This is a genomic window from Pseudomonas furukawaii, from assembly GCF_002355475.1.
GTDB classification, from domain to species: Bacteria; Pseudomonadota; Gammaproteobacteria; order Pseudomonadales; family Pseudomonadaceae; genus Metapseudomonas; species Metapseudomonas furukawaii.
In genome coordinates this window covers 5,593,421-5,651,091 of the sequence record NZ_AP014862.1, presented here as the reverse complement: position 1 = coordinate 5,651,091, position 57,671 = coordinate 5,593,421, and the positions used below count along the sequence as shown (strand labels likewise).

At 66.5% G+C, this 57,671-nt stretch carries 48 protein-coding genes and 2 tRNA genes (2 of these 50 running past the window's edge); 38 read left to right on the top strand and 12 right to left on the bottom strand.

Annotated features, from left to right (window positions below; genetic code table 11):
* Window positions 1-221: the start of a DUF3298 and DUF4163 domain-containing protein gene (locus tag KF707C_RS26250; RefSeq protein ID WP_003453069.1), read on the bottom strand. It extends 520 nt beyond the left edge of the window; the window shows 221 of its 741 coding nt (coding positions 1-221); it begins with the start codon at window positions 219-221; its stop codon lies beyond the left edge, outside the window.
* Window positions 222-413: 192 nt separating this feature from the next.
* Between KF707C_RS26250 and KF707C_RS26245 the strand changes: the two genes are divergently transcribed.
* From KF707C_RS26245 to KF707C_RS26205, 9 genes are all read left to right on the top strand, one after another.
* Entirely contained in the window at window positions 414-1,031 is a 618-nt protein-coding gene (locus KF707C_RS26245) for an NUDIX domain-containing protein (protein ID WP_003453067.1), read from the top strand.
* On the top strand, window positions 1,022-1,477 hold the full coding sequence (locus KF707C_RS26240) for a DUF1249 domain-containing protein (protein WP_036993198.1): 456 nt from the start codon (window positions 1,022-1,024) through the stop codon (window positions 1,475-1,477). The genes KF707C_RS26245 and KF707C_RS26240 overlap by 10 nt, the downstream gene beginning before the upstream one ends.
* Before the next feature lie 131 nt (window positions 1,478-1,608).
* Window positions 1,609-2,421: a 3',5'-cyclic-AMP phosphodiesterase gene (gene cpdA, locus KF707C_RS26235; RefSeq protein WP_036993195.1), complete on the top strand. Its 813-nt coding sequence runs from the start codon at window positions 1,609-1,611 to the stop codon at window positions 2,419-2,421.
* A 58-nt stretch (window positions 2,422-2,479) separates the two neighbouring features.
* Complete coding sequence (locus KF707C_RS26230; protein WP_003453062.1) at window positions 2,480-3,097, top strand: YqiA/YcfP family alpha/beta fold hydrolase; 618 nt, start codon at window positions 2,480-2,482, stop codon at window positions 3,095-3,097.
* Between the two features lie 14 nt (window positions 3,098-3,111).
* Window positions 3,112-5,001, top strand: coding sequence for a DNA topoisomerase IV subunit B (parE, locus tag KF707C_RS26225; protein ID WP_003453060.1), 1,890 nt, complete (start codon window positions 3,112-3,114; stop codon window positions 4,999-5,001).
* Window positions 4,998-5,981, top strand: a complete 984-nt coding sequence (locus tag KF707C_RS26220; protein WP_003453058.1) for an esterase-like activity of phytase family protein — start codon at window positions 4,998-5,000, stop codon at window positions 5,979-5,981. Before parE ends, KF707C_RS26220 begins: the two co-directional genes overlap by 4 nt.
* Window positions 5,978-6,502 (top strand): retropepsin-like aspartic protease family protein, encoded by a 525-nt coding sequence (locus tag KF707C_RS26215; RefSeq protein ID WP_003453057.1) that lies wholly within the window; start codon window positions 5,978-5,980, stop codon window positions 6,500-6,502. The genes KF707C_RS26220 and KF707C_RS26215 overlap by 4 nt, the downstream gene beginning before the upstream one ends.
* Before the next feature lie 7 nt (window positions 6,503-6,509).
* Complete coding sequence (parC, locus tag KF707C_RS26210; RefSeq protein WP_003453055.1) at window positions 6,510-8,777, top strand: DNA topoisomerase IV subunit A; 2,268 nt, start codon at window positions 6,510-6,512, stop codon at window positions 8,775-8,777.
* A gap of 118 nt (window positions 8,778-8,895) precedes the next feature.
* Window positions 8,896-9,609 (top strand): PqiC family protein, encoded by a 714-nt coding sequence (locus KF707C_RS26205; protein ID WP_172424734.1) that lies wholly within the window; start codon window positions 8,896-8,898, stop codon window positions 9,607-9,609.
* A gap of 143 nt (window positions 9,610-9,752) precedes the next feature.
* Here KF707C_RS26205 and KF707C_RS26200 read toward each other — a convergent pair whose 3' ends face one another.
* Complete coding sequence (locus KF707C_RS26200; RefSeq protein ID WP_003453051.1) at window positions 9,753-11,282, bottom strand: AhpA/YtjB family protein; 1,530 nt, start codon at window positions 11,280-11,282, stop codon at window positions 9,753-9,755.
* 136 nt (window positions 11,283-11,418) lie between these two features.
* Here KF707C_RS26200 and serB point away from each other — a divergent pair, with 136 nt between their 5' ends.
* On the top strand, window positions 11,419-12,633 hold the full coding sequence (serB, locus tag KF707C_RS26195) for a phosphoserine phosphatase SerB (protein ID WP_003453049.1): 1,215 nt from the start codon (window positions 11,419-11,421) through the stop codon (window positions 12,631-12,633).
* Between the two features lie 65 nt (window positions 12,634-12,698).
* Here the strand turns inward: serB and KF707C_RS26190 are convergent, their stop codons facing one another.
* The 5 genes from KF707C_RS26190 to KF707C_RS26170 all read right to left on the bottom strand — a co-directional run bounded on the left by KF707C_RS26190 (window position 12,699) and on the right by KF707C_RS26170 (window position 20,063).
* Window positions 12,699-14,768 (bottom strand): EAL domain-containing response regulator, encoded by a 2,070-nt coding sequence (locus KF707C_RS26190; protein WP_003453047.1) that lies wholly within the window; start codon window positions 14,766-14,768, stop codon window positions 12,699-12,701.
* 59 nt (window positions 14,769-14,827) lie between these two features.
* On the bottom strand, window positions 14,828-16,654 hold the full coding sequence (locus tag KF707C_RS26185; RefSeq protein ID WP_003453045.1) for a hypothetical protein: 1,827 nt from the start codon (window positions 16,652-16,654) through the stop codon (window positions 14,828-14,830).
* 142 nt (window positions 16,655-16,796) lie between these two features.
* A complete protein-coding gene (gene asd / locus KF707C_RS26180; protein WP_003453043.1) occupies window positions 16,797-17,660 on the bottom strand; it encodes an archaetidylserine decarboxylase in 864 nt (287 codons plus the stop codon).
* A 24-nt stretch (window positions 17,661-17,684) separates the two neighbouring features.
* A complete protein-coding gene (rhdA, locus tag KF707C_RS26175) occupies window positions 17,685-18,500 on the bottom strand; it encodes a thiosulfate sulfurtransferase (RefSeq protein ID WP_003453041.1) in 816 nt (271 codons plus the stop codon).
* Window positions 18,501-18,539: 39 nt separating this feature from the next.
* Entirely contained in the window at window positions 18,540-20,063 is a 1,524-nt protein-coding gene (locus KF707C_RS26170) for an HDOD domain-containing protein (RefSeq protein ID WP_003453039.1), read from the bottom strand.
* 121 nt (window positions 20,064-20,184) lie between these two features.
* Between KF707C_RS26170 and motA the strand changes: the two genes are divergently transcribed.
* Both motA and motB read left to right on the top strand, forming a co-directional pair.
* Window positions 20,185-21,036 (top strand): flagellar motor stator protein MotA, encoded by an 852-nt coding sequence (motA, locus tag KF707C_RS26165; RefSeq protein WP_003453037.1) that lies wholly within the window; start codon window positions 20,185-20,187, stop codon window positions 21,034-21,036.
* 10 nt (window positions 21,037-21,046) lie between these two features.
* Window positions 21,047-22,075 carry a flagellar motor protein MotB gene (motB, locus tag KF707C_RS26160; protein WP_003453035.1) on the top strand — a complete coding sequence of 343 codons (1,029 nt, stop codon included), beginning with the start codon at window positions 21,047-21,049 and terminating at the stop codon, window positions 22,073-22,075.
* Between the two features lie 54 nt (window positions 22,076-22,129).
* Here motB and rsgA read toward each other — a convergent pair whose 3' ends face one another.
* On the bottom strand, window positions 22,130-23,161 hold the full coding sequence (gene rsgA / locus KF707C_RS26155; RefSeq protein ID WP_003453033.1) for a small ribosomal subunit biogenesis GTPase RsgA: 1,032 nt from the start codon (window positions 23,159-23,161) through the stop codon (window positions 22,130-22,132).
* Between the two features lie 95 nt (window positions 23,162-23,256).
* Here rsgA and orn point away from each other — a divergent pair, with 95 nt between their 5' ends.
* Complete coding sequence (gene orn / locus KF707C_RS26150) at window positions 23,257-23,799, top strand: oligoribonuclease (protein WP_003453031.1); 543 nt, start codon at window positions 23,257-23,259, stop codon at window positions 23,797-23,799.
* Here the strand turns inward: orn and queG are convergent.
* Window positions 23,789-24,874: a tRNA epoxyqueuosine(34) reductase QueG gene (gene queG / locus KF707C_RS26145; RefSeq protein WP_003453029.1), complete on the bottom strand. Its 1,086-nt coding sequence runs from the start codon at window positions 24,872-24,874 to the stop codon at window positions 23,789-23,791. The two genes, orn and queG, sit on opposite strands and share 11 nt — an antisense overlap.
* A gap of 68 nt (window positions 24,875-24,942) precedes the next feature.
* Between queG and KF707C_RS26140 the strand changes: the two genes are divergently transcribed.
* The 13 genes from KF707C_RS26140 to KF707C_RS26080 all read left to right on the top strand — a co-directional run bounded on the left by KF707C_RS26140 (window position 24,943) and on the right by KF707C_RS26080 (window position 40,080).
* A complete protein-coding gene (locus KF707C_RS26140; protein ID WP_003453026.1) occupies window positions 24,943-26,442 on the top strand; it encodes a bifunctional ADP-dependent NAD(P)H-hydrate dehydratase/NAD(P)H-hydrate epimerase in 1,500 nt (499 codons plus the stop codon).
* Window positions 26,430-26,897 (top strand): tRNA (adenosine(37)-N6)-threonylcarbamoyltransferase complex ATPase subunit type 1 TsaE, encoded by a 468-nt coding sequence (tsaE, locus tag KF707C_RS26135; protein ID WP_003453024.1) that lies wholly within the window; start codon window positions 26,430-26,432, stop codon window positions 26,895-26,897. Before KF707C_RS26140 ends, tsaE begins: the two co-directional genes overlap by 13 nt.
* Window positions 26,898-26,905: 8 nt before the next feature.
* On the top strand, window positions 26,906-28,342 hold the full coding sequence (locus tag KF707C_RS26130; RefSeq protein WP_085986666.1) for an N-acetylmuramoyl-L-alanine amidase: 1,437 nt from the start codon (window positions 26,906-26,908) through the stop codon (window positions 28,340-28,342).
* Window positions 28,339-30,216, top strand: coding sequence for a DNA mismatch repair endonuclease MutL (mutL, locus tag KF707C_RS26125; RefSeq protein ID WP_003453019.1), 1,878 nt, complete (start codon window positions 28,339-28,341; stop codon window positions 30,214-30,216). Before KF707C_RS26130 ends, mutL begins: the two co-directional genes overlap by 4 nt.
* 81 nt (window positions 30,217-30,297) lie before the next feature.
* Window positions 30,298-31,269 carry a tRNA (adenosine(37)-N6)-dimethylallyltransferase MiaA gene (miaA, locus tag KF707C_RS26120; RefSeq protein ID WP_003453017.1) on the top strand — a complete coding sequence of 324 codons (972 nt, stop codon included), beginning with the start codon at window positions 30,298-30,300 and terminating at the stop codon, window positions 31,267-31,269.
* 104 nt (window positions 31,270-31,373) lie between these two features.
* Complete coding sequence (gene hfq / locus KF707C_RS26115) at window positions 31,374-31,628, top strand: RNA chaperone Hfq (RefSeq protein WP_003453015.1); 255 nt, start codon at window positions 31,374-31,376, stop codon at window positions 31,626-31,628.
* 12 nt (window positions 31,629-31,640) lie between these two features.
* Complete coding sequence (gene hflX / locus KF707C_RS26110) at window positions 31,641-32,942, top strand: ribosome rescue GTPase HflX (RefSeq protein WP_003453013.1); 1,302 nt, start codon at window positions 31,641-31,643, stop codon at window positions 32,940-32,942.
* A 96-nt stretch (window positions 32,943-33,038) separates the two neighbouring features.
* Window positions 33,039-34,208, top strand: coding sequence for an FtsH protease activity modulator HflK (gene hflK / locus KF707C_RS26105; RefSeq protein WP_003453011.1), 1,170 nt, complete (start codon window positions 33,039-33,041; stop codon window positions 34,206-34,208).
* Window positions 34,208-35,077, top strand: coding sequence for a protease modulator HflC (gene hflC, locus KF707C_RS26100; protein WP_003453009.1), 870 nt, complete (start codon window positions 34,208-34,210; stop codon window positions 35,075-35,077). The genes hflK and hflC overlap by 1 nt, the downstream gene beginning before the upstream one ends.
* A gap of 108 nt (window positions 35,078-35,185) precedes the next feature.
* Window positions 35,186-35,371, top strand: coding sequence for a DUF2065 domain-containing protein (locus tag KF707C_RS26095; protein WP_003453007.1), 186 nt, complete (start codon window positions 35,186-35,188; stop codon window positions 35,369-35,371).
* A 34-nt stretch (window positions 35,372-35,405) separates the two neighbouring features.
* Window positions 35,406-36,590 (top strand): ATP phosphoribosyltransferase regulatory subunit, encoded by a 1,185-nt coding sequence (locus tag KF707C_RS26090; protein WP_003453005.1) that lies wholly within the window; start codon window positions 35,406-35,408, stop codon window positions 36,588-36,590.
* A 101-nt stretch (window positions 36,591-36,691) separates the two neighbouring features.
* Window positions 36,692-37,987 (top strand): adenylosuccinate synthase, encoded by a 1,296-nt coding sequence (locus tag KF707C_RS26085; RefSeq protein WP_003453003.1) that lies wholly within the window; start codon window positions 36,692-36,694, stop codon window positions 37,985-37,987.
* Window positions 37,988-38,145: 158 nt separating this feature from the next.
* On the top strand, window positions 38,146-40,080 hold the full coding sequence (locus KF707C_RS26080) for a methyl-accepting chemotaxis protein (protein ID WP_003453001.1): 1,935 nt from the start codon (window positions 38,146-38,148) through the stop codon (window positions 40,078-40,080).
* Window positions 40,081-40,183: 103 nt separating this feature from the next.
* On the opposite strand, the gene KF707C_RS26075 is transcribed toward KF707C_RS26080, so the two are convergent.
* A tRNA-Leu gene (locus KF707C_RS26075) sits at window positions 40,184-40,270 on the bottom strand.
* Window positions 40,271-40,345: 75 nt separating this feature from the next.
* Window positions 40,346-40,432, bottom strand: a tRNA-Leu gene (locus KF707C_RS26070).
* A 206-nt stretch (window positions 40,433-40,638) separates the two neighbouring features.
* On the opposite strand from KF707C_RS26070, the gene rnr reads away from it, so the two are divergent.
* The 8 genes from rnr (at window position 40,639) to alr (ending at window position 49,106) form a co-directional block, all read left to right on the top strand.
* A complete protein-coding gene (gene rnr, locus KF707C_RS26065) occupies window positions 40,639-43,368 on the top strand; it encodes a ribonuclease R (RefSeq protein ID WP_003452997.1) in 2,730 nt (909 codons plus the stop codon).
* On the top strand, window positions 43,365-44,111 hold the full coding sequence (gene rlmB, locus KF707C_RS26060; RefSeq protein ID WP_036993189.1) for a 23S rRNA (guanosine(2251)-2'-O)-methyltransferase RlmB: 747 nt from the start codon (window positions 43,365-43,367) through the stop codon (window positions 44,109-44,111). Before rnr ends, rlmB begins: the two co-directional genes overlap by 4 nt.
* Window positions 44,112-44,345: 234 nt before the next feature.
* The gene (gene rpsF, locus KF707C_RS26055; RefSeq protein ID WP_003452994.1) at window positions 44,346-44,753 is read left to right on the top strand and encodes a 30S ribosomal protein S6; all 408 of its coding nucleotides are present in this window, start codon (window positions 44,346-44,348) and stop codon (window positions 44,751-44,753) included.
* Between the two features lie 28 nt (window positions 44,754-44,781).
* Window positions 44,782-45,012, top strand: a complete 231-nt coding sequence (gene rpsR, locus KF707C_RS26050) for a 30S ribosomal protein S18 (RefSeq protein WP_003452992.1) — start codon at window positions 44,782-44,784, stop codon at window positions 45,010-45,012.
* 38 nt (window positions 45,013-45,050) lie between these two features.
* Complete coding sequence (locus tag KF707C_RS26045; RefSeq protein ID WP_003452990.1) at window positions 45,051-45,944, top strand: YybS family protein; 894 nt, start codon at window positions 45,051-45,053, stop codon at window positions 45,942-45,944.
* 21 nt (window positions 45,945-45,965) lie between these two features.
* On the top strand, window positions 45,966-46,412 hold the full coding sequence (gene rplI / locus KF707C_RS26040) for a 50S ribosomal protein L9 (protein ID WP_003452987.1): 447 nt from the start codon (window positions 45,966-45,968) through the stop codon (window positions 46,410-46,412).
* A gap of 112 nt (window positions 46,413-46,524) precedes the next feature.
* Entirely contained in the window at window positions 46,525-47,919 is a 1,395-nt protein-coding gene (gene dnaB / locus KF707C_RS26035; RefSeq protein ID WP_003452985.1) for a replicative DNA helicase, read from the top strand.
* Between the two features lie 110 nt (window positions 47,920-48,029).
* On the top strand, window positions 48,030-49,106 hold the full coding sequence (gene alr / locus KF707C_RS26030) for an alanine racemase (RefSeq protein ID WP_003452983.1): 1,077 nt from the start codon (window positions 48,030-48,032) through the stop codon (window positions 49,104-49,106).
* Between the two features lies 1 nt (window position 49,107).
* On the opposite strand, the gene KF707C_RS26025 is transcribed toward alr, so the two are convergent.
* On the bottom strand, window positions 49,108-51,024 hold the full coding sequence (locus KF707C_RS26025; RefSeq protein WP_003452981.1) for a diguanylate cyclase: 1,917 nt from the start codon (window positions 51,022-51,024) through the stop codon (window positions 49,108-49,110).
* A 189-nt stretch (window positions 51,025-51,213) separates the two neighbouring features.
* On the opposite strand from KF707C_RS26025, the gene KF707C_RS26020 reads away from it, so the two are divergent.
* The 4 genes from KF707C_RS26020 to KF707C_RS26005 form a co-directional block, all read left to right on the top strand.
* Window positions 51,214-53,508, top strand: coding sequence for a YgiQ family radical SAM protein (locus KF707C_RS26020; RefSeq protein ID WP_003452979.1), 2,295 nt, complete (start codon window positions 51,214-51,216; stop codon window positions 53,506-53,508).
* 136 nt (window positions 53,509-53,644) lie between these two features.
* Window positions 53,645-54,874, top strand: coding sequence for a parallel beta-helix domain-containing protein (locus tag KF707C_RS26015; protein WP_003452977.1), 1,230 nt, complete (start codon window positions 53,645-53,647; stop codon window positions 54,872-54,874).
* On the top strand, window positions 54,871-55,980 hold the full coding sequence (locus KF707C_RS26010) for an SO2930 family diheme c-type cytochrome (protein WP_003452975.1): 1,110 nt from the start codon (window positions 54,871-54,873) through the stop codon (window positions 55,978-55,980). Before KF707C_RS26015 ends, KF707C_RS26010 begins: the two co-directional genes overlap by 4 nt.
* A 279-nt stretch (window positions 55,981-56,259) precedes the next feature.
* Window positions 56,260-57,671: the beginning of a transglutaminase family protein gene (locus KF707C_RS26005; RefSeq protein ID WP_003452970.1), read on the top strand. The gene runs 1,876 nt beyond the window's last position; only the first 1,412 of its 3,288 coding nucleotides appear in the window; it begins with the start codon at window positions 56,260-56,262; its stop codon lies beyond the right edge, outside the window.

Genomic DNA, 57,671 nt, shown 5'->3' with positions numbered 1-57,671 from the left:
CGCAGCAGGCGCTGGTTGATCAGGTCGTTGAGCTGCGGCTCGCCCTGGAAACTGATGGTGTCGATGTTCACCAGCGGGCAGCCATCGCCCTGGCAGCCGGGTTTCAGGTGTTCCCAGGCGTGGCGCTGGGGCTCCAGCTTGTCGGCGGCGCCGGGGAGCATCTGGCAGGCGCTGAGCAGAGCGCCGAGGCTGGCGGCGGCGAGGAGTCGGGCAAGGGGCATCGGCTTCATCGTCAGGGCGGGTTCCGGAAAAAGTGCTGGGTTGGACTGTCGCGGGCGTGCCGAGTTCGGTCGCCGCGCGTCGTCAGCCGGGCATCTTCCCAGCCTGCGAGTCATCTGCAAAGAGGCTGCGCAGCGGGCGGCCAAGGGGTAGGATGCGGCAGATCCAGCCTTTACCCGCAAGCGAGAATTCCCATGACCGAACCTTTCAAGCCGGGTCCCGAGGCCGTCGACCTGATGGCGCGCGAAACCTGTTTCCAGGGCTTCTATCGCCTGGACCGTCTGACCCTGCGCCATCGCCTGTTCGAGGGCGGCATGGGGCCGGTCATCAATCGGGAACTGTTCGTCCGCCATGATGCGGTGTGCGTGCTGCCCTACGACCCGCAGCAGGACCGGGTGGTGCTGATCGAGCAGTTCCGCGTCGGCGCCATGGGCAAGAGCGAGACGCCCTGGCTGCTGGAACTGGTGGCGGGGCTGATCGACAAGGACGAGGAACCGGAGGAGGTCGCCCGTCGGGAAGCGCTGGAAGAAGCCGATCTGCAGTTGACTTCGCTCTGGCCGATCACCACCTACTATCCTTCACCAGGGGGTTCCAACGAGCGTGTTCACCTGTTCCTGGGGCGCTGTGACAGCAGCGGCGCGGGCGGTGTCCACGGGCTGGCGGAGGAGGGCGAGGACATCCGCGTGCATGTGGTGCCTTTCGAGGATGCCCTGGCGCTGATGCGCGATGGACGCCTGGACAATGCCGCTAGCATGCTGGCCCTGCAGTGGCTGGCGCTGAACCGTACCGAAGTCAGGGGGTTGTGGACGTGAATCTGTTGCGCGATCGCTATCGGGTCGATCTCGTCGGGCTGCAGGCAGCCTGCGAGGCGAACTATGCGCACCTGATGCGTCTGCTGCCGCAGATGCGCGAGGCGCGTGGTTCCCGGCGCGTCGCCCTGAGCCAGGGGGAGCACCTGCTGGGTGTGCTGGCCCTGGACGTGATCGAGGCCTGTCCCTACACCACCACGCTCCAGGTGCGTCAGGAGCACAGCCTGCCCTGGTTGCCGACGCCGCGCCTGGAAGTGCGGGTCTACCATGACGCGCGCATGGCGGAAGTGGTCGGTGCCGAGCATGCGCGGCGTTTCCGCAGCGTGTATCCCTATCCCAATGTCGACATGCACCAGCCCGATGAGAAAAGCCAGTTGAACCTCTTTCTCGGCGAGTGGTTGAGTCATTGCCTGGCCTGTGGCCACGAGCTGGAGCCCGTGGTCATCTGAGCCGCTGTTCGGACCGGCTCGTCGGGCCGCGCCCATTCACTGTTTTCAACTGTGAACCATTCCCGCTTCGCGGGTTTACCCGCTGCTCGGGCAGCCACCATAATCTGTGCACCTTGCCCAAGGAGACGGCCTTGCCCAGTCCAGTCCCTCCCGCCGACGAATCGGTGCTGCTGGTGCAGCTATCCGACAGCCACCTGTTCGCTGAAGCGGACGGCCGGTTGCTGGGCATGGCGACCCGCGACAGCCTTCGCCGGGTGGTCGACCAGGTGCTGGAGGAGCAATCCTGCATCGACCTGGTCCTGGCCACGGGCGACCTGTCCCAGGACGGCAGCGCGGCATCCTACCGGGGCTTCGCCGAGGAGGCGTCACGCATCCCAGCCCCGTCTCGCTGGTTCCCCGGCAACCATGACGACGTCCCGGCGATGCGCGAAGTCTGTGCCGGCACCTCCATGCTGGAGCCCATAGTCGATTTTCCCCACTGGCGACTGGTGCTGCTGGACTCGACCATCGAGGGCGCGGTACCCGGTTTCTTCCCCAGCGAGCAGTTGGCGCTGCTGGAGGAGGCCATCGAGGGCGCCGGCGAGCGTCATGTGCTGGTCAGCTTCCACCATCATCCGGTGTCCATCGGTTGCGCCTGGATGGAGCCCATCGGCGTGCGCAACGCCGAAGCGCTGTTCGCGGTGCTGGATCGCTATCCACAGGTGCGCGCGCTGCTCTGGGGGCACGTCCATCAGGAGTTCGACCAGTCGCGCAATGGCGTACGCCTGCTGGCCTCGCCGTCCACCTGTGTGCAGTTCGCGCCGGGTAGCGAGGACTTCAGCGTCGGCAGCGAGGCGCCGGGCTATCGCTGGCTGCGGCTGACCCGCGATGGCCGTGTGGAGACCGGGGTTTCCCGGGTCATCGGGATCGCCTTCGAGGTGGACTACAGCGTCAAGGGTTATTGACCTTCGCGCCGCGGCACGGCAAGAAGTACAGCTTTCCCTCGATCCGCCAGGAAACCGCGTGTCCAGCCAGCAGCCCAGCCTTCTCTATATCCACGGATTCAACAGCTCACCCGCGTCGCACAAGGCGCGCCAGCTCAGCGCCCTCATGGCCCGCCTGGGGCTTGCCGGGCGCCTGCGGGTGCCGGCGCTGCACCACCATCCGCGCCAGGCCATTGCCCAGCTTGAAGCGGCCATCGCCGAGCTGGGGCGGCCGACGCTGGTCGGCAGCTCCCTGGGCGGCTACTATGCGACCCACTTGGCCGAGCGCCACGGCCTTGGGGCCGTGCTGATCAACCCTGCGGTCGCCCCGCACCGGCTGTTCGAAGGCCACCTCGGCCCCCAGAAGAACTACTACAGCGAAGAAACCTGGGAGCTGACCTTGGAGCACGTAGCGGCCCTGGCCGAACTGGAAGTGCCGGCCCCCACGGACCCGGCGCGCTACCAGGTCTGGCTGCAGACGGCCGACGAAACCCTCGATTACCGCCAGGCGGAGCGCTATTACCGCGCTTGCGCCCTGCGCATCGAGGCCGGCGGCGACCACGGTTTCCAGAATTTCTCCGCCCACCTGCCCGCGCTGCTGGCCTTCGCCGGCTTTCCGGCGACGCTGTGGCGTGACATCGACTTTTCCGACCTCTGACTGAAAGGGAATCCATGGCTACTTACAACGCGGATGCCATCGAAGTCCTCTCCGGCCTCGACCCGGTGCGCAAGCGCCCGGGCATGTATACCGATACCACTCGCCCCAACCACCTGGCCCAGGAAGTCATCGACAACAGCGTCGACGAGGCCCTGGCCGGCCACGCCCGGAGCGTGCAGGTGATCCTCCATGAGGACAACTCCCTGCAGGTGATCGACGACGGCCGCGGCATGCCCGTGGACATCCACCCCGAAGAAGGGGTGCCCGGCGTCGAGCTGATCCTCACCAAGCTCCATGCCGGCGGCAAGTTCAGCAACAAGAACTACCAGTTCTCCGGCGGCCTGCATGGCGTGGGGATCTCGGTGGTGAACGCCCTGTCCACCCGTGTCGAAGTCCGGGTCAAGCGCGAGGGCAACGAATACCGCATGACCTTCGCCGACGGTTTCAAGGCCACGGATCTCGAGATCATCGGCAGCGTCGGCAAGCGCAACACCGGCACCAGCGTGCACTTCTGGCCGGACGCCAAGTACTTCGACTCCCACAAGTTCTCCGTCAGCCGCCTGAAGCACGTGCTCAAGGCCAAGGCGGTGCTCTGCCCCGGCCTGTTGGTGACCTTCGAGGACAAGGCCAGCGGCGAGCGGGTCGAATGGCATTACGAGGACGGCCTGCGCTCCTACCTGGTGGACGCCGTCTCCGAGTTCCAGCGCCTGCCCGATGAGCCGTTCGTCGGTGCCATGGCCGGCAACAAGGAGGCGGTGGACTGGGCGCTGCTATGGCTGCCCGAGGGGGGCGAATCCCTCCAGGAGAGCTACGTCAACCTGATCCCCACCGCCCAGGGCGGCACCCATGTGAACGGCCTGCGCCAGGGGCTGCTGGATGCCATGCGCGAGTTCTGCGAGTTCCGCAACCTGCTGCCGCGCGGGGTCAAGCTGGCGCCGGAAGACGTTTGGGAACGCATCGCCTTCGTCCTCTCGATGAAGCTGCAGGAGCCCCAGTTCTCGGGGCAGACCAAGGAACGCCTGTCCTCCCGCGAGGCCGCCGCCTTCGTCTCCGGCGTGGTCAAGGACGCCTTCAGCCTCTGGCTCAACGCCCATCCGGACCTGGGCATGCAACTGGCCGAACTGGCCATCAGCAACGCCGGCCGCCGACTCAAGGCGGGCAAGAAGGTGGAGCGCAAGAAGATCACCCAGGGCCCGGCGCTGCCTGGCAAGCTGGCGGACTGCGCGGGCCAGGACCCCATGCGGGCCGAGCTGTTCCTGGTGGAGGGCGACTCCGCCGGTGGCTCCGCCAAGCAGGCGCGGGACAAGGAATTCCAGGCCATCATGCCGCTGCGGGGGAAGATCCTGAACACCTGGGAAGTGGATGGCGGCGAAGTGCTGGCCTCCCAGGAGGTGCACGATATCGCCGTGGCCATCGGCGTCGATCCCGGTGCCTCGGACCTCTCCCAGCTGCGCTACGGCAAGATCTGCATCCTCGCCGACGCCGACTCCGACGGCCTGCACATCGCCACCCTGCTGTGTGCGCTGTTCGTTCGCCACTTCCGCCCGCTGGTGGAGGCCGGGCACGTCTACGTGGCGATGCCGCCGCTGTACCGCATCGACCTGGGCAAGGAGATCTACTACGCCCTGGACGACGCAGAGCGTGACGGCGTCCTCGATCGCCTGGCCGCCGAGAAGAAGCGTGGCAAGCCCCAGGTCACCCGCTTCAAGGGCCTGGGTGAAATGAACCCGCTGCAGCTGCGCGAGACCACCATGGACCCGAATACCCGGCGTCTCGTCCAACTGACCCTGGAGCAGGACGACGGCACCGTGGAAGTCATGGACATGCTGCTGGCCAAGAAGCGCGCCGGTGACCGCAAGTCCTGGCTGGAGTCCAAGGGCAACCTGGCCGAGGTCATGGTGTGAGGGGAGTCCTGTTCCTCGTCGGCCTGCTGATCTCCGCCCCACTCTGGGCCGCCGAGGCGCCGGAACAGCTGCGCCTGGCCGCCGAGTATCCGGTGGAGGGCTTGCCCCAGGGCAACCTGTCCGGACTGACCCGGTGCGGCGACGAGTTGCTGGCGGTGTCCGACCGCGTCGACAACCAGCTTTACCGGCTCAAGCCCATTGGTGGCCTGCTCCAGGCGGAGGCGGAGACCTTCCTGGCACCCCCGCCCCCGCCGAGCAACCTGCCCTGGGGCGTGCGAGCGCGCTCCTGGGCGGTGAGCATGTTGCGTGGCAACGAGCTGGACTTCGAAGGCATCACCTGCGATCAGGCGGGCAACCGCTACCTCGTGAGCGAGGCCCTGGCGGCGGTGCTGCAGATCCCGGTCAGTGGCGAACCCACCTGGCTGATGCTGCCGGACAACCTGGTGCGCCAGGCCCGCGCCAGCGGCATGCTGCTGCACTTCAATGCCCTGCTGGAGGGCATCGCCGTCGATCCCAAGGGCGAACGCCTCTGGCTCGCCGCCGAGCGTGAGCGTCGCGGCCTGATGGTGGTGCACAGGCAACAGGCCACCTGGCGGTGCACTGGCGGCTGCGTGATCTTCAGCGAGGCGGGTACCGAGGCGCCGCCCGCCCCCACGGGCAGCGGGCAGCGGATGCCCCGTGACTTTTCCGATGTCGCCTTCTTCGAGGAAAAACTCTTCACCCTGGAACGCCTTGCGCACCAGATCTGCCGGCGCAAGCCGAGCAATGGCGAAGTGGAGCGCTGCTGGTCCTTCGTCGAAGAGGGCCTGGCCGACACCCGTCGCTATGGCGTGCCCTTCGGCGTAGCCGAAGGCCTGTGGATCGACGCCGATGGCGCCTGGGTGGGCCTGGACAATGGTGGCAAGGCCCGGGGCGATGGCGAGCGCCGGCCCATCGTCTGGCGCTTCTCCGCACCCAAGGGCGGCTGGAGCGGCAAATGACCATGCAGACGCCGGGGCGGCGCTTGGGGAGGGTGATGCTGGTGCTCGCCTGGGGCATCGGCCTGCTCCTGGCCACGCATTTCTTCGGCCTCTGGGAAGATCGCCAGCACAACCCCAATCGCACGCCGGAGTCGGTCCAGGGCGATGGCTACGTGGAAGTCCGCCTGGCCAGCAGCCGCCAGGGGCACTACCTGCTGGACGGCCTGATCGACGGCCACAAGGTCACCTTCCTGCTGGACACCGGCGCCACCCAGGTGGCGGTGCCGGTTCGGCTGGCCGAGCGCATCGGCCTGGCGCCCGGCGCGCCGGTCACCCTGAGTACCGCCAATGGCCGCGTCACGGGCCAGCGCACCCAGTTGCAGGACCTGCGGCTGGGGGACATCCGCCTGATCCAGGTGCCGGCGATCATCGTCCCGGGCATGGATGGCAACGAGGTGCTGCTCGGCATGAGCGCCCTGAAACAACTCGAATTCACCCAGCGCGACGGCACCCTGGTGCTGCGCCAAGTCACTTCTCCGTGAGGCACGCATGAGCGAATCCCTCGATCTCTCCCTGGAAGGCGTGGAGCGTCGCTCCCTGGCCGACTTCACCGAACAGGCCTACCTGAACTACTCCATGTACGTGATCATGGACCGCGCCCTGCCCCATATCGGCGACGGCCTGAAGCCCGTGCAGCGGCGCATCATCTACGCCATGAGCGAACTGGGCCTGGACGCCGACGCCAAGCACAAGAAGTCCGCCCGCACCGTCGGCGACGTGCTCGGCAAGTTCCACCCCCACGGCGATTCCGCCTGCTACGAGGCCATGGTGCTGATGGCGCAGCCCTTCAGCTACCGCTACACGCTGGTGGATGGCCAGGGCAACTGGGGTGCGCCGGACGACCCCAAATCCTTTGCCGCCATGCGTTACACCGAGGCGCGGCTGTCGCGCTATTCCGAAGTGCTGCTGACCGAGCTGGGACAGGGCACCGTCGACTGGGTGCCCAACTTCGACGGCACCCTGAACGAGCCCGCGACCCTGCCGGCCCGGCTGCCCAACCTGCTGCTGAACGGCACCACGGGCATCGCCGTGGGCATGGCCACCGACGTGCCGCCCCACAACCTCAGGGAAGTGGCCAGCGCCTGCGTGCGCCTGCTGGACGAGCCCTCGGCCACGGTCGAGCAGCTCTGCGAGCATGTGCTGGGCCCGGACTTCCCCACCGAGGCCGAGGTCATCACGCCCCGCGCCGACCTGCTGAAGATCTACGAAACCGGCCGTGGCTCGGTGCGAATGCGCGCCGTGTACCGGGTCGAGGACGGCGACATCGTCGTCACCGCGTTGCCCCACCAGGTCTCCGGGGCCAAGGTGCTGGAGCAGATCGCCGCCCAGATGCAGGCCAAGAAACTGCCCATGGTGGCGGACCTGCGGGACGAGTCGGACCACGAGAACCCGACCCGCATCGTCATCATCCCGCGCTCCAACCGGGTGGACGCCGACGAGCTGATGCAGCACCTGTTCGCCACCACCGACCTGGAGTCCAGCTACCGGGTCAACATGAATGTCATCGGCCTCGATGGGCGGCCCCAGGTCAAGGACCTGCGAACCCTGCTCAGCGAGTGGCTGACCTACCGCATCGGCACCGTTCGTCGCCGCCTGCAGTTCCGCCTCGACAAGGTGGAAAGGCGTCTGCATCTGTTGGATGGCCTGCTGATCGCCTTCCTCAACCTGGACGAGGTGATCCACATCATCCGCACCGAGGACCAGCCCAAGCCGGTGCTCATGGAGCGTTTCCAGCTTTCCGAGGTCCAGGCCGACTACATCCTCGATACCCGCCTGCGCCAATTGGCCCGCCTGGAAGAAATGAAGATCCGTGGCGAGCAGGAGGAGCTGCTCAAGGAGCAGAAGAAACTCCAGGCCCTGCTGGGCAGCGACGCAAAGTTGAAGAAACTGGTGCGCGAGGAACTGCTCAAGGACGCCGAGACCTACGGCGACGACCGCCGCTCCCCCATCGTCGCCCGTGCCGAGGCTCGCGCCCTGTCGGAAACCGAGCTGATGCCCACCGAGCCGGTCACCGTGGTGCTCTCCGAGAAGGGCTGGGTGCGTTGCGCCAAGGGGCACGACATCGATGCCAGTGGCCTCTCCTACAAGGCTGGCGACGGCTTCAAGGCCGCCTCCCCCGGCCGCTCCAACCAGTACGCGGTGTTCATCGACTCCACCGGGCGCAGCTACTCCCTGGCGGCGCACTCCCTGCCATCGGCCCGTGGCCAGGGCGAGCCCCTCACGGGTCGCCTGACCCCGCCGCCGGGCGCCAACTTCGAGTGCGTGCTGCTGCCGGACGACGAGGCCCTGTACGTCATCGCCTCGGACGCGGGTTACGGCTTCGTGGTCAAGGGGGCCGACCTGCAGGCCAAGAACAAGGCCGGCAAGGCCTTGCTCAGCCTGCCCAGCGGCTCGCGCGTGCTGGCGCCCCGGCCCTTGCAGGACCTGGAGAACGACTGCCTGGCTGCGGTGACCACCGAGGGCCGCCTGCTGGTGTTCAAGGTGGCCGACCTGCCGCAACTGGCCAAGGGCAAGGGCAACAAGATCATCGGCGTTCCGGGGGATCGCGTCGCCAGCCGCGAGGAGTACGTCACCGACCTGGCCGTGCTGCCCGCCGGCGCCACCCTGGTACTCCAGGCCGGCAAGCGCACCCTGTCGCTCAGGGCCGACGATCTGGAGCACTACAAGGGCGAGCGGGGTCGCCGCGGCAACAAGCTGCCGCGCGGCTTCCAGCGTGTGGATGCCCTGCAGGTCGAGCCCTTGGCGACTGCCAATTGACGTGGGGCTCTGGAGTCCGGAGCCACATTGACGGATGATATGAACCCTCGCCGCCCCTCTGGTGGCGAGGTTGAATGAATTCGACTGCAGGCTGCCCACAAGGCGGCCGTGGGTGAGATTGATGACCGTGCGTTTTCCCCTGGCTCTGATGCTGGTGAGCCTGCTTGGCCTTACCGGCTGCATGCATAGCCCCCCCGTTCCCATGTTCCAGCTGGACCCCGGTACTCCGGAAGTACCGTCGGAGAAGGCTGGCATGCAAGTGCTGCTCGGTCCGGTGACCGTGGCTGACTACCTTCAGCGTGAAACCCTCCTGCAACGGCAGCCCGACGGCAGCCTCACCGCCGCGAGCGATGGCCGCTGGGCGGGCAGCCTGGCGGCGGATATCGACCAGTTGCTGCTGCGCCAGCTGTCCTGGCGCCTGGACAGCCAGCGCCTGGTCCTGGCCCCGGGCAATCCCGGCTTTACCCCCGAAGTGCAGGTGCTGGTGACCATCAGTCGCCTGGATTCCGGCCCTCAGCGGCCCGCGGTGCTGGAAGCGCAGTGGCGCTTGCTGGATCGTGCCGGCAAGTTGCGCGACAGCCGCCTGGTGCGACTGGAGGAGCCCCACGCGGGGACGGCTGCCGACCAGGTACGGGCCCAGAGTGCGTTGTTGCAGCAATTGGCCGGACAACTGGCCGATGCGGTGAAACCCCTGGAAGGCCAGCAGCCGGTTGCGGAGACCCCGCGCAAGCCGGCCCAGCCCGCAGCTGCCGCCAAGCCCAAGGCGCCGCCGCAACCGAAGATTCCCATGGCGGCGCCTGTGCGCACCGATGTAGAGGTGTTCCGGTTCTAGCCGAAAGCCATGAAGAAGCCCGCTGAAGGCGGGCTTTTTCATGGCCGCGGATTTGTCGTCGTCGCTGCGGCTGTCGAGTCGCGCTGTTTTTCACGGGCATGAAAAAGCCCGCTGGTAGTGGCGGGCTTTGTCGTTTGCGGTGCTCAGTGCGCGCGGGCTTCGTGCATGCGCGCCAGTTGGCGCTCCAGCAGGGACGGATAAGGCTCCAGCAGGCGTTCGACGCAGCAGGCGCCTTCCGGACTGGTGATGGCGCGGATACGGGCGCGCTGGCGTACCAGGTCGTCTTCGGCGACGGCGCGCTCCACCAGCAGGAGGTTGCGGCTGTGCTGGCTGAGGGCCAGGGCGCTCTGGGTGGTCTCGTCCAGCAGCAGGTCGCCCTGGCCCAGTCCGGACAGGTCGTCGCCCAGGGTCAGGCCCAGTTGCAGCTGCAGGGTGATGCCGCTGTCGGCCACTTCGATCTGCAGGGCATGGCCCAGGGCGCGCATCAGTTCGCCGCAGCAGAGCGCATGGGTCAGGTAGTCCTCGTCGGCGTCCTCGCTGTGGAAAAGCATCAGGCTGCTGCCGTCGTTGAGGGTCAGCAGTTGCCCCTGGTAGAGGCGGGCGGCCTGATCCAGGCAGTCGCGGTAGCGTTGCAGCAGGTCCATCAGGCGGCTGCGCGGCAGGCGGCGGAGCTGGTCCTGGGCCCCCAGCTGGATGGCCAGCACCGCACTGCGGCGGGGCGCTTCGGCCGCCACGGGCGTCGGCTTCGCCTCGGGCTCGGGCTCCTCGAGCTCCTCCCGCAGGTCGGCGAAGGGGTCTTCTTCGTCCGGCGTGAAGAGTTTGCTCGGGGTTTCCTCGTCGTCGTCGTAGCGCTCGTCCCGCAGGTCGCGGACCTCGAAGTCGTCTTCGTCGTCGTCCGGCTCATGCCTCGGCTCGGGTTCCCGGAAATCGTCTTCGATATCGGCGAAGTCCTCTTCGTCGATGGGCTCGGGCTCCGGCTTCTCGGGCACCAGTCGGGCCTGCAGCTGACGCGCCAGGTCGCCGATCTCGTCCTGCCGGCCGGCACCGGGAGCGGGGTCGTCGGGGTCTCGCAACCAGACGCGCAACTGCAGCAGCGGCGTGGAGATGTGACGCCCGAGGCGCAGGCTCAGGGACAGGGTCAGGGCCAGCAGGATCAGGCTGAGCAGCCCCATGCTCTGCAGGCTGATGGTCATGGGCTGCTGGAACTGCTCCATGTCGAGGCTGAGGCGCAGGTGCCCGGCGATCACTTCCTGGAAGGTGATCGGCGTCGAGTAGAGGCCTTCGGTCTCGCCCAGCAAGCCCTGCTTGGGCCTTGAGCCGGCCTCGGCGAGGATGCGGTTGTCCACGCTGTAGATGGCCGCATGGGCCACCAGCGGGTTCTTCACCAGGTTGTTGAGCAGGACGTTGAGGCTGAGGATGTCGTTGGACACCAGCAGCTCCGTGGCGGAGGCCGCGGTCTGGGCGGTCAGGCTCTGGCCCAGGGCATCGGCCTGCTGTTGCATGGCCTGCTTGAACTGCATGCCCATCACCCAGGCGTAGATAACCAGCGCCAGGGCCACGAGCAGCAGGCTGTGGCTGGCGATGCGCAGGGCGATCGGCACACGCCGCTGGCGCAGGGCGTGGAAGATCAGCAGGAAGAAATTGTCGGGCTTGACGGATGTGGGCCGGGTCACAGAGCGCGGCTCTTCTCGGACGAAATTGTGGCGCAGTATAGCGAGCGCCCCTTGCAGGGCAAAGCGCCGCCCATGCCGCGGGTGCTGTGAAAGTGGGTAGAATGTGTGCCTTTTCATGGGCTGAGGGAGGTGCGCCTTGCGCGAGATTGTCCTGATCAACATCACGGGCGAAGACCGTCCCGGTCTGACGGCCGCCATCACGGGCGTGCTGGCCCAGGGCGGCGTGAACATCCTGGACATCGGCCAGGCGGTGATCCACGACACCCTGTCCTTCGGCATCCTGGTGGAAATCCCGGATAACGCCGAGGCTTCGTCCGTGCTCAAGGACGTGCTGTTCACCGCTTACAAGCTGGATCAGCAGGTGCGTTTCACGCCGGTTTCCGAATCCGACTACCAGCAATGGGTCGCCGGGCAGGGCAAGAGCCGCTACATCGTCACGCTGCTGACCCGCAAGGTGAGCGCCGAGCAGTTGCAGCGAGTCAGCGCCATCACCGCCAAGTACGGCCTGAACATCGATCACATCGACCGCCTGTCGGGGCGCATGTCCCTGGACATGCCCGCCGACCAGGGCAAGGGCTGCATCGAGTTCTCCGTGCGCGGCGAGCCTGCCGACCCCACCGCCCTGCGGGCCGAGTTCCTCAGCGTGGCCCAGGAGCTCAACGTGGACATCGCCTTCCAGCGTGATTCGGTGTTCCGTCGCAACCGCCGGTTGGCGGTGTTCGACATGGATTCCACCCTGATCGAGGCGGAGGTGATCGACGAACTGGCCAAGGCCGCAGGCGTCGGTGACCAGGTGGCCGAGATCACCGAGCGCGCCATGCGCGGCGAGCTGGATTTCCGCGCCAGCTTCAAGGAACGCCTGGGCCTGCTCAAGGGGCTGTCCGAGGAAGTGCTGGAGGAAATCGGCGCGTCGTTGCGCCTGACCGAGGGCGCGGAAACCCTGTTCGCCGAACTCAAGCGCCTGGGCTACAAGACGGCGATTCTCTCCGGCGGCTTCACCTACTTCGCCAGGCAGCTGCAGGCGAAGCTGGGCATCGACTATGTCTTCGCCAATGAACTGGAGATCGTTGACGGCAAGCTCACCGGCGTGGCCATCGAGCCCATAGTCGACGCCCAGCGCAAGGCCGATCTGCTGGCCGAGCTGGCCCGCAAGGAAGGCCTGCGCCTGGAGCAGACCATCGCGGTGGGAGACGGTGCCAACGACCTGCCGATGCTGGGCCTGGCGGGCCTGGGCGTGGCCTTCCGGGCCAAGCCGCTGGTCAAGCAGTCGGCCAAGCAGGCCATCTCCAACCTGGGGCTGGACTGCATTCTCTACCTGCTCGGCTTCCGTGACCGCGACGGCCAGGAGTAGGCACCGCGCCGGACATGAGAAAGCCGCCCGAGGGCGGCTTTTTCGTGGGTGCCGATTCCGCGCGGCTATTCGTCGTCGGAGGAGAAGTCGTAGTCCATCGCCTGGCTCGGGCCCTGCAGGTAGTAGCCCTGGATGTAGTTGACCCCCGCCTGCCACAGGGTGGCGAGCACGCTGGCGGTCTCGACGAAGGGCACTATGGTCAGCTTGGCCTGGGCGTGGAGGCTGGCCAGCAGGGTCTTGAGCGCTTCCTGGTTCTCCGCGCGGCTGAGATCCTGGGTGAAGGAGCCGTCCACTTTCACGAAGTCGATGGAAAGGTGCTTCAGGGTGTTGAAGGGGTTGAGCGCACAGCCGAACTGGCTGAGGGCTACCTGGCAATGCAGCTCCGCGAGGCCCTGGGTGAGTGCCTTGGCTTGCTTGAGGTGAGCGATGGCTTCCGGCTCGCTGAACTGGAAGACCAGCGCGTCGGACGGCAGGCGCGCCGCCTTGAGCGCCACGCTGAGCCAAGGGAGCAGGGTCTGGTCCTGGAGGCTGGCGCCGGACAGGTGGACGAACAGCCGGGTGTTGTGGCCCTTGGCGCGGTGTTCGGCCAGCAGCTTGATGGAATTGAGGATCACCCAGCGGTCGATCTTCTCGGCCAGGCCGGCCGCCTTGGCGGCGTCCAGGAAATCCGCAGGCGGCACTTCCTCGCCCTGGGGGCTGAGCAGGCGCAACAGCACTTCGTAGTGTTCGAAACTGTCGCCCCGGAGGCTGATGATGGGCTGGAACAGCAGGCGGAAGCTGTTGTTCTCCAGGGCTTGCTGGACCATGGCCACCAGGTTTCCGCGATTGGCGGCGGCCGCCAGTTCCTCGGCGGGGTCGTAGAGGCGCAGGCCATCTTCGTCACCGAGTTCGTCGGCGCAGCGGTGGGCGCGGTCCACCACGTCCTGGGCCCTGGCGGTGGTTTCGCTGAGTCCGGCGACGCCAATGCACAGGCTGACCTGCACGGTGCGGCCGCTGACGTCGAACAGGTGCTGGTCGACCTTTTTCAACAGCCCCTGCAGAAGGTCTCGCGCCTGCTCGGGGGACTGGCCCTGCAGCAGCACGCCGAAGACATCGTCGCCATAGCGGGCCAACTGGGCGTCGCCGACGAAGTGGGCGCGCAGCAGGTTGGCCAGGTCGGTCAACAGCAGGTCGACGCCGGCGATGCCGATCTCCGCCAGCAGGCTGGGGTAGCGGGCGACGCGGATGTAGGCAAGGGTGGCGGACTGTCCGGCCTTGACCGCGCGCTCGGCCGCGGCGTCCAGCATCTCGTTGAAATGGGAGCGGTTGAACAGGCCGGTGACCAGGTCCTGGCTGCTGATCTCCCGCAGTTTCTCTTCCAGTTCGGCGCTGTCGCTCTCGGCGCGGATCACCACCTGGATGCAGGGCTCGCCGTCGTAGCTAGCGGGGGAAAAGCTCATCCGTGCCTGGAAGTGCTGGCCGTCCACCTTGCTGCCGCTGCAGGTCAGTTCGCCGCTTCCTTCGCCCTCGCGGTAATTCTTCAGGAAGTCCTTGAAGCCGGCCTGGTCGGCGCCGGCGATCAGGTCGATCATCGGCATGCCTTCGAGCTCGTCCCCGTCGTCGTACCCGAACAGCTCCACGTAAGCCCGGTTGGCGTAGATATGCATGCCATCGTGGACGTAGGCGATGGCATCCACGGAACTGTCCAGTAGCAGTTGGCAGCGCTTTTCCGCCTCCCGCAGGCTGACTTCGGCGGCGCGTCGGGCGCGGCGTTGCTCCAGGTTGGCCAGTTCGCGGTTGGCCACCAGCACCAGGCGCTCGTCCTCGCCCTGGGGCAGGGCATCCTGGGCGCCCAGGGCCAGGGCCTCGGTGATCAGGTCGGAGTCGTTGCCCTGCACTAGCTGGATGAAGGGGATGTCCTTGGACTGGCGGCGGATGCTGTTGAGGGCTTCGCCCGGCGACAGGAGTTCGCTGTCGGGCGCGGCGATCAGCAGGTCCCAGCTCTGCTGCAGGGCTTCATTGAGGTCGTCGGCGGAGGTGATGCGATGAACCCGGGTGGCGCGACCGGAATTGCGGAAAAGGCTGACCAGTCGCTCGGCTTCGTTCTGCGAGTCTTCCAGGATCAGCAGACGGATCGTTTTCTTTTCGATGGCCATGGCCTTTGCTTAGCGCAGAACGAGCGCGTATAGGCGACGAACGGTGGGTTTTCCGGAATCTACAGTGACTTCCAGAGTGAGTCAAAATCTTCCTCTCCGCCCTGCGGCGTGGTGCCTGTTCCGCCTCCGGGTTTTCCCTGGGGCGGTGTCGGCTGCTCGAAGGTGCGGTATTCGAACTGGCTGAAACTGCCGGTGCTGGTGACGCGCCGGGTGAGGACGGCGCGGTGTTCATCGCCGTGGAGGTTGAGCTGGACCTTGTTGCCTTCCTGGAAGGGCAGGCGCGGGGTGATCAAGGTGGCCGGCCGCGAGATGGCGTTGATCGCCGGCAGCAGCAGGGCCCGCAGGTAGTGGCTGCCCTGTTCGCCCTTGCGGACCAGTTGCACGCCGCAGGACTGGGCCTGGGGGGCCACCAGCTCGATGCCCATCTGGGTGCCGCCACCGCGGACCTGTCGGATCCAGCGCACGATGGCGATGCTCCAGCTTTGCCCCGGCGCGTCCTGGATGCCCAGCAGCTCGCCGGCCTGCAGCTGGCTGGGAACTTCCCTCGGCCAGCTCAGGCAATAGCCTCCGGGGCTGTGGTTGACCACGGCCACGCTGAAGGTGGGGTAGCTTTCCGGACTCACGCTCGCCTGCGTCGGGCGGGTGTTGCTCTCGCCCACCGGGCGGGTGTACTCGATCTCCTCCATCAGGGTCCCGGGCTGCCAGCCCGTAGTGGGCTGGGCGTCGAAGGCGTTGGCCCAGACGTCCTTGTTCACGGGTCTGTTGAGCGGATCGAAGATCGCCTGGCCGATCTCCTGGTGCAGCTTGAGCACCTCGCTGAAGGAGCGGCTGCCTGCCAGGAAGAAGTGCAGGGCGCTCATGCCGATGCACAGTGTGAGCTCGCCCTGGCCCGGATTGCGCTGGAAGGTGCGCTCGGAGATATCGCCCCAGGCCGAACTCAGGTGTTGCAGCAGGTCGAGGCTGAGGCCTTCGGGAACCAGCAGGGGGGAGTGGCCGCGCTGCTCGGGGGGCAGCTCCAGATGGTCCTTGATCGCGCTCACCAGGGGCAGCGGATCCAGGCCCAGCAGGCTGCGGGGTTCCACTTCCAGGAAGAGCGACTTGTAGCGGGGCGGTCCGTCCAGTTGCGGTGCGACGGCGAAGAGGCTGGAGGGCAGTTCGGCGGACTGCAGCCGCGCCCGGCTGCTCCAGGTCTCCAGCACTTCCGCCAGCTTGGCGATGCCGGCCTGGCGCATCTGGTTGCAGCGCGCGCAACCCAGCAGCAGGGCCACCAGGTAGGTCTGTTCGGCGCTCAGGCCGTCGGTGTGGCGGGCCAGTGGATCGCGTACGACGACGCGATGCAACTGGCGTCCGAGGGCCAGTTGGTAGAGCTGGTGCAGTTCGAGCCAGAGCCCTTCCGGGACCGGGCAGTACAACTGGCTGGAGCGGATCAGCGGACCCTTCAGGCTGTGCAGGGCGCGCTGCAGGGCGACGGTGAGGAGCTGCGTGCGGTCCCGGTCGCGGCTGGGACGCGGGGCTTCCTGGACGATGATCAGCTTGTAGCCGATGGCGAGGTGGTTCTGCAGGGCCTGGCACAGGTTGGCGACCTTGCGCGGGCGCTCGTCCAGCACGATGGACTGGCCGAGGAAGTGCCGCTCCAGGTGCTGGCAGACGAAGTGCACCTCGGGGCGTATCAGCTCCAGCAACTGCAGTCGACTTTCGCTCGGAACGACCAGTTGGTTCAGCTCCACCAGCGCCTGATAGAGCTGGCGTGCGGTTTCGCCGAGGTTGGCCTTCGGCAGGTGGGATATCCAGCGTTTCAGCTCACGAGGGGTGGCGTCACAGAAGGACAGGCTCTGTTTGCTCGGCGTGGGTACGCGCAGCAGCAGGTGAGGGCTCTGGTGGTCCATCCGGATCGGACTCTCTGATTGCTCGTGGGGGCGTGGGTGGGATTTCAGCACTCTATCAGCATCCATGCACGCTGACAGCCAATCCCTGGCCTGGCTGTAGGGCGTTGCCGGGCAGCCGGCCGAGGCTGCCCGGCTCCGGGTATCAGGCGTTCTTTGGCAGGGCCAGCAACTGGCCCATGCGCACCGGGCTGCCTGGCCAGGCGCTGTCGGCCCAACGGATCTGGTCGGGCCCGAACAGCACGATGGCGGTGGAGCCCAGCTTGAAGCGTCCCAGTTCCTCGCCTTTCTCCAGCTGGATGGGCGCGCGGGCCGCCTCATCGTAGCCGAAGGTCTTCAGCTCGCGCTTGGGCGGTGTCACCAGCCCGGCCCAGGTGGTTTCGATGGAGGCGACGACCATGGCGCCCACCAGCACCACGGCCATGGGGCCGCGCTCGGTGTCGAAGATGCAGGCCACACGTTCGTTGCGCGCGAAGAGTTCGGGCACGTTCTCGGCGGTGCTCTGGTTCACCGAGAACAGACGACCGGGCACGTAGACCATCTCCCGCAGGGTGCCGCCCAGGGGGGCGTGTACGCGGTGATAGTCCCGGGGCGACAGGTACACGGTGGCGAACTCGCCGCCCATGAAGGGGGCGGCGCGCTCTGCATCGCCACCCAGCAGTTCCAGCACGCTGAAGCTGTGGCCCTTGGCCTGCAGGCAGCGGCCGTGCTCGATGGTGCCGAGCTGGCTGATGGCGCCGTCGGCGGGGCAGAGGATGGCGCCGGGGGTGTCGTCCAGGGGGCGGGCGCCCGGTTTCAGCGCGCGGGTGAAGAAGGCGTTGAAGTGCTCGTAGGCGGTCAGGTCTTCCACCAGGGCTTCACTCATATCGACCCGGTAGCGCTTGGCGAACCAGCCGGTGAAGGCATTCTTGAACCAGCGCACGCGGCATTCGGCGATGCAGCCGGCGAGTCGCGACAGCAGGTGATGCGGCAGCAGGTACTGGCTGAGGATGAAGAGGCGTTCTTTCATGGGTAGTCCTTGTAAGGCGGAGACTCAGGCCTCCACGGGGGTATCCGGGTGATTGCCCCACTCCGACCAGGAGCCGGCGTATCCCTTGACCCTTGGATAGCCGAGGGCCTTGGCCACCAGGTAGGTGAAGCCGGAGCGGTGGTGGGTCTGGCAGTGGGTGATGATTTCCTTGTCCGGGGTGATGCCGAGGGACTGGAGGATATCCGCCATGTCGGTGCGGATGCGCAGGGCGCGGGCCGGGTCCATGGCGGCGGTCCATTCGTAGTTCACCGCGCCGGGGATATGGCCGCCCTTGGCCGCCAGCACCTTGGTGCCGGCGTATTCGCCCGGGCCACGGGCATCCCAGATGGCCAGGTCGGCGGAACCGAGGCGACTCTGGATGTACTCGCGGGTGGCGGTCGGCTCGTCGTGGAGCCTGAGGGGCAGCGGACCGCCGACGGGGGCGGGCACGGCCTCGGAGGTTTCCCGGCCGTCCGCCAGCCAGGCATGCAGGCCGCCGTTCAGGTAGTGGTAGCGGCTGTGGCCGATGACATCAAGCAGCCAGATGAAGCGTCCGGCCCAGCCGCCGCCTTCATCGTCGTAGACCACATAGGTGGCGTCGGCGCGGTGGCCGAGCTCCCCGAACAGCGCTTCCAGGTCGGCCTGGGCGGGCAGCAGGCCCGGTGCCGGGGGCTGGCCCAGCTGGGTGCGCTTGGGGTCGACGAAGCGGGCGCCGGGTAGATGGCCGGCGGCGTAGCGGGCCGCACTGGTGAGGCCCACCAGGATCAGGTCGTCGGCACCCAGCAGGGGCGCCAGGTCGGCCGGCTCGATCACCAGGGGCAGGTTGGAGAACGCGGACATTGAAATCTCCGGCATGGGCAAAGGGGCGGATTGTAGCCGTTAGCGACCCCGCTTGGTGAAGCTGGACAGCGCCCGCTCGATGCACTGGGCGGTCTTGGCGAAGGCGCGCAGGCTGATGTCGGCGAAGGGGGCTCCTCCCTGGTCGGCCACCACCAGCATCGCTACCCGGCCATTGACGGCCAGGGAGCGCAGCAGGAGGTGATCGCCGGCGAACAGGCCCTTCAGCTGGCCGGGTAGCAGGGCGGAGAACTGTGCCGCGTTGTCCGGGCCCAGGCGCAACTGCCCGGCTTGCGACAGCAGGCGCCGCAGCACCTGGCTTTGGGCCGGGTCCAGTTGCAGGCCATTGGCTTCCCTGGGCAGGCCCGCCTGTTGCTGGACCACGAGTCGGCTGTGGGTGCGGTCGGCCAGGAGCACCAGGACCCGGCCCATGCCCCCGCTCTGCAGGGCATCCCGCGCGCAGGCGGAAAGCTGCACCACGTTGGCGAAGGGGCTGGGTTCGCGGATCAGCTCACCGCAGTGGCGGCGCCAGTCTTCCAGGGCGCCGGCCGTAGGCGTGGGGGCGGGGGGCGGCTCCCGGCGGAGGCGGTGCTCGGACCAGGGCCAGAGCAGGGCCTCGGCGGGATGCCAGAGTCCGGGGCGCGCATGTTGGCGAGCGCTCTGCGCGGCCTGTTGGTGGACCAGTTGCTGGACCTCTCCCAGTGGAAGTTTCATGAACAGCCCGGTGAGGCGCTGCCAGCGCAGGCTATGGTCATCGCTCCAGCCGGCATGGGCGGACACCGCCAGGCCGTTGGCCAGCAGCACGCTGTTTCCCGGATGGGTGAGCCAGCGGGACAGGGTCGGGTTGGCGTCCAGTGCCTGCTGCTGGTGCAGCGGGTGTTCATTGTCCCGGGCAATGTGCAGGGCCTGGACCAGCAGTCGGCGGTCGTCGCTCAGTTGGCGGTAGCCCTGGGCGATCCAGTCCGGCAGCTTCCAGTGTTCGGCCAGGCCCTGGCAGAGGCGCAGCAGCGGCACGCCCAGCAGTTCGCGCTCCACCTTGCCGGCCGGCTCGCCCTCCGCCATCACCCTGCGCTCCCAGGTGGCGAAGAGGTCCGGGTGGTTGGCCAGCAGCGGCCACAGGGGCGAGAGGAAGAGCAGGCTGCACCAGTGGATCTCCTGCCACAGCCGTGCCAGGCGTGCGGCGAACAGGCCGTTGGCCTGCTGGGCGGCATGCTGGCCGATCAGGAGCAGCTGGCGCAGGGCCTGGGGAATGTCCTCCTCCGGGACGGCGGGCAGGCGGTTCAGCAGCACTTCCGCGCGTTGCAGGCCCAGGCGGGTCAGGGCGACCTCCAGGCTGTCCGCCGGGCTGCTGAGCAGTCTGCCGGCGGCATTGGCCTCCCGCAGCAGGCTCAGCGCCAGGGCAGGGCTCTCCTGGGTCAGGTCGGCGATGTCGCGCAGCGAGCGACGACTGTCTCCCAGGGCACGGCGCACCCGCTCATGGGCGGGCGCGGGAACGGGCAGGCGTACCCCGTCGAGGTGCTTGATCCAGCCTTCCAGGCTGCGTGGCAAGGGTTTTGCGCTAGACATATGAAGGGGCCGCCATTCTGGCTTTTCGCCTTAACAGGCTATAGTCTGGCGCGAAAATTCCGATAACTGGAAGGGGCTTCCTCATACAACCCTTTCCGTCCACTCTGCAAACTTCCTCCCTATGGCAAAAATCATCGGCATCATCGTCGTCTTCGCCAGCGTGCTTGGTGGATACGTCCTGTCCCACGGCAAGATCGCGGCACTGATCCAGCCCTTCGAAGTGATGATCATCGGTGGCGCCGCGCTCGGGGCATTCCTCCAGGCGAACCCGGGCAGCACGACGATGATCGTGTTCAAGAAGTCGCTGAAGATGTTCGGCACCCGCTTTACCCATGGCTTCTACCTGGAAGTCCTGCGCCTGCTCTACGAGATCCTCAACAAGAGTCGGCGTGAGGGGATGATGGCCATCGAGGCGGACATCGAGGATGCCGCCGCCAGCCCGATCTTCAGCAAGTACCCGGGCATCCTCAAGGACGAGCGCATGACCGCGTACATCTGCGATTACCTGCGGATCATGTCGTCCGGCAACATGGCGCCCCATGAGCTTGAAGGGCTGTTCGACATGGAACTGGCGAGCCTGAAGGAAGAGCTCGAGCACCCCGCCCATGCCGTGAACCGCATCGCCGATGGCCTGCCGGGCTTCGGTATCGTCGCCGCGGTACTGGGCATCGTGGTGACCATGGCCATGCTGGGCGAGGCCGAGCAGGCCGCCCTGGGCCAGCACGTGGGGGCGGCGCTGGTGGGGACCTTCCTCGGTATCCTCGCGGCCTACGGTTTCTTCGGCCCCCTGGCGGTGTCCCTGGAGCACGACGCCAAGGAGGAGCTCAATGTGTTCGAGGCCATCAAGGCCTGCCTGGTCGCGTCCGCCTCCGGCATGCCGCCGTCGCTGGCGGTGGAGTTCGGGCGCAAGACGCTGTTTCCGGCGCACCGCCCGAGCTTCAGCGAGCTGGAGCAGGCCGTTCGCGGCAGCTGAAGGCTGAACCATGGAGAACAACCAGCCGATCATCGTCAAGCGCGTCAAGCGCTACGCCGCTGGCCATCATGGCGGCGCCTGGAAGATCGCCTTTGCCGACTTCGCCACGGCGATGATGGCGTTCTTCCTGGTGCTCTGGCTGATGTCCTCGGCCACGCCGGAACAGAAGAAGGCCATTTCCGGCTACTTCAAGGACCCCATCGGGTTCAGCGAAAGTGCCAGCCCCTACGTCATCGACCTGGGGGGCACGCCCACGCCCGCGCCCGACCGCACGCTCAACCCGGAACTGAAGGACGCCCCGGACGCCCAGGATTCGGCCATCGACAGCGCGCCGCTGGATGCCAGCCAGGTGGAGACCCTCGCCGAGAAGATCGAGAAGGAGCGGCTGGAGTTGTTGCTGCAGGAACTGCAGAACAAGGTCGAGGAGAATCCCGAGCTGCGCAAGTTCAAGGACCAGATCCTCTTCGAGATCACCCAGGACGGCCTGCGCATCCAGATCATGGACGCGGCCAACCGCCCCATGTTCGACCTGGGCAGCGCACGCCTGCAGCCCTACTTCGAGGACATCCTGCTGATCCTCGCCGAAACCATCAGGTCGGTGCCGAACAAGATCAGTATCAGCGGCCACACCGACGCCAAGCCCTTCGCCGGAGATGGCGAGTTCGGCAACTGGGAGCTCTCGGCCAGTCGCGCCAACGCGGCGCGGCGCACCCTGGTGGCTGGCGGCTACCCGGACGAGCAGGTGGCGCGGGTGGTGGGATACGCCTCCTCGGCGCTGTTCGATCGCCAGGATCCCTTCAACCCGGTCAACCGTCGCATCGACATCACGGTCCTGACCAAGAAGGCCCAGCGCGCCATCGAGGGCGAGTCCGAACCGCCTGCGGACTCGCCGCCGGCTCCCGAGACGCCGGCCAGCGAAGGCGCTACCCAGGCGCCCGCGGAGTCGACGGGCGAGCCCCCGCAGCCCGGGGAGTTGCGGGAAAGGCTGAACATCTTCGAGGAAGGCGTCCTGAAGATGGACCAGCCGACGGGGCAGTGATCCCTGAAATGAGAAGGCCACGGATTCCGTGGCCTTTTCATTTCGTTCGGCGGATCAGTACTCGTCCCCGGGCAGGCTGGCGAGGATGTGCCGGTAGCTGGCCATGCGCTGGGGATGCACGCGGCCGTCATCCAGCGCCTTGAGCAGGGCGCAGCCGGGCTCGCGGTCATGCTTGCAATCACGGAAGCGGCAGGTGCCGAGCAGGTCGTGGAACTCGATGAAGCCGGCTTCCACGTCTTCGCGGCTGACATGGCCCAGGCCGAACTCGCGGATGCCGGGGGAGTCGATCAGCTCGCCGCCACCGGGGAAGTGGAACAGGCGCGCGGTAGTGGTGGTGTGCGTACCCTTGCCGGTGAGCTCGGAGAGGGCGCCGACCCGCGTGTCCACGCCCGGCAGGAGGCTGTTCACCAGGGACGACTTGCCTACCCCGGACTGGCCGACGAACACGCTGATATGGCCGTCGAGCCGGGCCTTCAGCTCGTCCATGCCGCCTCCCTGGCGAGCGGACACTTCCAGCAACGGGTAATCCAGCTGGCGGTACATGCCCAGCAGGTCGTCGAGCATGGCGCTGTTCTCGTCGTCCACCAGGTCGGCCTTGTTCAGCAGCAGCAGCGGGCGGATGCCGGCGTGCTCGGCGGCCACCAGGTAGCGGTCGATGAGGTTGGCGTGGGGGTGGGGCAGGGGAGCGAAGACGATGACGATCTGGTCGACGTTGGCCGCCACCGGCTTGAGGATGCCGCGCATGTCCGGCCGGCACAGCTCCGACCGACGCGGCAGCTGGGCCACGATCACGCCCGTGCCCTGGTTGCCGGTGCGCCAGACCACCCGATCGCCGGTGACCAGCGATGGCAGGTTGGCCCGCAGGTGGCAGCGCGTGATCTGGCCGGCCTGATCGCCGTCCAGGGCTTCCACTTCCACCTGCACGCCGAAGTGGGCGATCACCAGGCCCGTCTGCTCGGGGCCGAGGTCGCCGCCTTCCAGCTCCTCGAGGGCGCGGGACTCTCGCTTGGCCGCGCGGGCGGCGCGCTCTTCCTGGATCTTCTCGATGCGCCAGCTCTGCCGGCGGGTCAACTGGCGTTTGGCCATGATGGTTCCGCTTGGAAAAAACGGCGCGAGTTTAGCACGCGGCCCGCAGCGGCAGGCTCTAAGCTAGAATGCGCGCCCCGCCCTGGAGACCGACTATGCAGAATGCACAGAACCTGATCTGGATCGACCTGGAAATGACCGGCCTGGATCCCGACTCGGACGTGATCATCGAAATGGCCACCATCGTCACCGACAGCGACCTCAATGTCCTGGCCGAGGGGCCGGTGATCGCCATCCACCAGAGCGACGAGATCCTCGCCGGCATGGACGAGTGGAACACCCGCCAGCATGGCCAGAGCGGGCTGACCCAGCGGGTGCGCGAGAGTCGTATCGACACCGCCGAGGCCGAGGCGCAGACCCTGGCCTTCCTGGAGCAGTGGGTGCCCAAGGGCAAGTCGCCCATCTGCGGCAACAGCATCTGCCAGGACCGCCGCTTCCTCTACCGCCGGATGCCGAAGCTGGAGGCCTATTTCCACTACCGCAACCTGGATGTCTCCACCGTCAAGGAGTTGGCCGCGCGCTGGGCGCCCACCGTGCGCGATGGGGTCAGGAAGAGCAGCAGCCACCTGGCCATGGATGACATTCGCGACTCCATCGCCGAGCTGAAGCACTACCGCGAGCACTTCTTCAAGCTGTGATGCCGTCTCCCGCCCTGGCCTGATGACGGGCCAGGGCCCAGGCCACGTGCTCGCGCACCAGTGCCGAGGGATGTTCGCGGCGCAGGTGCAGGGCCTCCAGTACAGGAATGCTGCTGGGGGCGTTCCCCAGGCCCACCGCCAGGTTGCGCAGCCAGCGTTCGTAGCCGGCGCGGCGCAGGGGCGAACCTTCGGTGCGGCTGAGAAACTCCTCTTCGCTCCAGCGGAACAGTTCCGCCAGCTCCGCGTTGTCCAGGCCATGGCGCGGCTGGAAGTCGCCTTCTCCCGACGGCCTGGCGAAGCGGTTCCAGGGACAGACCATCTGGCAGTCGTCGCAGCCGAACACCCGGTTGCCGATCTGCGGGCGCAGCGCTTCCGGGATGCTGCCCTTGTATTCGATGGTCAGGTAGGAGATGCAACGCCGTGCGTCCAGCTGGTAAGGGCCGGTGAAGGCCGCGGTGGGGCAGATGTCCAGGCAGGCCGTGCAGCGCCCGCAGTGCTCGCTGCCGTGGGGTTCGTCCACCGGCAGCGGCGCGTCGATGAAGAGTTCGCCGAGGAAAAAGTAGCTGCCTGCCTTGCGGTTGAGCACCAGGGTGTTCTTGCCGATCCAGCCCAGCCCCGCCTGTTCGGCGATGGCCTTCTCCAGCACCGGCGCGCTGTCGACGAAGGCGCGGTAGCTGAAGGGGCCGATGGCCTTCTCGATGCGCTCCGCCAGGTGCTGGAGGCGTTTGCGGATCAGCTTGTGGTAATCCCGACCCAGGGCATAGCGGGACACGTAAGCTTTTTCCGGCTGGGTCAGGACCTGGGCCATGCGGGTGTCGCCAGGCAGGTAGTCCATGCGCAGGGAGATCACCCGCAGCGTGCCGGGCACCAGTTCGTCCGGGTGGGAACGCTTGCTGCCATGGGCCGCCATGTAGTCCATTTCGCCCTGGAAGCCGGCGTCCAGCCAGCGCTGCAGGTGGGCCTCGTGTTCGCCCAGGTCGACGCCGCTGATGCCCACCTGCTGGAAGCCGAGTTCGCGCCCCCATTCCTTGATGGCGCGGGCGAGGTCGGCGAGATCGTGCGTGGAAAGGGTCATGCTGGGGCGGGAAACCGGTGGCGAGGTGGATATAATTCTGCCAGACCTCGCAGCCGTAACCGAATCCGATGCATCTCTCCCGCGACGACCTGCCCCTGTTCCTCCATTCCGCCGCCCAGGTGCGCGACCTCGATGCCCGGCTGATCGCCGCCGGCACGCCGGGGTTCGAGCTGATGCGGCGGGCCGCCCATGCCACCTGGCGCGCCCTGCGGCGACGCTGGCCCGACGTCGGGTGCCTCACGGTGTTGGCCGGGCGTGGCAACAATGCGGGAGATGGCTACCTGGTGGCAGCCCTGGCCCAGCGCGCGGGTTGGCGGGTGAGGGTGCTGGCGCTGAGTGCGCCCGACGCCCTGACGGGCGACGCCGCCCTGGCCCGGGACGAGGCGCTGGCTGCCGGCGTGCGTCCGCAGCCCTGGAGTGAGTGCGCTCCCCTCGAAGGGGTAGTGCTGGACGCGTTGCTGGGCACCGGCCTGGCCGGCGCCGTGCGCGAGCCCTATGCCCAGGCCATCCGCCTGCTCAACGCCAGCCCCCTTCCGGTGCTGGCCGTGGATATTCCCTCGGGCCTCTGCGCCGACACCGGCCGGGTGCTGGGCGTGGCGGTGCGGGCAGACCTGACGGTGACCTTCATCGGCCTCAAGCTGGGCCTGTTCACAGCGGACGCGCCGGACCAGGTGGGCGAGCTGGTGTTCGATGACCTCCAGGCCGATCCCGCACTGGTGGCGGCGACGCCCCGGGTAGCGGATCGCCTGTCCCTCGGCAATCTGCCGCGTCTGGCGCCGCGCCTGCGCACTGCCCACAAAGGCCAGCTCGGCCACCTGCTGGTGGTCGGTGGTGACCTCGGGCTGGGTGGCGCGAGCCTGCTGTCGGCGGAAAGCGCCCTGCGCGCCGGTGCTGGCCTGGTGTCGCTGGCCACCCGCCCCGATCACGTGCCAGCCGCCCTGGCGCGTCGCCCGGAAGTCATGTGCGCGGGGGTGCGCTCGGCCAATCAATTGCTGGCGTTGGCCCGGCAAGCTGACGTGCTGGTGGTGGGGCCCGGGCTGGGGCAGGGCGCCTGGGGGCGCAGCCTGATCAGCGCCGTGTCGGGGCTTTCGGCGCCTCAGGTCTGGGACGCCGACGCTCTGAACCTGCTGGCGGCCGACCAGGCGGAATTGCCTGTCGGCAGCGTGATCACGCCTCATCCTGGCGAGGCGGCGAGGCTGCTGGGCGTGTCCACCGCCGAGGTCCAGGCCGATCGGCCTCGTGCGGCCCGGGAACTGGCTCAACGGTTTCAGGCCGTGGTCCTGCTCAAGGGAGCTGGAAGCCTGGTGGCGGCCCCTGATGGCCGGATGGCGCTCTGCGATCGTGGCCACCCGGTGATGGCCGGGGCCGGGCTGGGGGATGTCCTGGCCGGACTCATCGGCGCCTTGCTGGCGCAGGGGTTGGATCCCTACGGCGCCGCCTGCCTGGCCGTCTGGCTCCATGCTCGCGCCGGGGAAGTGCTGGCTCCCGGTGGGCGGGGGCTGGCGGCCAGTGACCTGTTACCGACCATTCGTCAGTTGCTCGAGGAGATTGCACCGTGCCTGAAGTGATCCTGCATGCCGAGGGTGAGGAGGCCATGCTGGCCCTTGGCGCCCGTCTGGCCGCCTTGACCGGAGGGCGTGGCGTTCTGTACCTCCATGGGGACCTCGGGGCGGGCAAGACCACGCTGTCCCGCGGCATTCTGCGGGGGCTGGGCCATGCGGGTGCGGTGAAAAGTCCCACCTTCACCCTGGTGGAGCCCTATGAAATCGGCGAGCTAAGGGCATTCCATTTCGATCTATACCGGCTCGCCGACCCGGAAGAACTGGAATTCATGGGCATCCGCGACTATTTCGAAGGCGATGCCCTGTGCCTGATCGAGTGGCCCCAGAGAGGCGCCGGCATTTTGCCAAAGGCCGACCTGGACATTAACATTACGCCGCATGCGGGCGGCCGTTCGCTGTGCTTCTCGCCCCACACCGAGCGAGGCGAAGCATGGTGTGCCGCCCTGGCCTTGGGAGCATGAAAACAAAGATGGGGTGGGGTATGCGCTCGCGCGCGCTGTTTGCCGGGATTGGGGTTCTGCTTGCGGCGTTGGCCGCTGATGTCCTGGCTGCCTCGGAGGTTCGCGGAGTGCGGCTCTGGCGCGCGCCGGATAACACGCGCCTGGTCTTCGACCTGTCCGGGCCGGTACAGCATTCCGTATTCACCTTGACGGCGCCCAACCGCATCGTCATCGACATCAATGGCGCCAAGCTGGCGACGAGGCTCGAGCAGCTTTCCACCAGCAATACGCCGATCACTGCGGTTCGCTCCGCCCAGCGCACGCCGAACGACCTGCGGGTGGTGATCGACCTCTCGAGCACTGTCACGCCCAAGAGCTTCTCTCTCGCGCCGAACCAGCAGTACGGCAACCGCCTGGTGGTGGACCTGTTCGACCAGGAGGCCGCCGCCAATGAGGCCAGTGCGCCCCAGGTCGCCACGGCCCCGAGCACGCCACAGGCCCCGGTCACGCCGACCCGGCCGGCTCCCAGCAAGTTGCCCCCGGTGCCGGGAGGCAAGCGCGACATCGTCATCGCCATCGATGCCGGCCACGGTGGTGAGGACCCGGGAGCCCTCGGTCCCAAGGGGCAGCATGAAAAGAGCGTGACCCTGGCCATCGCCAAGGAGCTGCAGCGCCAGATCAACCAGGAAAAAGGCTTCCGCGGGGAACTGGTAAGGACGGGCGACTATTTCATTCCATTGCGCAAGCGCACCGAGATTGCGCGGAAGAAGGGCGCCGACCTGTTCGTTTCCATCCATGCGGATGCCGCGCCCAGCCGCAGCGCGTTCGGGGCCTCGGTGTTCGCCCTGTCGGACCGTGGCGCCACCTCGGAGACCGCCCGCTGGCTGGCGGATAACGAGAACCGCTCCGACCTGATCGGCGGGGTGGGCAGCGTCAGCCTGGACGACAAGGACCGCATGCTGGCGGGCGTCCTGCTCGACCTGTCCATGACCGCGACCCTGTCCTCCAGCCTCAATGTCGGCCAGAAAGTGCTGTCCAACGTCGGCCAGGTGACGTCTCTGCACAAGCGGCGGGTGGAACAGGCTGGTTTCATGGTGCTGAAATCCCCGGATATCCCGTCGATCCTCGTGGAAACAGGCTTCATCTCCAACCACAACGAATCGCAGAAGTTGACCAGCGCCAGCCACCAGCAGGCCCTGGCGCGCTCCATCAAGACCGGTGTGAAGCAGTTCTTCCAGCAGAATCCTCCGCCGGGCACCTACATCGCGATGCTGCGTGACCAGGGCAAGATCGCCATCGGGCCGCGCGAGCATGTAGTCACCTCTGGCGAGAGCCTGGCGCTTATCGCCCAGCGTTACGAGGTCAGCACCGCCTCCTTGCGTTCGGCCAATTCGTTGTCCAGCGACACCATCAAGGTGGGCCAGGTCCTGAAGGTCCCCGCCGCGACCCTGGCAGCGCAGCCATGAGTGACCTGCCCCGCATCCAGCTGCTGAGTCCGCGGCTGGCGAACCAGATTGCCGCCGGCGAGGTGGTGGAGCGCCCGGCTTCGGTCATCAAGGAACTGTTGGAGAACAGCCTGGATGCGGGCGCCAGGCGCATCGACGTCGAGGTGGAGCAAGGGGGGATCAAGCTTCTGCGGGTGCGTGACGACGGTGGCGGGATCCCGGCCGACGACCTGCCCCTGGCGCTGGCCCGGCATGCCACCAGCAAGATTCGCGACCTGGAGGATCTGGAGCGGGTCATGAGCCTGGGCTTTCGCGGCGAGGCGCTGGCTTCCATCAGCTCCGTGGCGCGGCTGACCATGACTTCCCGCACCGCCGACGCCGAGCAAGCCTGGCAGGTGGAGACCGAGGGGCGCGACATGGAGGCACGGGTGCAACCCGCCGCCCATCCCGTGGGCACCTCGGTGGAGGTGCGCGACCTGTTCTTCAATACCCCGGCGCGGCGCAAGTTCCTGCGGGCCGAGAAGACCGAGTTCGACCACTTGCAGGAGGTCATCAAGCGCCTGGCGCTGGCCCGCTTCGATGTGGCCTTCCACTTGCGCCACAATGGCAAGGCCATCCTGGCCCTGCACGAAGCTCGCGATGCCATCTCCCGTGCCCGCCGCGTGGCCAGCGTCTGCGGCCCGGCGTTCCTCGAGCAGGCGCTGCCCATCGAGGTGGAGCGTAGCGGGCTGCACCTGTGGGGCTGGGTCGGACTCCCCACCTTCTCGCGCAGCCAGGCGGACCTGCAGTACTTCTATGTGAACGGTCGAATGGTGCGCGACAAGCTGGTGGCCCACGCGGTACGCCAGGCTTATCGAGATGTGCTGTACAACGGCCGTCATCCGACGTTCGTGCTGTTCTTCGAAGTGGATCCGGCGGTGGTGGATGTCAACGTGCATCCCACCAAGCATGAGGTGCGCTTCCGCGACAGCCGCATGGTCCATGACTTTCTCTACGGCACCCTGCACCGTGCCCTGGGCGAGGTGCGGCCGGAAGACCAGTTGTCGGCACCGGCCGCCACCGACGCCGTGGTGCGTCCCACTGGCCAGGCCGCCGGCGAGTTCGGCCCCCAGGGCGAGATGAGCCTGGCGGCCAATGTTCTGGAACCGCCGGCTGCACCAGCCTGGCGTCCCCCGGTTGGCAGTGGTTACCAGGCTCCACGCCCCCAGCCTGCGGTGCCGCTGGCGGAGGCGCAGGGCGCTTACCGGGAGTTCTTCGCGCCCTTGCCGGCGGCCTCCACCTCCGCCCCGCTGCCCGATAGCCAGGGGGATGTGCCGCCGCTGGGCTACGCCCTCGCTCAGCTCAAGGGTGTCTACATCCTTGCGGAGAACGCCCAGGGCCTGGTCCTGGTGGACATGCATGCCGCCCACGAACGCATCACCTACGAGCGCCTGAAGGTGGCCATGGCCAGCGAGGGGCTGAAAGGTCAGCCTTTACTGGTGCCCGAGTCCATCGCGGTGGCTCAGCGCGAGGCCGACTGTGCCGAGGAGCACGTCGAGTGGTTCCGGCGTCTGGGGTTCGAGCTGCAGCGCCTTGGGCCCGAAACCCTGGCGATTCGCCAGATTCCGGCCCTGTTGAAGCAGGCTGAGGCCGCCCAGTTGGTGCGTGACGTGCTGGCCGATCTCCTCGAGTACGGCACCAGTGACCGTATCCAGGCACACCTGAACGAATTGCTCGGCACCATGGCCTGCCACGGGGCCGTGCGAGCCAATCGGCGCCTGACCCTGCCCGAGATGAATGCCTTGCTGCGGGATATGGAGCAGACCGAGCGCAGCGGTCAATGCAACCACGGTCGTCCCACCTGGACTCAACTGGGCATGGACGATCTGGACAAGTTGTTCCTGCGGGGGCGATAACGGTGCGCGGCGGGGTAGGCGTCCAGCACGCGCTCCCGCTGACTTGCTGCTGGTCCTGAATCCCGTTTCCTTGAGTAGCCCATGTCCCGACTTCCTCCCGCCATCTTCCTCATGGGCCCGACTGCCGCCGGCAAGACCGACCTGGCATTGGATCTGGCGCGTACCCTGCCCTGCGAACTGATCAGCGTCGACTCCGCGCTGATCTACCGGGGAATGGACATCGGCACGGCGAAGCCAGATCGGGCGACGCTGGCCGAGTTTCCCCACAGGTTGATCGATATTCGTGATCCGGCGGAGAGTTACTCGGCGGCGGAGTTTCGTGCCGATGCCCTGGCCGCGATGGCCGAGATCACCGCCAGGGGGCGCATTCCGCTGCTGGTGGGGGGCACCATGCTGTACTACAAGGCCCTGCTCGAAGGTCTGGCGGACATGCCCAGCGCGGATCCCGAGGTTCGAGCCGAGCTGGAAGCTCGCGCGGCACGGGACGGCTGGGAGGCACTGCATCGCGAGTTGGCGGCGCTGGACCCCGAATCCGCAGCCCGCATCCATCCCAATGACCCCCAGAGGCTGACCCGGGCGCTTGAGGTCTACAAAGTCAGCGGCCTCACCATGACCGAGCACCGGCAGCGCCAGGCAGCGCAAAATCTGGCCGGAAACGCGCAAGGTAAGGCACATTTGCCTTACAATGTCGCCCATCTGGCGATCGCCCCGGCGCAGCGGCAGGTATTGCACGAGAGAATTGCGAAGCGATTTCAACTGATGCTGGAACAGGGCTTCATCGACGAGGTCGAAGCGCTGCACGGCAGAAGTGACTTGCACGCGGGGCTGCCGTCTATTAGATCGGTCGGATATCGTCAGGCTTGGGACTACCTGGAGGGTGATCTCAGCCGTTCCGAAATGGAGGAGCGGGGTATCATTGCCACCCGCCAGTTGGCCAAGCGACAGTTCACCTGGCTTCGTAGTTGGGCTGACCTCCACTGGCTGGACAGCCTGGCTTGCGACAATCTGCCGCGTACCTTGAAATACCTGAAGTCGGTCTCCATATTGAACTGAGACCTTGCCGGTTACCGTCTATCCTTGGGGGTAGGGCGGAGATACCAGTCAGATTTCCTGAATCTTGAAAACTAAAACGATTGATCCCTAAAGGAGTGCGGCACATGTCAAAAGGGCATTCGCTACAAGACCCTTACCTCAATACCCTGCGTAAGGAACGCGTACCGGTTTCCATCTATCTGGTGAACGGCATCAAGCTGCAGGGCCAGATCGAGTCCTTCGACCAGTTCGTGATTCTGCTGAAGAACACTGTCAGCCAGATGGTCTACAAACACGCCATTTCCACTGTGGTACCGAGTCGTCCGGTACGTCTGCCCAGCGCTTCCGAGCAGGAGCAGCCTGAGCCGGGTAACGCCTGATAGGAGACTGCTTTGTTTTTCGAACGCCCTGGTGGTGGTGAGCGGGCCATTCTGGTTCATCTGGACGGCCAAGATCCCGAGGCGCGCGAAGACCCGCAGGAATTCCTGGAACTTGCTCGTTCGGCCGGTGCGGACACGGTGGCTTTCATTTCCGTTCCCCGTCACCAGCCAACGGCCAAGTACCTGATCGGCAGCGGCAAGGTCGATGAGTTGCATGACCTGGTGAAGGCTGAAGAGGCCGAACTGGTCATCTTCAATCACACCCTCACACCCAGCCAGGAGCGCAACCTCGAGCGCGCCTTCGAGTGCCGGGTGCTCGACCGTACCGGTCTGATTCTCGACATCTTCGCCCAGCGTGCCCGAACCCATGAAGGCAAGCTGCAGGTAGAGCTCGCCCAGCTGGAACACATGAGCACGCGTCTGGTTCGCGGCTGGACTCACCTTGAGCGCCAGAAGGGCGGTATCGGCCTTCGTGGCCCGGGTGAAACCCAGCTGGAAACCGACCGTCGCCTGTTGCGTGTGCGCATCCGGCAGATCAAGCAGCGCCTGGAGAAGGTTCGCAGCCAGCGTGAACAGGCCCGTCGCGGGCGCAAGCGCGCAGATATTCCGTCGGTTTCGCTGGTGGGCTACACCAACGCCGGCAAGTCGACGCTGTTCAACTCGCTGACCACCTCCGAGGTGTATGCGGCGGACCAGTTGTTCGCCACCCTCGATCCGACCTTGCGCCGGCTCGAACTGGATGACCTGGGGCCGATCGTCCTGGCCGATACCGTGGGCTTCATTCGCCACCTGCCGCACAAACTGGTGGAAGCCTTCCGGGCTACCCTTGAAGAGTCGGCCAACGCTGACCTGCTGCTCCACGTCATCGACGCCCATGAACCAGAACGCATGGCGCAGATCGAGCAGGTGCTCGCGGTGCTTGGTGAAATCGGGGCGGAAGGCCTGCCTATGCTGGAGGTCTACAACAAGGTCGACCTGCTGGCGAACGTCGAACCACACATCCAGCGTGATGCCGATGGCAAGCCCGAGCGGGTCTGGCTGTCGGCCAAGGAAGGTGTGGGGCTCGATCTGCTGGAGCAGGCGGTTGCCGAGTTGCTGGGCGAGGATCTCTTTGTGGGAACCTTGCGCCTGCCGCAGCGTTTCGGTCGCTTGCGGGCGCAGTTCTTCGCACTGGGCGCGGTTCAGACCGAAGAACATGACGAAGCCGGGGATATCCTGCTGGCGGTGCGACTGCCGCGCGTGGAGTTGAATCGGTTGGTCAGTCGTGAGGGTTGGCAGCCAAGCGAGTTCCTTGAGCAACACACTTTGCAATAAAGCCCGTAGAGGTGGTTTTGCGGCGGGCTGCGGGCTTGGGTAGCATGGGCGGGCGCGCCGTGGGCGCGTCTTTGCTTTATCAGTATGGAGAGCGCTATGGCTTGGAACGAGCCGGGTGGCAACTCGAACAACCAGGACCCCTGGGGTGGACGCCGTGGCGGTGACCGCAAGGGTCCGCCGGACCTGGACGAGGCCTTCCGCAAGCTGCAGGACAGCCTGAATGGACTGTTTGGCAGCGGCAAGAAACGTGGCGGTGATGATGGCGGTGGTCGGTCGGGCGGCGGTTTCGGCCTGCTCGGCATCGGTCTCGCGCTGCTCGCCGCTGTCTGGCTGTACAGCGCCGTCTATGTGGTGGACGAGCAGGAGCAGGCCGTGGTGCTGCGCTTCGGCAAGTACTACGAGACCGTCGGCCCCGGCCTGAACATCTATTTCCCGCCGATCGATCGCAAGTTCCAGGAGAACGTCACCCGCGAGCGTGCCTACAGCAAGCAGGGGCAGATGCTCACCGAGGACGAGAACATCGTCGAGGTGCCGCTCACCGTCCAGTACAAGATCACCAATCTCCAGGACTTCGTACTGAACGTCGATCAGCCTGAAGTCAGCCTGCAGCATGCCACTGAAAGCGCGTTGCGCCACGTGGTGGGCTCCACCGAGATGGACCAGGTGCTGACCGAGGGACGTGAGTTGATGGCCAGCGAGATCAAGGAGCGCCTGCAGCGTTTCCTCGATACCTATCGCACCGGCATCACCGTCACCCAGGTCAACGTGCAGAGCGCGGCGGCGCCCCGCGAAGTGCAGGAAGCCTTCGACGATGTGATCCGTGCCCGCGAAGACGAGCAACGCGCCAAGAACCAGGCCGAAGCCTACGCCAACGCCGTGGTACCCGAGGCCCGTGGTCAGGCCCAGCGCATCATCGAGGATGCCAACGGTTATCGCGATGAAGTGATTGCCCGTGCCGAAGGTGAGGCCGATCGCTTCAGCAAGCTGCTGACCGAGTATCGCAAGGCGCCTGAAGTCACCCGCCAGCGTCTCTACCTGGAAACCATGCAGGATGTCCTGGCCAACACCAGCAAGGTCCTGGTGTCCGGCAAGGATGGCCAGAGCAACCTGCTCTACCTGCCGCTGGACAAGATGATCGACAGCCGTGGTGGCAGTGCCGCCCCGGTGGCGCCGGCCGGATCGGCTGCCGCAAGCGGTAGCGACCTCGGCTCGCGCATCTCCAATGACTTGCAGCAGCGCAATCTGCGTTCGAGGGAGAGTCGCTGATGAGCAATAAATCGCTGTTTGCCCTGATCGGCGGCGTGGTGGTGGCCCTGCTCCTGTGGAGCAGCCTCTACATCGTGTCGCAAACCGAAAGGGCGGTCCTGCTGCAGTTCGGTCGAATCGTCGAGTCGGACGTGAAGCCCGGCCTGCACTTCAAGATTCCGTACGTCAACCAGGTGCGCAAGTTCGACGCTCGCCTGCTGACCCTGGATTCTCCGACCCAGCGCTTCCTGACCCTGGAGAAGAAAGCGGTGATGGTGGATGCCTATGCCAAATGGCGCGTGGCTGACGCTGAGCGTTTCTACACCGCCACCTCCGGCATGAAGCAAATCGCCGATGAGCGCCTGTCGCGCCGTCTCGAAGCCGGCCTGCGCGACCAGTTCGGCAAGCGCACCTTGCATGAGGTGGTGTCCGGCGAGCGTGACGCGCTGATGGCCGACATCACCGGCGCCCTCAACCGTATGGCCAACAAGGAGTTGGGCATCGAGGTGGTGGACGTCCGGGTCAAGGCCATCGACCTGCCGAAGGAAGTGAACCGCAGTGTGTTCGAGCGGATGAGCACCGAGCGTGAGCGCGAGGCCCGCGAGCACCGTGCCAAGGGTGCCGAGTTGGCCGAGGGTATTCGCGCTGACGCTGACCGCCAGCGCCGGGTACTGCTGGCCGAGGCCTACCGTGAGGCTGAAGAGACTCGCGGTGAGGGCGATGCGCAGGCGGCTGCCATCTATGCCAAGGCTTATGGTCAGGACGAGGAGTTCTACGCCTTCCACCGTAGCCTCCAGGCCTATCGCGAGAGCTTTGCCAACAAGAGCGACGTGATGGTGCTGGACCCCAATAGCGATTTCTTCCGCTATCTGGACAAGGCTGCGCGCTGATCGACAGTGCCCCGGCGGACGCTTGTCGTCCGCCGGGGTGACCGTCGGAGAAAACGTGTTATCATGGGTCAGCCGGGAAATCCCGGCTTTTTTGCGTCCGCGGGAATCATGTGGCAGGAACTCGGCATTGCCTTTTGTCTGATGCTGGTGCTGGAAGGCATCCTGCCCTTCCTCTATCCGCGCCGTTGGCGCGCCGCGGTGCTTGGGTTGGCGGAGTTCAAGGACCGCCATCTCCGCCTGATGGGCCTGTCCAGCATGTTGCTGGGGACCGGCCTCCTTTATCTGCTTCACTGATGGCTTGCCGCCCGGCTAAGAGGGGATTGGCGAAATGGCAACGGTAGATCGCTGGCTGCTGCCAGATGGTATCGAAGAAGTACTGCCGCCCGAGGCGGCACGCATCGAGGCAGCCCGCCGCCAGGTGCTGGACCTGTTCCAGCGTTGGGGCTACGACTTCGTGGTTACGCCGCATATCGAATATCTCGAGTCCCTGTTGACCGGTGCCGGCCAGGACCTGGATCTGCGCACCTTCAAGGTGACCGACCCGCAGTCGGGCCACCTCATGGGGTTCCGCGCCGACATCACGCCGCAGGTGGCGCGCATCGATGCCCACACCTTGCGCCGTGAGGGGCCGAATCGCCTCTGCTACGCCGGCAGTGTGCTGCACGCCAAGCCGCGTGCCCTGTCCACGTCCCGCAGTCCGATCCAGTTGGGTGCCGAACTCTACGGCGACGCCAGCCCCGCCAGCGACGTCGAGGTCATCAGCCTGATGCTGGAAATGCTCGAGCTGGCGGCCGTTCCTGACGTCCACATGGACCTCGGCCATGTCGGCATCTACCGTGGCCTGGCTCGGGCAGCCGGCTTGTCCGGCGAGGTGGAGCGCAGCCTGTTCGATGCCTTGCAGCGCAAGGCGGTAGACGAAGTCGCTGACCTGACGGAAGGTCTGCCGGGTGAACTGGCATCCATGCTGCGTTCCCTTGCGGAGCTTTGCGGCGGTCGGGAGATACTCGACCTGGCCCAGGGTGTGCTGATGGATGCGCCCTCCGACGTGCATCGTGCCCTGGACGAGCTGATCGCGATCGCCGACGCCCTGGAGCTCCGCTATCCGGAGCTTCCGTTGTATTTCGACCTGGGTGAGTTGCGTGGCTACCACTACCACACCGGCGTGGTGTTCGCGGCATTCGTGCCAGGGGTCGGCCAGTCGATCGCCCAGGGTGGGCGCTACGACGATATTGGCGCCGACTTCGGTCGCGCCCGCCCGGCCACCGGCTTTTCCACCGATCTGAAAACCCTGGTGACCCTGGGCAACATGGCGCTGGAGCAGGTCGTTCCGGGAATCTGGGCGCCGGACAGTCGCGATCCCTATCTCTGGTATGAGGTCAAGCGCCTGCGTGCCGAGGGGCAGCGCGTCGTTCAGGCCTTGCCGGGCCAGGAAACAGCAAGTGCGCAGGCGGTGGATTGCGACCGCCAACTGGTCCTGCGCGAAGGACGCTGGCAGGTGACTGCGCTCGACTGACGAGTGCGTGACTGGCCGGGCCATGCGTCCGGCCGCAAACGAATTTCCGAGATTTCCGCCGGCCCCGCCGGCATCGAGCTTCTGCGAAGAGGACAAGAGTTATGGGTAAGAATGTCGTAGTCCTGGGCACCCAGTGGGGTGATGAGGGTAAGGGCAAGATCGTCGATCTGCTGACCGACCAGGCTGCCGCCGTCGTGCGTTACCAGGGCGGCCACAACGCCGGCCACACCCTGGTCATCGATGGCGAGAAGACCGTGCTGCACCTGATCCCGTCCGGCATCCTGCGTGAGAATGTCGAGTGCCTGATCGGCAACGGCGTCGTGGTGGCTCCCGATGCGCTGATGCGTGAGATCACCAAGCTGGAAGAAAAAGGCGTGCCGGTGCGCGAGCGCCTGCGCATCAGTCCCGCCTGTACCCTGATCCTGCCGTACCACGTGGCCCTGGATCAGGCCCGCGAGAAGGCCCGTGGCGATGCCAAGATCGGCACCACCGGTCGCGGCATCGGCCCGGCTTACGAAGACAAGGTCGCTCGTCGCGGCCTGCGGATCGGCGACCTGTTCCATCGCGAGCGTTTCGCCGCCAAGCTCGGCGAGTTGCTGGACTACCACAACTTCGTCCTGCAGCACTATTACAAGGAGCCGGCGGTCGACTTCCAGAAGACCCTGGACGAGGCGCTGGGCTACGCCGAGCTGCTCCAGCCGATGATGGTCGACGTGGCCGCTCGCCTGCATCAGCTGCGCAAGCAGGGCGCCTACATCATGTTCGAAGGCGCCCAGGGTTCGCTGCTGGACATCGACCACGGTACCTACCCCTACGTCACCAGCTCCAACACCACCGCTGGCGGCACCGCGACCGGTTCCGGCTTCGGTCCGCTGTACCTGGACTACATCCTCGGTATCACCAAGGCCTACACCACTCGCGTGGGTTCCGGTCCCTTCCCGACCGAGCTGTTCGATGACACCGGTGCCTACCTGGCCAAGCGCGGCCATGAGTTCGGCTCCACCACCGGCCGTGCCCGTCGTTGCGGCTGGTTCGATGCCGTGATCCTGCGTCGCGCCATCGAGATCAACAGCATCTCCGGCCTCTGCCTGACCAAGCTGGATGTGCTCGATGGCCTCGAAACCATCCGCATCTGCACCGGCTACAAGGGTGCCAATGGCGAGTTGCTCGAAGACGCACCGACCGACGCCGACAGCTACATCGGCCTGCAGCCGGTCTACGAGGAAATGCCGGGCTGGAGCGAGTCCACCGTCGGCGCCAAGAGCCTGGCCGAGCTGCCGGCCAACGCCGTCGCCTACATCAAGCGCGTGGAAGAGCTGGTGGGTGCGCCCATCGACATCATCTCCACCGGCCCGGATCGCAACGAGACCATCGTCCTGCGTCATCCGTACGCCTGAGTCGACCGACTCGCTCCCGAAGGGCCGCCCAGTGCGGCCCTTCGTCGTTTTACCGGAGCAGAATGTCGCGCATCTGGTCGGCACGCAGCTTGCTGGCACTTTATAAATCCGGGTTGTCGCCGTTACAGCGGTAACGGTCGTAAAAGGAGCCACACGTCGTGTCAGTCATCCTGTCTTTGTTGCAAAGCCGCCTGTTGCGTCCGGTCTTCATCGCCCTCGGGCTGGCCCTGTTGGTGCAGGTGCTGGTGGCGGTCGCCCTGACGCGGGGCACGGTGAATTCGCTGGTAGAAGAGTTGAGTGTGCGCCTGGGGGGTGACACCCAGCGCCTGGCCGGGGACCTGGAGCAGGCCGGCCAGGAGGTCTCCGGCAGCCTCAACGCCCTGTCCGCCAAGACCCGCGAGCGGCTGGGGGCGGCCCTCAGTGAGCGCCTGCAGCAGGAGCGGGGGCAGTTGCGCCTGACGCTGGAGAAAAGCCTCAAGGAGTCCGCCAACGATCTGGCCCAGTTGCTCGCTGCCGTGGCACCCCGGGCCATGTGGGACAGCGATGTTCCCACCCTCTCCGAGTTCGCCCGCCGCGCCCAGCGCAATCCCAACGTGCTCTTCGTGGTCTACGACGATGCCAATGGCCAGCACCTGACGCGTTACCTCAATCGCGAGAATCCCCGGATCAAGGCGCTGCTGGCCAAGGGCGAGGGGCAGCGGGCATTGGACAAAGTCCTGGATGCCGCCGCCAGCGACCCCTCCGTCTACCTGGTGGAGGCCTCCATCAGTCCCAACGGCGTCGAGATCGGCAAGGTGCGCATGGGGGTTTCCACTGCGTCCGTGGAGCAGGAGCTCAAAGCGTTGGATCAGCGATTCGCCGCCCTGATTGCCAGCGGTGGTGAGTTGGTGGGTGAGAGCCTCTCCGGTGCGGCTGCGGAAAGCAGTGCCGCCTTGACCGCCCGCCTGCAGTCGGCCCGTGAGGCGGCCGGCAGCATGAGCGTCGGAACCCGAGAGGCTGTCGAGTCGGCCGCAGCAGAGCTGCGTTGGCGCATCGGCCTCGGCCCGGTGCTGGTGGGCCTGGGCGTGTTGCTGGTGCTGGCCGTGGTGCTGGGACGGCGCGTGGTGGTGCGCCTGCGTCGCCTGATCGTGGCCCTCAACGATCTGGCGGCGGGCGAGGGAGACCTGACGCGTCGGGTCCCCCTGGATAGCCGCGATGAGGTCGGTGAGATGGCCGATGCGGTGAACCGTTTCGTCGACAAGCTGCAGCCCATCGTTCGCGAAGCGGGTGACGTGGCCGAGCGCACTGGGGTCGAGATCCAGGCGCTGTCCCAGCGCAGCCAGTCCGCCGAGGCGGCGACTCATCGCCAGCGCAATGAAGTGGAGGGCAGTCTCCATGCCCTGGCGGGAATGGTGGCCGAGGCCCAGGCCGAGAGCCAGGCCATGCAGGACGCCCTGCGGCAGGTGGGGGAGATTCGTCAGGCGGCCCAGGACAACGCCGCCATCGCCCGGCGCGTGGGAGGCTTGATCGAGAACCTGGAAGAGCGTGTGCAGAACGGCTCGGCGGTGATCGAGCGGCTGGCGCGGCAGAGTGAACAGATCGAGATGGTGCTGTCCGTCATCCACGGCATCGCCGAGCAGACCAACCTCCTGGCCCTGAATGCGGCCATCGAGGCGGCCCGGGCCGGGGAGAGCGGTCGTGGCTTTGCGGTCGTGGCCGATGAAGTGCGAGCCCTGGCCAGCAAGACGCAGCAGTCGACGGGGGATATCCAGGAACATATCGCTGCGCTGCAGACCGGGGCCCGCGAAGCCGTCTCCGCCATTGCCCAGGCGCGGGAGCGTGCAGTGGAAGGGCTGGAGGCGCTGCGCGACAGCGAGCGCCTGCAGCAAGGCGTGCAGCAGGCGGTGGAGCAGGTTCACGGGGCGGTCCAGGCGGCCGCGCGGGCCGCCGAGCATCAAGCGGCGGGGGCCGATGGCGTGCGTGGTCGGGTGGATGTGATCCATGCCGAGGCCAGTCGAGCGGCCGAAGCGGTGGCGGCCACCGCCAGCAGCGGCCGGGTGTTGGCGGGGCTGGCGGATCAGTTGCGGGCCAGTCTGGGGCAGTTCAAGGCCTAGGTCCGGGTGCGGGGCCCCTGCGCGGGCCCCGTTCGGGCGAGGCGATTGGATTTCCGGAAGCCGGAAAGCACAAAGCCGAGCAGAGCTCGGCTTTGTTGAAGAGTGGTGCCCAGGAGAAGACTCGAACTTCCACGGTGTTGCCACCGCTAGGACCTGAACCTAGTGCGTCTACCAATTCCGCCACCTGGGCACATTGCGATGATCGCTCATCGACTTATACGGAGTTCATCGCGAAGGATACGGATCCGTACGATCCGTTTGAAAATGGTGCCCAGGAGAAGACTCGAACTTCCACGGTGTTGCCACCGCTAGGACCTGAACCTAGTGCGTCTACCAATTCCGCCACCTGGGCACTGGATGCGATGATTGCTCATCGGCTTCCTGTTACAACGTCTCAGCGACGCTGTGGGCGCGAACTATACGAGCCGACTTTTGTGTTGTAAACCCCTGAGCGCGAAAAAAATTATTCTTCGGACTAAGCTGACCGACAATTGGAATTCGCGCTTCAATAGACAGATGGCACATCCCTCTTATGGATAAAAAGGTGATAACCCCCTGATGGCCGATTGGCAGACCCTCGATCCCGAGGCCGCTCGTGAAGCGGAAAAATATGACAACCCCATTCCCAGCCGTGAGCTGATCCTCAAGCGCCTCGACGAACGAGGCGCTCCCGCCAGTCGTGAGCAACTGGTGGACGATTTCGGCCTGTCCAGCGATGAAGAGCTGGAGGCCCTGCGCCGCCGACTCCGCGCCATGGAGCGAGACGGTCAACTCATCTATACACGTCGCGGCACCTATGCCCCCGTGGACAAGCTCGACCTGATCCGCGGCCGCATCAGCGGTCATCGTGACGGTTTCGGCTTCCTCATTCCCGACGATGGTTCCGACGACCTCTTCCTCAGTCCTGCTCAGATGCGGCTGGTGTTCGATGGCGACCGTGCCCTGGCGCGGGTCGCAGGCCTCGATCGCCGTGGTCGCCGTGAAGGCGCGCTGGTGGAGATCATCGAGCGTGCCCATGAAAACCTGGTGGGACGATTCTTCGAGGAGAGCGGCATCGCCCGGGTGGTGGCGGACAACCCGAAGATCCAGCAGGAAGTGCTGGTGGCCCCGGGCAAGCAGGGCGGCGCCCGCCACGGCCAGTTCGTCCAGGTGAAGATCGAGCAGTGGCCGAGCAATTTCCGTCTGGCCCAGGGTGAAGTGGTGGAGGTGCTGGGCGATTACATGGCGCCAGGCATGGAGATCGAAGTCGCCCTGCGCAGCTACGACATTCCCCACGAATGGCCCGCCGCCGTGGTGAAGGAAGCGGCCAAGCTCAAGCCCGAGGTGGCCGAGAAGGACAAGGAAAAGCGCATCGACCTGCGCGACCTGCCCCTGGTCACCATCGACGGCGAGGACGCCCGGGACTTCGACGATGCCGTCTATGCCGAAGCCCGCAAGGGGGGCGGCTGGCGACTCATCGTCGCCATCGCCGATGTCTCCCATTACGTGAAGGTGGGCTCGGCCCTGGACGAGGAGGCGACCAACCGGGGCAACTCGGTGTACTTCCCCGAAAAGGTCATCCCGATGCTCCCGGAGGTCCTCTCCAATGGGCTGTGCTCCCTGAACCCGCAGGTGGACCGCCTCGCGATGGTCTGCGAGATGACCCTGTCCCGCGCCGGCAAGATGACCGGCTACGAATTCTACGAAGCGGTCATCCATTCCCATGCGCGCCTCACCTACACCAAGGTCAGCCAGTTCCTGGAGACCCCGGAGTCCGTCGAAGCCCGTCAGTTCGCCGAACACTCGCCGCATCTGGTCAAGCCCCTGCAGCAGCTCTACAAGCTCTACAAGGTATTGTTGGCGGCCCGCCAGGTGCGTGGCGCCATCGACTTCGAGACCCAGGAAACCCGCATCGTCTTCGGGGCCGATCGCAAGATCGCCGACATCCTGCCGACCCAGCGCAACGACGCCCACAAGCTGATCGAGGAATGCATGCTGTGCGCCAACGTCGCCACTGCGCGCTTCCTCGAACAGCATCAGGTGCCGGCGCTCTACAGGGTCCATGAGGGCCCGCCCAGCGAACGTCTGGACAAGCTGCGGCAGTTCCTGGGCGAGCTGGGCCTCAGCCTGAATCGCGGAAAGGCCGAGCCGACTCCGAGCGACTACCAGGCGCTGCTTGAAAAGGTGCGCGAGCGTCCGGACTACCACCTGATCCAGACGGTGATGCTGCGCTCCCTCAGCCAGGCGGTCTACAGCCCGGACAATGAGGGGCATTTCGGCCTCAACTACGATGCCTACACCCATTTCACCTCGCCGATCCGCCGTTACCCGGACCTGCTGGTGCACCGCGCCATCCGCAGCGTGATCCGCTCCCGCCGGGCCACCGAGCACGTGCGCCGCGCGGGTGCGGCGGCCATGACCAAGGCGCGCATCTACCCCTACGACGAGGCGCGCCTGGCTCAGTTGGGCGAGCAGTGCTCGATGACCGAGCGTCGCGCCGACGAGGCCACCCGCGACGTCACCAACTGGCTGAAGTGCGAGTACATGCGCGACCGAGTGGGTGAGACCTTCCCGGGCGTGATCTCCGCGGTGACCGGCTTCGGCATCTTCGTCGAACTGATCGATATCTATGTGGAAGGCCTGGTGCACGTGACCGCGCTGCCGGGCGACTACTACCACTTCGATGCCATTCATCATCGCCTTTCCGGCGAACGCTCCGGTCGCAGCTTCCGTCTCGGTGACCAGGTGGAAGTGGTGGTGGCGCGAGTGGACCTGGACGAGCGCAAGATCGATTTCGAGCTTTCGGAGAACGTCCTCACCGCCCCCGGCGGTCGCAACAAACGCGGTGCCGAAAAGGCCAAGTCAGCTCCCGAGCCCAGGGTCGGCAAGGGGCGGGGGCGTGGTGCCAAGGCGATCGCCCGTGGCGCCGGCCAGGAGCGTCCGGCGCAGGAGCCCCGCGCTGCAGTGGCCTCCCGTCGTCCCCGTTCCGGCAAGGTGCAGGCCTTGCCGCCGGTCGCCCCGGAGATCCTCGCCCAGGCCGAGGAGATGCTGGGCAACACCGACGTGAATCGCAGCCGTGCCCTCAAGCAGGCCCTGCTCAGCGAGGCCCGCCAGGGTGCCAAGGCGAGCAAGGGCAGTCGACCGGCGCAATCGCCACTGGACAAGCCGGGCAAGGCCGAAGGCAAGGGAGGCACCAAGCCGCCGAAGAAGAAAGCCAAGGCGGCCAAATCCACCGCTGCCGGCAAACCCACGAAACATAGGAAGGGACCGCCCAAACCGAAGGCGCCCGCCAGCAAGGTCAAGAAATGAGTCAATTGGAAAAGGTCTACGGCGTTCACGCCGTGGAAGCGCTGCTGCGCCACCATCCCAAACGCGTCAAGCAGTTGTGGTTGGCCGAAAGCCGGCACGATCCCCGGGTCCAGGTCCTGCTGGACCTCGCCTCCCAGCATCGCGTGCCGGTGGGTCACAAGGATCGCCATGAACTGGATGAGTGGGCCGAAGGCGTCCACCAGGGGGTGGTCGCCGAGGTCAGTCCCAGCCAGGTCTGGGGTGAGAACATGCTCGATGAGCTGCTGGAGCGAAGCCCCGGTGCCCCCCTGCTGCTGGCCCTGGATGGCGTCACCGATCCCCACAACCTGGGTGCCTGCCTGCGCACCGCCGACGCGGCCGGCGCGCTGGCGGTGATCGTGCCCAAGGACAAGTCCGCCACCCTCAACGCCACTGTACGCAAGGTGGCCTGCGGCGCGGCGGAAGTGATACCGCTGGTGGCGGTGACCAACCTCTCGCGCACCCTGGAGAAGCTGCAGAAGAAGGGCCTCTGGGTGGTCGGCACCGCCGGCGAGGCCGAACAGCAGGTCTTCGAGCAGGACCTTACCGGTCCCACCGTGCTGGTCATGGGGGCCGAAGGCAAGGGCATGCGCCGCCTGACCCGCGAACACTGCGACTTCCTGGTGAAGCTGCCCATGGCAGGCAGCGTCAGCAGCCTCAACGTTTCCGTAGCCACCGGCATCTGCCTGTTCGAGGCGGTGCGGCAGCGCAGGATGAAAGCCTGACGCACAGATCCCGGGCCGCTGACTCGCGGGGTCAGCCCCGGGCCACTCCAGCGTTCCAGGCGCTGTTCAAATATTCGCCAGTTTTTCTTGCGCGGCATTCTCCCCTTCAATAGAATGTCGCCCCTTGCCGCCAGGGGCAGGCTGTTGCACGTCCCCGCGCCGGCAAGACCAAACGAGATATTCACTCCTTGCCTGACCACGATGTTGGCAGGCTACAACCCGTAAGGAGCATTTATGCGTCATTACGAAATCATCTTCCTGGTTCACCCGGACCAGAGCGAGCAGGTTGGCGGCATGGTTGAGCGCTACACCAAGCTCATCGAAGAAGACGGCGGCAAGATCCACCGTCTGGAAGACTGGGGCCGTCGTCAGCTGGCCTACGCCATCAACAACGTTCACAAGGCTCACTACGTGATGCTGAACGTTGAGTGCAGCGCCAAGGCCCTGGCCGAGCTGGAAGACAACTTCCGCTACAACGACGCTGTTATCCGTAACCTGGTCATCCGTCGCGACGAAGCCGTTACCGGCCAGTCCGAGATGCTCAAGGCCGAGGAAAACCGCAGCGAGCGCCGCGAGCGCCGTGAGCGCGTTGAAACTGACTCCGCCGTCGAAGGCGAAGACAGCGACAACGCTGACGAGTAATCCACGGATCTATTGAGGAGCCAAGTTCATGGCACGTTTCTTCCGTCGTCGTAAGTTCTGCCGTTTCACCGCTGAAGGCGTGAAAGAGATCGACTTCAAGGATCTCAACACCCTGAAGGCCTACATCTCCGAAACCGGCAAGATCGTTCCCAGCCGTATCACCGGCACCAAAGCCAAGTATCAGCGTCAGCTGGCCACCGCTATCAAGCGCGCCCGCTACCTGGCCCTGCTGCCCTACACCGACAGCCACGGCCGTTGATCCCGGTCAGTCGACCCGGGCAAAGGGAATAGATCGAGATGCGTGCTCTGGCTGACTTCATCATGCGCGGTCGCACCCAGGCCACCCTTGTGGTGGTGGGGGCGGCGCTGCTGCCGATGATGTTCTGGCTGAGTGCGGCCGCAGGCAGCCTCGTGCTGCTGCGGCGTGGCGTGAACGATGCCATCGGCATTGTCGCCTGGGCCCTGCTGCCAGCCCTTGGCTGGTGGTACTTCGGCGAGCCGCGCACCCTCATGGTGCTGGTCGGCGCGCTGGGTTTGGCCCTGGTGCTGCGTTCCAGCGTGTCCTGGACGCGGGTGCTGATGGTCAGCGTGGCGCTGGGCCTGCTGTATGGCCTGGTGCTGGGTGCGGTGTTCCGCGAGCCCATTGCCGCGATGGCGGCTGAGCTGGACAAGCTCATGCCGCAGGTGATGGGGGGCGTCTATTCGCAACTGGCGGATGACGAGCGAGCGCGCCTGGCAGCCATGATCGCACCGGTCCTGACCGGCCTGATCGCGGCGCTGCTGCAACTGCTGAGCGTGCTGAGCGTGATGCTTGGCCGCTACTGGCAGGCAGCCCTGTACAACCCCGGTGGCTTCGGCAGCGAGTTTCGCGCGCTGAGGCTGTCGCCGGCACTGGCCTTCGGCCTGCTGGCCGCCATGCTGCTGGGCCCGAACCTGGGCCTGGAGCTGGCGATGCTGACGCCGATCTGCAGCGTGCCGCTGGCCCTCGCCGGCCTGGCCCTGGTGCATGGTCTGGCGAAACAGGGTGGACTGGCCGGCTTCTGGCTGGTGGGTCTGTACGTGTCGCTGCTGCTGTTCATGCAACTGATCTATCCGTTGCTGGTGGTCCTGGCCATCGTCGACAGTCTGTTTGATTTTCGCGGACGCAAGGCGCGCAAGAACGGCGCCGGCCCTGCGAACGGTGAAGGTTAAAAGTTAAGAGGTAAGACTCAAATGGAAGTCATCCTGCTCGAAAAAATCGCCAACCTGGGCAACCTGGGCGACAAGGTAAGCGTAAAGTCCGGCTACGGCCGTAACTACCTGCTGCCGCAAGGCAAGGCCACCGCCGCCACCGCCGAGAACGTTGCTGCGTTCGAAGCTCGTCGCGCCGAACTGGAAAAGCAGGCCGCCGAGAAGAAGGCTACCGCCGAAGCTCGCGCTGCCCAGCTGTCCGAACTGGAAGTGACCATCACTGCCAGCGCCGGCGACGAAGGCAAGCTGTTCGGTTCCATCGGCACCCACGACATCGCTGACGCCCTGACCGCCGCTGGCGTTCCGGTTGCCAAGGCCGAAGTCCGCCTGCCCAATGGCACCATCCGCCAGGTTGGCGAATACGATGTCGCACTGCACCTGCACACCGAGGTCGAAGCTGCTGTCAAGCTGATCGTGGTTGCCGGCTAAGCACGCCGTCGCGCGCGCTTGCGCTCAGGTGCAGGCTCGCTAACATCGGGCACGTCATTGCGAAAGCGGTGACGTGCCCGATGTCTTTTCAGCCCCCGTATCTTCCGAGCCCATGAACGATATCACCGTCCCGGAACAGTTCGATCTCCAGACCTCCGCGCTCAAGGTGCCGCCGCACTCCATCGAGGCCGAGCAGGCCGTGCTGGGTGGTCTGATGCTGGACAATAACGCCTGGGAGCGCGTGCTCGACCAGGTGTCCGACGGCGACTTCTACCGCCATGACCATCGCCTGATCTTCCGCGCCATCTTCAAGCTGGCCGAGCGCAACATGCCCTTCGACGTGGTGACCCTGTCCGAGCAACTGGACAAGGAAGGCCAACTGCCCCAGGTGGGCGGCCTTGCGTACCTCGGCGAACTGGCGAAGAACACCCCCTCGGTGGCCAACATCAAGGCCTATGCACAGATCATCCGCGAGCGGGCCACCCTGCGGCAGCTGATCGGCATCAGCAACGAGATCGCCGACAGCGCCTACAACCCCCAGGGCCGTACCGGCGAGGAAGTGCTCGACGAGGCCGAGCGGCTGATCTTCCAGATCGCCGAAGCCCGTCCGAAAACCGGCGGTCCGGTCGGGATCAACGACATCCTGGTTCGGGCCATCGACCGAATCGACGAACTGTTCAACAACGGCGACGCCATCACCGGCCTGTCCACCGGCTTCAATGACCTGGATACGCAGACCAGCGGCCTGCAGCCGGCCGACCTGATCATCGTCGCCGGCCGTCCTTCCATGGGTAAGACCACCTTCGCCATGAACCTGGTGGAGAATGCCCTGATGCGCAGCGACAAGGCGATCCTGGTGTACTCCCTGGAGATGCCTTCCGAGTCCATCGTGATTCGTATGCTCGCCTCCCTCGGCCGCATCGACCAGACCAAGGTCCGCGCCGGCCGCCTGGATGACGACGACTGGCCGCGCCTCACCTCGGCGGTGAACCTGCTCAACGACCGCAAGCTGTTCATCGACGACACCGCCGGCATCTCCCCCTCCGAGATGCGTGCCCGTACCCGTCGCCTGGCCCGCGAGCACGGCGAGATCGGCCTGATCATGGTGGACTACCTGCAGCTGATGCAGATCCCGGGTTCCAGTGGCGACAGCCGGGTGAACGAGATCTCCGAGATCTCCCGCTCCCTCAAGGCCCTGGCCAAGGAATTCAACTGCCCGGTGATCGCCCTGTCCCAGCTCAACCGCTCCCTGGAACAGCGCCCCAACAAGCGTCCGGTGAACTCCGACCTCCGCGAATCCGGGGCCATCGAGCAGGACGCCGACATCATCATGTTCGTCTACCGGGACGAGGTGTATCACCCCGAGACCGAATACAAGGGCGTGGCCGAGATCATCATCGGCAAGCAGCGTAACGGTCCCATCGGCACCGTGCGCCTGGCCTTCCTCGGCAAGTACTCGCGCTTCGAGAACCTGGCGCCCGGCACCTACCACTTCGAAGACGAATAAGCGCACGGCCGATCGCGGCGCGGACGCGCCCCGGCGTCCAGCCCTGGATCAATGAACCAGGGCCCGCTGGGGGTATCATGGGCGCCCGTTTTCGTTCATGAGCCGCCTCCATGCGCCCGCTGATCGCCGCCGTCGACCTGTCCGCCCTTCGCCACAACCATGCCCTCGCCAAGCGCTGCGCCCCGGGCCGCCAGGCCTTCGCCGTGGTCAAGGCCAATGCCTACGGGCATGGCGTTCGTGAAGTGGTGGCCAGCCTGCGGGGCGAGGCCGATGGTTTCGCCGTCGCCTCCCTGGAAGAGGCCGCCGAAGTCCGCGCCCTCGACGACCAGGCGCGGGTGCTGCTGCTGGAAGGCTGTTTCGAACCCGCCGAGTACCCGCTGGCCGCCCAGCTTGGACTGGACCTGGTGGTCCAGGGGCCGGAGCAGGCCGAGGCCCTGCTGGCCAGCGCGCCCTGCCGTCCCCTCAATGTCTGGCTCAAGCTCGACTCCGGCATGCACCGCCTGGGGTTCTCGCCGGAACGGGTTCGGCATTGGCACGCGCGCCTGCGCGGCGCCGCCCAGGTGGCCGAGCTCAACCTCATCAGCCATTTCGCCTGCGCCGACCAACGCGGCCATAGCCTCAACGAAGTCCAGCTGGAGTCCTTCCTCGAACTGCTGGACCTTGAGTTCGACCAGCGCAGCCTGGCCAACTCCGCCGCCGTGCTGGCCCTGCCCGCCGCCCATATGGACTGGATACGCCCGGGCATCATGCTCTACGGCGCCTCCCCCTTCGCCGACCTGGACGCCCGGGAACTGGGCCTGAAACCGGTGATGACCCTGAGCGCCCAACTGATCGCCGTGCGTGATATCGAAAAAGGCGAAAGCGTCGGTTACGGCGCCACCTGGGAGGCCGATCGGCCGTCACGCATCGGCACCGTCAGCTGTGGCTACGCCGACGGCTATCCGCGCCATGCGCCCAGCGGTACGCCGGTGCTGGTCAATGGCCGTCGCGTGCCCCTGGTGGGCAGGGTCTCCATGGACATGCTGGCGGTGGACCTGAGCGACCTGCCCGAGGCCCGCGTCGGCGACTCGGTGGAACTCTGGGGCGCCGGCCTGTCGGTGGATGAGCTGGCGGCGGCCTGCGGCACCCTCGGCTACGAACTGCTGACCCGGGTCACCGCGCGGGTGCCGCGCCGCTACCTGGCCTGACTCACGCCTGGCCCAGCCCGCTGGGCGCCTTCAGCACATCCAGCAGGAGGCGCTCGTCCTCGGAGCGCTCGCCGTCCTCGCCGTATAGCGCCAGGCCCGAGCGCCCACGCCCCTTGGCCTTGTACAAGGCCTGGTCGGCGCACTGGTAAAGACCGGAGAAATGGTGGGCGTGCGACGGGAACAGGGCAACGCCGATGCTGATGGTCACCGACAGGTGCTCGGCGCCATAGCGCACCGGTACCGACAGCTCGTCCAGCAGGCGGCGGGCCAGCTCCAGGGCCTGGGGCTCGGCATCCGCGCCGCCGATCACCACCGCGAATTCATCGCCGCCCAGGCGCGCCACGGCATCGCCACCCCGCACCTGCTGGCGCAGGCGCCGGCCGATCACCCGCAGCAGCTCGTCGCCGGCGGCGTGACCGAAGCGGTCATTGATGGGCTTGAAATGGTCCAGGTCGATCAGCAGCAGGGCCAGCGGCTCCTCATGGCGCCTCGCATTGGCCAGCGCCGACTCGGTGCGTTCCACCAAGTAGCGGCGGTTGGGCAGCTCGGTCAGGGCATCGTGGAAGGCCGCGTGCTCCAGCTCCCGCTCCCGCTCGCTGAGGCGCTGGTTGGCCGCCGCCAGCTCGGCCGTGCGACGGGTCACCGCGGCTTGCAGCTCATCGGCGCTGGCCTGCATCTGGGCCAGGCGCGCGGTCTTTTCACGGTCCGCCTGCACCAGGGCGGCGGCCTTCTCCTGCTTGAGGATCTGGATGCGATAGGCCAGGGCGAAGGAGAACAGGATGGACTCGGCGGCCACCGCCATGGGGAAGATGTAGGCGTTCCAGCCCGTCGGCTGCAGCACGCCGGTGGTGCGTAGCAGCAGGATCGCCACGCTGCCCAGTACCAGGCCATAGCCACAGAGGTAGAGCAGGGCGGGGAAGAAGCCCTGGCGCCAGCGGATCAGTGCGGCGCCCAGGGCGGCGGGAATGCTGGTCAGCGACAGCAGGGCGATCAGCCAGGCCGCCAGATAGCGCTGGCCCAGCAGTTCCAGGGCGATGGCGACGAGGTAGACGCCGCAGGCCATGCTCAAGAGGTGGTGCGCCCAGCGCACGTGGACGCGGGTCTGCAGCAGCGTCTGGGTGAAGCGGCTGGCGAACAGCCCCCAGAGGGAGGGCAGGGTGATGCGGTCCAGCCAGGCCGGAACGGGGTGGTCCGGCCAGAGGTACTGCATGCCGTGGCCGGTCATGCTCATGATGAACACCAGCGCCGAGGCGGTGGTCAGCACATACCAGAGATAGGCGTTGTCCCGCAGCGAGATCAGGATGAACAGGTTGTACAGCAGCAGGGCGAGGATCACCCCGTAGATCAGTCCCAGTCCCAGGTTCTCCTGGGCGGCCACCAGGGTCAGGTCATCCAGTTGCCAGGCCTTGAGGGGGAAGGAGTTGCCGGCCGGGTCGAAGGTGCGCAGGTACAGGGTCAGGGGCTGGTCCTGGAGCCCGGGCAACTGGAACAGCATGCGCCGGTAGGGATAGTCCCGCCCCTCGCTGAAATTGACCCGCTCGCCGGACTGGCGCAGCGTCCAGCCACCCTGGCCATCGGGCAGGAACAGCTGCAGGTCCAGCTGGGTCACCGAGCCCACCTCCAGCCACCAGTCCGAGGGCGCATCGGCGTCGCGCTGCACCTGCAGCTTCACCCACCAGACGCTGCGGCTCTGGCCCACCGAGGCGCGGCCCCTGGCCGGCGCGAAGTGGGACTGCACCGACGGGTCGGCCATGTCCTCGATGGACAGGGTGCCGCGGGGGTCCTCCAGGAGTTCCGCCGCCGTGTTGAGGGCGCCTCCACTGCTGTCGGCGCGCAACAGGAATGGCGCGGCGCCGGCCTGGCCACAAAGGCCCAGCACGCCCAGCAACAACAGGATGGGGATGATTCGGTTCAGCACCGCGCGCTCCTAGTGCCCGATACCGTTGGGAGCGGGCGATCTTGTTATCGTCGCGAGTATAGCCACAGCGCCTCGAGGCTTCATGACAGAGATGAGCGCGGTCATTAAAAAACCCAGTGCAGGCGTCGGACTTGCTCAAAATTTGTGCTATATTCCGCGCCCCCCGTGAAAGCCCGCTGATCAAAAAACATGCAAGCCGCCAAGCCGCTGTTCGACTATCCCAAATACTGGGCCGAGTGTTTCGGACCCGCCCCCTTCCTGCCCATGAGCCGGGAAGAGATGGATCAGTTGGGTTGGGATTCCTGCGACATCATCATCGTCACCGGCGATGCCTACGTCGATCATCCGTCGTTCGGCATGGCCATCATCGGCCGGCTGCTGGAGGCCCAGGGCTTCCGCGTGGGCATCATCGCCCAGCCGGACTGGCGCTCGAAGGACGACTTCATGAAGCTCGGCGAGCCGAACCTGTTCTTCGGTGTCGCCGCCGGCAACATGGACTCCATGATCAACCGCTACACCGCCGACCGTAAGATCCGCTCCGACGACGCCTACACCCCCGGCGGCCTCGCCGGCAAGCGCCCCGACCGCGCCAGCCTGGTCTACAGCCAGCGCTGCAAGGAAGCCTACACCCACGTCCCGGTGGTCCTCGGCGGCATCGAGGCCTCCCTGCGCCGCATCGCCCACTACGACTACTGGCAGGACAAGGTGCGCCGCTCCATCCTCATGGACGCCACCGCCGACATCCTCCTCTACGGCAACGCCGAGCGCGCCGTGGTGGAAATCGCCCAGCGCCTGTCCTGGGGCGAGTCCATCGACAGCATCACCGATGTGCGCGGCACCGCCTTCGTCCGCCGCGACACCCCCGAGGGCTGGTTCGAGATCGACTCCACCCGGATCGATCGCCCGGGCAAGATCGACAAGATCATCAACCCCTACGTCAACACCCAGGACACCGAAGCCTGCGCCATCGAGCAGGCCAAGGACGCCGCGGAGGATCCCGAGGAAGCCAAGGTGGTGCAACTGCTGCCGCACCCCCGGATGACCCGCGACAAGACCGTGATCCGCCTGCCGTCCTTCGAGAAGGTGCGCAACGACCCGGTCCTCTACGCCCACGCCAACCGCGTGCTGCACCTGGAGACCAACCCCGGCAACGCCCGTGCCCTGGTGCAGCGCCACGATGACCTGGACATCTGGCTGAACCCGCCGCCCATCCCCATGAGCACCGAGGAGATGGACTACGTCTTCGGCCTGCCCTACGCCCGCACCCCGCACCCGGCGTACGGCAAGGAGAAGATCCCGGCCTACGACATGATCCGTTTCTCGGTGAACATCATGCGTGGCTGCTTCGGTGGCTGCACCTTCTGCTCCATCACCGAGCACGAGGGCCGGATCATCCAGAACCGCTCGGAAGAATCGATCATCCGCGAGATCGAGGAAATCCGTGACAAGGTGCCCGGCTTCACCGGCGTCATCTCCGACCTTGGCGGCCCCACCGCCAACATGTACCGCATCGCCTGCAAGAGCCCGGAGATCGAGAAGCACTGCCGCAAGCCGTCCTGCGTCTTCCCCGGCATCTGCGAGAACCTCAACACCGACCACTCGGCGCTGATCCAGCTCTATCGCCGCGCCCGCGAGCTGCCCGGGGTGAAGAAGATCCTCATCGCCTCCGGCCTGCGCTACGACCTGGCCGTGGAGTCCCCCGAGTACGTCAAGGAACTGGTGACCCACCACGTCGGCGGCTACCTCAAGATCGCCCCGGAGCACACCGAGCGCGGCCCGCTGGACAAGATGATGAAGCCCGGCATCGGCACCTATGACCGCTTCAAGCAGATGTTCGAGAAGTTCTCGAAGGAAGCGGGCAAGGAGCAGTACCTGATCCCCTACTTCATCGCCGCCCACCCCGGCACCACCGACGAGGACATGATGAACCTCGCCCTGTGGCTCAAGCGCAACGGTTTCCGCGCCGACCAGGTGCAGGCCTTCTACCCGTCCCCCATGGCCACCGCCACCGCCATGTACCACTCGGGCAAGAACCCCCTGCGCAAGGTCACCTACAAGAGCGACGGCGTCACCATCGTCAAGAGCGAGGAGCAGCGTCGCCTGCACAAGGCCTTCCTGCGCTACCACGACCCGAAGAACTGGCCGCTGCTGCGCGAGGCCCTTCAGCGCATGGGCCGCGCCGACCTGATCGGCAACGGCAAGCACCAGCTGATCCCCACCTTCCAGCCGCAGGCCGACGAGTACCACAGCGCCCGCCGCAAGAACTCCACCCCGGCCGGCAGCAAGAAGGTCGGCAGCACCGGCAAGTTGCTGACCCAGCACACCGGCCTGCCACCCCGTGGCAGCGACGGCAGCAAGCCCTGGGACAAGCGCGAGCAGGCCAAGGCCGCCGCCGAGGCTCGCAAGCGTGCGGAGGAGAAGGCCGCTCCGGGCAAGGGCGGTGGCAAGAAGAAGCCCGCCAAGCGCCCCGTGGCGCCGCGCTGAAACGAAACGCCAGCCCAAGGGCTGGCGTTTTCCTGTCCGCCCTCGTGCGATGGGCGGCGACATCCGTCGGAATCTTCCGGTGAATTCGTAATTGGTACTAGAGTACCAATATCACGACGGAAAACCGGTCCCCGCCATGCGCACGCCCTCCCTCCTGGCCTTCGCCCTCCTGCTCGCCGGCTGCGGCGAGCCCACCCCGCCGCCGGTCACCCACGCCGACTTCCAGAAGGACCTCCAGGCCCGCCTGATCAAGGCCCGGCCCGGCACCGTGATCGAACTGCCCGCCGGCACCTGGCGCCTGGACCGGGGCCTCAGCCTCAAGGTCAGCGGCGTCACCCTGAAGGGCGCCGGCATGGACAGGACCATCCTCAGCTTCAAGGGCCAGAAGGCCGGTGCCGAGGGGCTGCTGGTGAGCGCCTCGGACTTCACCATCGAGGACCTGGCGCTGGAAGACACCCGGGGCGACGCCCTCAAGGTGATCGGCGGCCGGAACATCGTCATCCGCAACGTGCGCACCGAATGGACCAACGGCCCGGCCACCGAGAACGGCGCCTACGGCATCTACCCGGTGCAGACCGAGAACACCCTGATCGAAGGCGCCGTGGCCATCGGTGCCTCCGACGCCGGCATCTACGTCGGCCAGTCGCGCAACGTGGTGGTACGCAACAGCCGCGCCGAGCGCAACGTCGCCGGCATCGAGATCGAGAACACCATCGGCGCCGATGTCCATGACAACCTCGTCATCGGCAACACCGGCGGCATCCTCGTGTTCAACATGCCCAACCTGCAGCAGCCGGGACACGGCACCCGTGTCTACCGCAACCGCATCCAGGCCAACAACCACGCCAACTTCGGCCACAAGGGCACCCCGGTGGCCAGCGTGCCGGCCGGCTCCGGCGTGGTGATCAACGCCAATGACGATGTGGAGATCTTCGACAACGACATCGGCGATCACCGTACCGCCAACATCATCGTCAGCAGCTACTTCAGCACCGGCTACAGCGACCTCTCCACCACCGAGGATTTCGATCCCTACCCCGAGCGCATCGCCATCCACGGCAACCGCTTCGGCCCCGGCGGCGACAGCCCCGACCATCTGGAACTCAAGGCGCTCAAGCTCACCCGGTTCGGCCTCAACGGCCGCCTGCCGGATATCCTCTGGGACGGCTACATCAACCCGGCCAAGGCGGTGGACGGCAAACTGCCGGCGGAGCAGGGCATCTGCATCGACAATGGCGACGCCACCCTGGTGAACGTCGACGGGCCGAACAACTTCAGGAACATCAGCACCGACATGAGCCCCCACCGCTGCCGCCTGGCGCCCCTGCCAGCGGTCAAGCTGGTCCTGGCGGAGCAGGGCGCATGAGGCGGGCGCTCTGCCTGGTCCTGCTGGTGCTGGCGGGCTGCGGGCGGGAGGTGGAGCCGCTCTACCTGCCCGACGGCGACGCCTACCCGGAACGCCTCAGTGGCTGGGGCATGCTGGAGCGCGTCGACGGCCACCTGCGCCCGGTCGCGACCGCGCTGGCCTACGACCTCAACACCCCGCTGTTCAGCGACTACGCCCACAAGCTGCGGACGCTCTGGCTGCCGCCGGGACAGCGCGCCCGCTACGGCGAGGCGCGGCTGGAGTTCCCCGTGGGCACGGTGCTGACCAAGACCTTCCACTACCCCAAGGACGACCAGGGCCGTCTGCTGCGGAACGCCCCGGACGACCCCGATCCGCGATCCGGCCTGGACCTGGCCCGTGTGCATCTGGTGGAAACCCGCGTGCTGCTGCGTCAGCGCGGCGGCTGGGTGGCCCTGCCCTACGTCTGGGACGAGGCCCAGGGCGACGCCCACCTGGAATGGGCCGGAGCCAGCGCCGAGCTGACCCTGCATGACGCGCAGGGCGACACCCTGGCGGTGGACTACCAGGTCCCGGATGCCAACCAGTGCGCGGGTTGCCATGAGGAGCGCCATGGCGAAGGCATTCAGCCCCTCGGTCCCAAGGCGCGGCACCTGAACCGCGACCGGGTCTACGCGGAGGGCGTGGAGAACCAGCTGCGGCACTGGCAGCGCCTGGGCCTGCTGGAGGGGCTGCCCGCTGCCGGGGCCATCCCGCGCAATGCGCTGGCCGGCGCCCCCCGGGCCGGCGAAAGCCTGGAGCAGCAGGCCCGCAGCTACCTGGACATCAACTGCGCCCACTGCCACAACCCCGAAGGGCCGGCGCGCACCTCGGGTCTCTACCTCGACCCCGCCACACCCCCGGGCGTCGCCTATGGCCTGTGCAAGCCGCCGGTGGCGGCCGGCAAGGGCTCCGGCAACCGCCTGGTGGGCATCCATCCCGGCCAGCCAGACGCGTCGGTGCTGATCTACCGGATGGCAAGCACCGACCCCAGCGTGATGATGCCCGAACTGGGGCGTTCCACCGTCCACCGCGAAGGCCTTGACCTGCTGACCCGCTGGATCGCCAGCCTGCCGGGCGGGTGCTGATCGACATCCCGCAGGGGGCGCCGCGGCCACCCCTTTCATGGGTGCTTATAGCCAATCGGCCTGAACGACCCGCCACGAATTCCCATCTTCTTCATCTTCCGCCGCTAGGCTGGAACAGCACTCACCCGGGCGGCCCGCGAACCAATTTCGTGCAGCCGGCCCATCCGGGTGCGCTGGCGGCCCCCTCATGGTGCTTGGGCGGGCCGAAATCCGTGGTTCGGGGGCTGGCACAAACCTTGCGCGGCTTCCCGTATCGTCCAGGCCCGCAGGAGGCTCGCCGTGTCGATCCATGTTGCGCTGCATCACGTCACCCACTATCGCTACGATCGCGAGGTCAACCTCGGCCCGCAGATCGTCCGACTGCGTCCGGCCCCCCACAGCCGCACCCGGATCCTCGGCTACTCCCTCAAGGTCACGCCCGGCAAGCACTTCATCAACTGGCAGCAGGATCCCCAGGGCAACTACCTGGCTCGCCTGGTGTTCCCGGACAAGACCCGGGAAATGAAGGTGGAAGTGGACCTGGTGGCCGAGATGGCGGTGTTCAACCCCTTCGACTTCTTCCTCGAGCCCTACGCCGAGCAGATCCCGTTCCAGTACACCGCCGACGACGAGCGCGAACTGGCCCCCTACCTCAGCCGCCAGCCGGCGACGCCCCTGTTCGCCGACTACCTGTCGCGCGTCGACCTCAGGCCACAGGGGGCGGTGGACTTCCTGGTGGCCCTGAACCAGCAACTGTCCCGCGACATCCGCTACCTGATCCGCCTCGAACCCGGGGTGCAGACTCCCGAGGAAAGCCTGGAAAAGGCCTCCGGCTCCTGCCGCGACTCCGCCTGGCTGCTGGTGCAGCTGCTGCGTCACCTGGGGCTGGCCGCGCGGTTCGTCTCCGGCTACCTGATCCAGCTCACCGCTGACCAGAAGTCCCTCGACGGCCCCAGCGGCACCGAGGTGGACTTCACCGACCTGCACGCCTGGTGCGAGGTCTACCTGCCCGGCGCCGGCTGGGTCGGCCTGGACCCCACCTCCGGCCTCTTCGCCGGTGAAGGCCATATCCCGCTCGCCTGCAGCCCGGAACCCTCCTCGGCGGCGCCCATCAGCGGTGCGGTGGATGAGTCCGAATGCGCCTTCTCCCACGAGATGCGCGTCGAGCGTGTCTGGGAGGCGCCCCGGGTCACCAAGCCCTACAGCGAGGAGCAGTGGCAGGCCATCCGTGAACTGGGCGCGCGCATCGACGCCGATCTGGTGGCCGGTGACGTGCGCCTGACCATGGGTGGCGAACCCACCTTCATCGCCATCGACTACCCCGACGATCCGGAGTGGAACACCGCCGCCCTCGGGCCGAACAAGCGCCGCCTCGCCGCCGACCTCTTCCATCGCCTGCGCCACCACTACGCGGCCGGCGGCCTGGTGCATTTCGGCCAGGGCAAGTGGTACCCCGGCGAGCAGTTGCCGCGCTGGTCCCTCAACTGCTACTGGCGCAAGGACGGCGAACCCATCTGGCAGGACCCGGCGCTCTATGCCGACGAGCGCCGCAGCTACGGCGCCAACGCCACCCTGGCTTCGCGCTTCCTCAGCCGCGTCGCCAGCCGCCTCGGCCTGGCCGGCGACCACCAGTTCCCGGCCTACGAGGACTGGTTCTACTACCTCTGGCGCGAGCGCCGGCTGCCCAGCAACGTCACCCCGGAAGACGCCCG

Bases quoted from the DNA above. Each gene is read 5' to 3' on its own strand.
- KF707C_RS26245 (WP_003453067.1), top strand. From the start codon at position 414: ATGACCGAACCTTTCAAGCCGGGTCCCGAGGCCGTCGACCTGATGGCG.
- parE (WP_003453060.1), top strand. From the start codon at position 3,112: ATGGCTACTTACAACGCGGATGCCATCGAAGTCCTCTCCGGCCTCGAC.
- KF707C_RS26215 (WP_003453057.1), top strand. From the start codon at position 5,978: ATGACCATGCAGACGCCGGGGCGGCGCTTGGGGAGGGTGATGCTGGTG.
- parC (WP_003453055.1), top strand. From the start codon at position 6,510: ATGAGCGAATCCCTCGATCTCTCCCTGGAAGGCGTGGAGCGTCGCTCC.
- KF707C_RS26190 (WP_003453047.1), bottom strand. From the start codon at position 14,768: ATGGCCATCGAAAAGAAAACGATCCGTCTGCTGATCCTGGAAGACTCG.
- KF707C_RS26185 (WP_003453045.1), bottom strand. From the start codon at position 16,654: ATGGACCACCAGAGCCCTCACCTGCTGCTGCGCGTACCCACGCCGAGC.
- asd (WP_003453043.1), bottom strand. From the start codon at position 17,660: ATGAAAGAACGCCTCTTCATCCTCAGCCAGTACCTGCTGCCGCATCAC.
- rhdA (WP_003453041.1), bottom strand. From the start codon at position 18,500: ATGTCCGCGTTCTCCAACCTGCCCCTGGTGATCGAGCCGGCCGACCTG.
- KF707C_RS26170 (WP_003453039.1), bottom strand. From the start codon at position 20,063: ATGTCTAGCGCAAAACCCTTGCCACGCAGCCTGGAAGGCTGGATCAAG.
- motA (WP_003453037.1), top strand. From the start codon at position 20,185: ATGGCAAAAATCATCGGCATCATCGTCGTCTTCGCCAGCGTGCTTGGT.
- motB (WP_003453035.1), top strand. From the start codon at position 21,047: ATGGAGAACAACCAGCCGATCATCGTCAAGCGCGTCAAGCGCTACGCC.
- rsgA (WP_003453033.1), bottom strand. From the start codon at position 23,161: ATGGCCAAACGCCAGTTGACCCGCCGGCAGAGCTGGCGCATCGAGAAG.
- orn (WP_003453031.1), top strand. From the start codon at position 23,257: ATGCAGAATGCACAGAACCTGATCTGGATCGACCTGGAAATGACCGGC.
- queG (WP_003453029.1), bottom strand. From the start codon at position 24,874: ATGACCCTTTCCACGCACGATCTCGCCGACCTCGCCCGCGCCATCAAG.
- KF707C_RS26140 (WP_003453026.1), top strand. From the start codon at position 24,943: ATGCATCTCTCCCGCGACGACCTGCCCCTGTTCCTCCATTCCGCCGCC.
- KF707C_RS26130 (WP_085986666.1), top strand. From the start codon at position 26,906: ATGGGGTGGGGTATGCGCTCGCGCGCGCTGTTTGCCGGGATTGGGGTT.
- mutL (WP_003453019.1), top strand. From the start codon at position 28,339: ATGAGTGACCTGCCCCGCATCCAGCTGCTGAGTCCGCGGCTGGCGAAC.
- miaA (WP_003453017.1), top strand. From the start codon at position 30,298: ATGTCCCGACTTCCTCCCGCCATCTTCCTCATGGGCCCGACTGCCGCC.
- hfq (WP_003453015.1), top strand. From the start codon at position 31,374: ATGTCAAAAGGGCATTCGCTACAAGACCCTTACCTCAATACCCTGCGT.
- hflK (WP_003453011.1), top strand. From the start codon at position 33,039: ATGGCTTGGAACGAGCCGGGTGGCAACTCGAACAACCAGGACCCCTGG.
- hflC (WP_003453009.1), top strand. From the start codon at position 34,208: ATGAGCAATAAATCGCTGTTTGCCCTGATCGGCGGCGTGGTGGTGGCC.
- KF707C_RS26095 (WP_003453007.1), top strand. From the start codon at position 35,186: ATGTGGCAGGAACTCGGCATTGCCTTTTGTCTGATGCTGGTGCTGGAA.
- KF707C_RS26090 (WP_003453005.1), top strand. From the start codon at position 35,406: ATGGCAACGGTAGATCGCTGGCTGCTGCCAGATGGTATCGAAGAAGTA.
- KF707C_RS26085 (WP_003453003.1), top strand. From the start codon at position 36,692: ATGGGTAAGAATGTCGTAGTCCTGGGCACCCAGTGGGGTGATGAGGGT.
- rnr (WP_003452997.1), top strand. From the start codon at position 40,639: ATGGCCGATTGGCAGACCCTCGATCCCGAGGCCGCTCGTGAAGCGGAA.
- rlmB (WP_036993189.1), top strand. From the start codon at position 43,365: ATGAGTCAATTGGAAAAGGTCTACGGCGTTCACGCCGTGGAAGCGCTG.
- rpsF (WP_003452994.1), top strand. From the start codon at position 44,346: ATGCGTCATTACGAAATCATCTTCCTGGTTCACCCGGACCAGAGCGAG.
- rpsR (WP_003452992.1), top strand. From the start codon at position 44,782: ATGGCACGTTTCTTCCGTCGTCGTAAGTTCTGCCGTTTCACCGCTGAA.
- KF707C_RS26045 (WP_003452990.1), top strand. From the start codon at position 45,051: ATGCGTGCTCTGGCTGACTTCATCATGCGCGGTCGCACCCAGGCCACC.
- rplI (WP_003452987.1), top strand. From the start codon at position 45,966: ATGGAAGTCATCCTGCTCGAAAAAATCGCCAACCTGGGCAACCTGGGC.
- dnaB (WP_003452985.1), top strand. From the start codon at position 46,525: ATGAACGATATCACCGTCCCGGAACAGTTCGATCTCCAGACCTCCGCG.
- alr (WP_003452983.1), top strand. From the start codon at position 48,030: ATGCGCCCGCTGATCGCCGCCGTCGACCTGTCCGCCCTTCGCCACAAC.
- KF707C_RS26020 (WP_003452979.1), top strand. From the start codon at position 51,214: ATGCAAGCCGCCAAGCCGCTGTTCGACTATCCCAAATACTGGGCCGAG.
- KF707C_RS26015 (WP_003452977.1), top strand. From the start codon at position 53,645: ATGCGCACGCCCTCCCTCCTGGCCTTCGCCCTCCTGCTCGCCGGCTGC.
- KF707C_RS26010 (WP_003452975.1), top strand. From the start codon at position 54,871: ATGAGGCGGGCGCTCTGCCTGGTCCTGCTGGTGCTGGCGGGCTGCGGG.